This is a genomic window from Bradyrhizobium sp. CCBAU 53421 (assembly GCF_015291625.1).
GTDB lineage: Bacteria > Pseudomonadota > Alphaproteobacteria > Rhizobiales > Xanthobacteraceae > Bradyrhizobium.
The window spans coordinates 1,083,334-1,138,492 of record NZ_CP030047.1; the positions used below are offsets into that span (position 1 = coordinate 1,083,334).

Below are 55,159 nucleotides of genomic sequence, written 5' to 3' on the forward strand. Positions count from 1 at the left end.
ATCTGCCGACGCAGATCATGCCGAAGGGCCTGCGCATTCGCAGGGACCACGTGATCGAGGCGATGGTGAAGGGGTTAGGAGCCCGTATCATCGAGATCGAAGCGCCGTTCGATCCCGAGGGCGGTGCCTATGCCGAGCACGCGCACGCCGAGGCGCACGCGCATGCCCATACCGGGCACGATCATGCCCATAGCCATGCGCACGATCACGGTCACCACCACGATCATGGCCATAATCATGATCACGGGCATGACCACGACCATCACCATCATGATGAGCATTGCGAGCATGCTCATCATCACCACGACCACTCCCATGCTCATGACCACAAATGAGCCGGATCCCGCTGCGGTGCGCGGCGGGATGGCGGAGGACGAGGCGGCCGCGCTGTACCGGTTGATGACGTGGCTGTCGCCGTCCTTCCCGGTCGGGGCGTTCGCCTATTCCAGCGGTATCGAATGGGCGGTCGAGGCCGGCGACATCACCGATGCAGCGTCGCTGCGCGACTGGCTCGCGGCGATGCTCACCGACGGCAGCGGATTTTGCGACGCCGTGTTTCTCGCGCACAGCCATCGCGCGGCGTCGGAGCCCGGCCATGCCGGGCTGAAGGAGATTGCTGAACTGGCCGCGGCCTTCGTGCCGTCGCGCGAGCGGCAGCTCGAGACCACGACGCAGGGGCGCGCCTTCATCGAGATCGCCCGTGCGGCCTGGAATTCGCCCGATCTCGACGCGATGATCGCAGCCTGCGACGGTCCGATCGTCTATCCGGTCGCGGTCGGCATCGTCAGCGCCGCGCACGGCATCCGGCTTGCGCCGTCGCTGCATGCCTTCCTGCATGCCGTGCTCTCCAACTGGATTTCCGCGGGCGCCCGGCTGATCCCGCTCGGGCAGACCGACAGCCAGCGCGTGCTGGCCGATCTCGAGCCGGTCGTTGCCGCGACCGCGGCGCGGGCCGACACGGCTTCGCTCGACGATCTCGGCAGCGCGACCTTTCGGGCCGACCTCGCCAGCCTGCGTCACGAGACGCAATACACGAGGCTGTTCCGGTCATGATGCGCCCTCCGCTGTCGTCCCCGCGAAAGCGGGGACCCATAACCACCGGCTTTGGTGGTTGCGCGAGGCTGGGGCCCCAGATGGTTGCAGCAATTGAATTCGGTGGTTATGGGTCCCGGCTTTCGCCGGGACGACGATAGCGGAGGCACTCTACATATGCCCACTTCTCATGGCCCGTTGCGCGTCGGCGTCGGCGGTCCGGTCGGCTCCGGCAAGACCGCGCTGATGGATCTGCTCTGCAAGTCGATGCGCGAGCGCTACGACATCGCCGCGATCACCAACGACATCTACACCAAATGGGATGCCGAATTCCTGGTGCGCTCCGGCTCGCTGACACCGGACCGCATCGCCGGCGTCGAGACCGGCGGCTGCCCGCACACCGCGATCCGCGAGGACGCCTCGATGAATCTCGCCGCGGTCGCCGACATGCGGGCGAAATTCCCCGATCTCGATCTGGTGCTGATCGAGTCCGGCGGCGACAATCTGGCGGCGACCTTCTCGCCGGAATTGGCCGATCTCACGATCTACGTCATCGACGTCGCCGCCGGCGACAAGATCCCCTCCAAGGGAGGCCCTGGCATCACGCGATCCGACCTTCTGGTGATCAACAAGATCGACCTCGCGCCCCATGTCGGTGCGTCGCTCGAGAAGATGGACACCGACGCAAGGCGGATGCGCGGCGAGCGGCCCTTCGTGATGACCAATCTCAAGAAGAGCGACGGCCTCGACCGCATCATCAGCTTCATCGAGACCAAGGGCGGCCTTCGGTCGCAGGGCCCGGGCAAGGCGGGTACGAAGGCGGGCTAGTCGTTAATCATTGTGGCAGACCACTAGTACGATCGCTCTCCCGTCATCCTGAGGAGCCGCGAAGCGGCGTCTCGAAGGATCGACGGCCACCAGCCGGGCCGTTCACCCTTCGAGACGCGCTTCGCGCTCCTCAGGGTGACGGTGAATGAGAGGGGGCGCGCACCCGCCGCAAAAAAGCTGCGCAATCGCCGGAACAATTTCCAACTTTGACGATTAGCAACCTTTGGCGCCGCCAAAGACCGCCGGGTGGCGTCGTCGTTAATGTTGCCGACCGGCTCCTGTTGCGTACCGATGATCGCTATTCCATATTCCGTTGCGGCTGGCGTTCATCACACCCTGATTTGTCGCCGCCCCCGCAGAAGCCAGATGCCTACAGTCCCCTTTCGCCACCCCCTGATTGCCGAGTAAGCGTGTGGTTCGACTGGGCTTCATCGTTGCATTGATTGCGCTGATCGGAGTTCTGCTCTCCGGTCTTGCCGCCTATCGGGTGCATGATCAGGAGCTCGCGATCGACGGTATCGCGCTGGCGCGGGCGATCGACGTCCATGCCAGCCTGGTGCAGGACCGCCTGACCGAGCGCGAGCTGCTGGCGCGGGTGGCCTCGGGGCTGTTCCGGACACCGTCGATGGTGAAGGCCAACATGCTGCAGCCGCTGCGCTCGGCGATCTACGCCTTCAAGACCGACTTCGTCGTCGCTGCCTGGATCGCGCGGCTCAAGCCGAACGAGCTGACCGCGGCCGAGGCGGAGCTGAAGGCCGCCGGCTTCACCAATCCCTCGATCCGCGATTTCGACGACCAGGCGCTCGACATCAAGGCGCTCGACAAGCCGATCAACGTGCTGATGGACGTCGAGCCGCGCAATCCGGAGACCCTGAGCATCCCGGGCCGCGCCTTCGACCGCCACTCGGTGGTCGGTCCGATGCTGGCGCGGGCGATGGCCAACGCCAAGCCCGTGGCCTCGGACCCAGTGCCGCTGCTGCGGCAGAACGGTCCGGTCGGGGTCGTGCTCGCCGCGCCGGTGTTCCAGGAGGGCGCGTCCGAGCCGGCCGGCTTCATCACGTTCTCGTATGAACTGTCGTCGCTCATGCTGACCAACGACGATTCCTCTCTGTTCGCGGTGGCGTTGAAGGACCCGCGGGATTCCAACGACGAGTTCACCGCCAACGAGCAGGGCATCGTCACCTCGCGCGCGGTGCGCCAGGACGGCCCGCTGCCGTCGATGGTCCGCACCGTGACGTTCGGCGGCCGCGACTGGTCGCTCGACTATTACGCCAAGAGCAATGCCACGGTGCGTGCGCAGCAGACCGCGACCATCGTCGCCGCGATCGGCCTCGCGCTGACCGGCATTGTCTGCGGCCTGTTCGGCTACGTCGCCTACAACAACCTTCGCCTCAGCCGCGAGATCGAGGTCCGGATCGGCTTCGAGCGCCGGCTCACCGCTGTCATCGACGAGCTCAACCATCGGGTCAAGAACATCCTCGCGGTGATCCAGTCGATCGTGACGCGCACGCTGCGGCACGGTGCGGACATCGACGTCGCGCGCGAATTGTTGATCGGGCGCATTCACGCGATGTCGAACGTCGTCACGCTGCTCAGCGAGAGCCAGTGGCAGGGCGTCAAGCTGAAGGGCCTGTTCGAATCGCGCGCGATTCCGCATGCTGACCGGATTGCCGTGAACGGTCCCGATATCACCGTCAGCGCCCGCGCCGCGCAATCGCTGTCGCTGTTGTTCTTCGAGCTCGCCTCGCATTCCGACGAAGGGCTGTCGCTGGTCGGCAAGCATCCGCACATCGTCGCGAACTGGGAGGTCGCCGGCGAAGATGCGGACGCGGTCTTCCATTTCCGCTGGGAGGAGTTCAACACCAGCCAGGCGACGCGGCGCGCCGATAGCGACTTCGGCCTGATCCTGCTCGACCGCGTCGCGCCGGAGGCGCTCGGCGGCACCGCCAAGCGCTACTTCACCGACGTCTCCTATGTCTACGAGCTCACCGCGCCGATGGACACCGTCGTCGACATGACCGAGCGCGACCGCACCGAGCAGTTCTCCGCGCCGGTCCGTCCCGCGAAGAAGTAGGGCGGTCGCAGCCGCCTCTGGTTGTGTCGCTCTGTCGCTGCGCGGATTGATCGAAATCAGGCACGCCGGACGACGCTCGTGTCATCTGTGATCATCTGTGACGAAATCCGGCACCCGTAATACCTCGCAACCGACCGTTAAAACTTCGTTGAACATGCTTAGGCATATACCGAGCAGGATACCGTCTGAGGACCCCGATGAGGCTTTGGGTCAGCCTGACCTTGCTCGCGGCAGTTTTGCCGGTAGGGCTGTCGCTTGCCTTGACCCCGGCGACGGTGCCGAGCGCCCCTGCGACAATCCGTGCCAGCTATCGCCGTCCGGACGTCATCCCCTTCCCGAGCAGCAATCCCTATTCGGAGGCGAAATCCGCGCTCGGGCAGATGCTGTTCTTCGATCCCTTGCTGTCGCGGTCAAAGACGCACGCCTGCGCGAGCTGCCACAAGCCGAGCCTGTCATGGGCCGACGGCCTGCCGCGCGCCATCGGTGAGGATCCGAAGGGCCTGCCGATCCGCTCGCCGACATTGATCGACGTGGCGTTCTTCGAGCCGCTGGGATGGGACGGCAAGTTCAAGGATCTCGAATCCGTTGCGTTCGGGCCGATCCTGAGCCCGATGAACCTGAACATGACCGAACCGGAATTGATCGCACGTCTTGCGGCGATCCCCGGCTATGTCGACGCATTCACCCACGCGTTCGGAGACGGCGCCATCACGCGGCCGCGGATCGAGCAGTCGCTGGCGACCTTCGAGCGCTCCATCGTTGCGGGCGAGGCGCCGTTCGACCGCTGGATCAAGGGCGACGAGAGCGCGATCAGCGCATCAGCCAAGCAGGGCTTTGAGCTCTTCAACGGCAAGGGACGCTGTTCGTCCTGCCACAGCGGCCCGTCCTTCTCCGACGGATCCTTCCAGGATATCGGCACCGCCAAGGGCCACGACATCGGGCGCGGCCGGTTCTTTCCGACCTCGGCGAAGCTGAAATATGCGTTCAAGACCCCGACATTGCGCGACGTCGCGCGCCGCGCGCCCTACATGCACGACGGATCGGTCGCAACGCTGGAAGATGTCATCGAGCTCTACAACAAAGGCGGGATCGAGCGGCCGAGCCGGTCGCCCGACATCAAGCCGTTGTCTCTGACTTCTGGCGAGAAGAAGGACCTGATCGCCTTCCTGCAAACTTTGACCGCAACGGCTCCGCCGGTGGCGGGGGTCCCCAAATTGCCGCGCTGATCGCAGCACAGGGATGAGAAGGGGCGTTCGTCAGACGAGGTGCGGCAGTGCGGCCCCAAGCAGGCCGAGACCGACCACCAGGAACGCGCCCGCGCACGTCTCGAGCGCCGCCGTGCGTGACGGGGACGATTTCGTCACATAGGCGAGGGCCGACCCCACCCCGATACTCACGACACTCAACATTCCGAACATCTAACCGGCCTCCCGATCCGATCTGTTCGGCTTCACTACGACAGTTGAATTGAGCTCCCGTGCCGGAATTAGCTAAAATTCGATGGAACTGGCCGGAAAACGCCGCACCGAGGGGCGGGCCGGGGCCCACCCGCCGCGATTAACCACAATGCAACCAGCGGATGTCTTGGGCAGGCGCAAACCATAAAATTTGATATAAGTTAAACAAGTCCTTAAGCGTGCAAGTCCTTAAGTCTGTGTGTGGGCGGTTGGTTCGATGTTTAGTGGGCGGGAGCGAGAAGCCGGCTCGGCTGTGCGCTCCTTTTTCGCCACGTGCTTTGCAGCGGTTTTGTTTTGCGTCACAGCCGCGCGCAGTGCCGAGGCACATGTCAAATGGTTTTGCGCGTACGATGTCGCCGGTCAGCCCCGCGGACTCGAGAATGTCCTTTGCCTCGACTTTGAACTGCTGCTCGGTGTTGCCGTCTTCTGGCTGTTTGCGGGCTGCCTGATCGAGCCGACATCGCTCGGCGATGCGACCATTCGCGTGCTGGACCGCATCACCGAGCAGCTGCGGCTGCACACCGAGACGATGATGCGCGCGGTCTGCGCGTTCTTCTTCATCTCGATCTGGGCCGTGGGCGGGATCCTGCTGACGCCCGAATTGAAGACGTCGTCACCGCTGGTGGGCGCGCTGCAGCTCGGCATCGCCGCCGGCATGCTGTCGCGGCGCACGCTGCCGCTGTCGGCGGTGGGGATGGCGATCCTGTTCGGCATCGGCGTTCGCGACTACGGTGTCTTCCATCTTGCCGATTACCCGATTTTTCTCGGTGTTGCCGCCTATTTTGCGCTTATCGGGCTGAACAAGGATCTGTTCGGAATCCGCCCGATCGACGTGATGCGGTACGCCGCCTCGGTCACGCTGATGTGGGCCTCGATCGAAAAATGGGCCTATCCGGAATGGAGCTACCCGCTCCTGATCGAGCATGCCGGGATGACCCTCGGCTTCGACAACGAGTTCTACATGCGCGCCGCGGGCATGGTGGAATTCACGCTCGCCTTTGCCCTGATCTGGACGCCGTTGATCCGGCGCTGCGCCGCCACCGTGCTGACGGGGATGTTCATCAGCGCTTGCTTTGAATTCGGCAAGATCGACACCATCGGCCACTCGGCGATCATTGCCGTGCTGTTTGCGATCCTCGCCGACAACAAGGTGCTGCCGCGCGATCGTCGCGCGCCATGGCTCGCCCCGGTCGCGCTCTGTGCCGCGCTGTCGCTGACGTTGTTCGTCTACTATTTCGGCCATGCCGCGATCTTCAAGACCTCGGTCCTTTAGATCGTCGATGCCTGGGGGGACTATTTGGCGACGTGGACCGCCAGCTTCATCTTCGGATGAATGCCGCACAACACGGTGTAATCGCCGGGCACCGAAAAGGTGACGTCGAACTTGCTGCCCGGCTGCTGGTCGCCCGAGTCGAAACTGAACGTATCGGTGCTCAAATAAGCGTGATGAAGCAGCTCGCCGTCATCGTTAATGAATCGTAAAGCCTCGCCGCGCTTGATCGAGATCTCGGCGGGCTTGAATTCACGATCCTTCTGCGAAATGACATAGGGAGCCGCACCCAAAGCGGCGCCGGCTAGCGCTCCCGTGACAATCGCGGCCAATAAAGGCACGCGGCCGGACCGGCCGAGGCGCAGGATGCGCAACAAGCCTGACTTCATGAGACCCCCGCTTGGAATTTCAACACCGGCTACTCTAGGGTGCAAATGATGCGTCCCGGGTTACCTGCAAGGGTGATTATCGCCAGCTGATCTTAACGATTTCAGCATGAGTTGCAGTCACTACTAAAGCAATTTTGAGCAGACAGTCATTTTTCCGCAAGCGCTGCGCGTTTCTGCGTAGCTTGAACATCGAGCACTACGGCGAAACGCGGGTATGGATAGCCTATTAGGCAACCTCAAGGTCAAGGGCGGTGCGGCCTTTCGGTTCGCAACCGGCGGCCTGTCGCGTCTTGCCCTGACCACGGGTTCGATCCGCACCCAGATTCTGATTTTTTGCCTCGCGATGAGCGCGATTGCCGTCGCGCTCGGCGGATACTCGATCCTTGGTATCCGCCATGCCGGCGATCTGGTGGCCAAGACGTTCGACGAATCCCTGATGTCGATCAATTACGCCCGCGCGGCCGGTGCTGACTTCGCCTCGATGCGGGTCACCTCGTCGCAGCGTCTTTTGACCACGGATCCGGAAATTCGGGCCAGCCTCGACAGCCAGATCGAAAAGCTCGCCAAGACGCTTTCGGAAGATCTGACGATCGCGGCCGACCGGTCGCAGTCCTCGCGGGCCGCGCAAGCCGCGGCAAAGGTTCAGGAGGCCGCCGACGCCTGGATGGCGCTGCATCGCCGCGCGATCGGTGCGTCGCTCGAGGGAAGTCCGGCGGCCGATCCGCGCGCATCGGAGACGACGGTCGGCGATCTCGATCGCTATTCCAAGATCGTCAGCCAGCAGGTCGAGCTCCTGGTCAACTATACCGCCGGCGACGGCTTTCTGTTCCGGCAGAAGGCGCTCTCGACGATCAAGCGGGATTTGCAGCTCAACATCGCCGGGCTAACCGTCGCGCTGATCCTGTCGGCGCTGTTCTCGTGGTTGCTGGCGCGCCGGATCATCGGGCCCGTGGCCATCGCATCGCGGGCTGCGCGCAGCATCGCCGGCGGCGACCTCGACGCGACCGTGCCCAAGGGCGGCACCGACGAGCTCGGCACGCTGCTGACCGCCATGGAAACCATGCGCGACAACATCAGGCGGATGGTCGATCAGGAGGTGTCGCAACGCCGCTCGGCGCAGGCGCGGCTCTCCGATGCGCTCGAAACGTCGCGCGAAGGCGTCGTGCTGCTCGATTCGGATGGCCAGATCGCGCTGGCCAACTCGCGCGCCAGCGAATTCATTCGTTTGTCGCCGCAGCTTCTGCAGTCGGATCGGCTCGATGCCCCCAGCCTCGCGCCGGCCGACGGCGGGCTCGATGGCTTCGCGAGCGAGGCGCAGCTTTCCGACGGACGCTGGCTGCGCGTCAGCCGCAGCGAGACGCAGGAGGGCGGCGTCGTCCTCGTCTACAGCGACATCTCCGCGTTGAAGCAGCAGAAGGCCGAGCTGCATGAAACCAATCTGCGGCTCGATGCGGCGCTCACGCACATGTCGCAAGGGCTGTGCCTCTACAACAGCGAGGCGCGGCTGCAGGTCGCCAACCGCAGGTTCTGCGAGATCTTCGACATTTCGCCGGAGCTCGTCGTTCCCGCAATGACCATGGAGGACGTGCTCGGGCTGAGCGTCGCCGCCGGCAATCATGGTGAACGGACCGTTGCCGACCTGCTGGCGGAACGCGAGCGATCGATGGCCCAGCACGAGGGCAACTATCTGCAGCATCTGGCCGATGGACGGATCATTGCGATCGCGCAGCGGCCGACAACCGACGGCGGCTGGCTCGTCACCTGCGAGGACGTCACCGAGCAGCAGCGCGCCGAGTCGCAGATCGCGTTCATGGCCCGGCACGACGCCTTGACCAAGCTGCCGAACCGGACGTTGCTGGCGGAACGGATCGAGCTCGCGGTCGCTCAGGTCGGACGCGGTTCCGGCTTCGCGGTGTTCTGCCTCGATCTCGACAATTTCAAGCAGGTCAACGACACGCTCGGCCATCCGGTCGGTGACGAACTGCTGTGTGCGGTCGCGGACCGGCTCAACGCCTGCGTCCGCGAGATCGATACCGTCGCGCGTCTTGGCGGCGACGAGTTCGCAGTCATCCAGTGCGGCGTGCAGGGCGGCGAGGAGGCCGAACGCCTCGCCCGCCGCATCGTGGAATGCGTCGGCGCCCCCTACGAGCTGAACGGACATCGCGTCGTGGTCGGGTGCAGCGTCGGCATCTCGATGTCGCCGGGCGACGGCACCACCGGCGAGAAGCTGCTGAAGAACGCCGACGTCGCGCTGTACCGCGCCAAGATGGAAGGCCGGGGCACCTGGCGTTTCTTCGAGCCCGCGATGGACGCCAGCCTGCAGCGTCGCCGCGCGATCGAGCTCGACCTTCGCGAGGCGATGGCCAAGGACGAGTTCTCGCTGTACTACCAGCCGCTTTACGATCTCCATCTCGACCGCATCTGCGGCTTCGAGGCGCTGCTGCGCTGGCACCATCCGAAACGGGGATTGGTGTCGCCGGACCAGTTCATCCCGATCGCCGAAGAGATCGGCCTGATCGGTCCGCTGGGAGAATGGGTGCTCAATCGCGCCTGCGAGCAGGCCGTTACCTGGCCCAGCGAGATGAAGCTCGCGGTCAACGTCTCGGCGGTCCAGTTTCGTGATCCCGACTTCATCGACGTCGTCGTCAACGCGCTGGCGGCGTCGAAATTGTCGCCGCGCCGGCTCGAGCTCGAAATCACCGAGTCCGTCTTCCTCGCCAACAGCAGCGAGACGCTTGCGACGCTGCACAAGCTGAAGGCGCAGGGGCTGCGCATTGCGCTGGACGATTTCGGCACCGGCTATTCGTCGCTGAGCTATCTGCGCAGTTTTCCGTTCGACAAGCTCAAGATCGACAAATCCTTCGTGCGCGACGCGACGGCGACGCATGGCTCGAAGTCGATCGTGCGCGCCGTCATCAGCCTTGGCAGAAGCCTCGGCATGACCACGATCGCCGAAGGCATCGAGACCGTCGAGCAGCTGGACCACATGCGGGCCGAGGGCTGCAACGAGGCCCAGGGCTTCCTGTTCAGTCATCCGGTGCCGGTGACCGAGATCGCGGCCAAGATCCTCGAATTGAGAAGCGGCTTCAAGCCGGCCGCCGTCAGGCAGGCGATGGCGGGCTGATGGCGCGGCCGTCGCGCAACGCGCCAGGACAACACTCCAGGCTCACGACGACCGATTGAGATCGCCGAACGAAAAAGGCGGCCCGATGGGGGCCGCCTTTCGAATCTGGCATCGCGCCTGGCTATCCGCCATTGCCGCCGATCACGGCGCGCACGGTGTTGTCGGGACCGAAATCCTCGGCGCTGTCGACATAGAGCAGCGCGGAGAGCTTCGAACGCGCGCGGTTGACGCGGCTCTTGATGGTGCCGACCGCGCAGCCGCAGATCGCCGCGGCATCCTCGTAGGAGAAGCCGGAGGCACCAACCAGGATCAACGCCTCGCGCTGGTCCTGCGGCAACTTTTCGAGCGCCGCGCGGAATTCCTCGAACTCCAGATGCGCAGCCTGCGACGGCTGGCTCTTCAGCGTCTTGGCATAATTGCCCTCGGCGTCTTCCACCTCGCGCCGTCGCTTCCGGTAGTCGGAGCGAAACAGGTTGCGCAGGATTGTGAACAACCACGCGGGCAGGTTGGAGCCGGGCTGGAACGAGTCGATGTTGGCGATCGCGCGCAGCAGGGTCTCCTGCACCAGATCGTCGGCGCGGTCACCATTACCGGACAACGAGATCGCGAACGCGCGCAGGCTCGGGACCGACGCAAGGATATCGTCGCGAAGTTCATTCGTGAGAGGCATTAGTCCCCTCCATTGTTCTTGTCGGTATCGCCCCCGGCCACGGCTGCCGCGGCAGCCTCGGGTCCGTCGAGTTTGCGGATCAGCTCCGCAAAGCGGTCGGGCACCCCCTGCCGCACCACATCGTCGTACATGGCGCGCAACTGGTGGCCGATTCTCGATTGAATCTCGGCGTTGAGACCGCCCTGCTTCTTTACTTCCTTCATGATCTGATCCACGCTTCCCCGGGAGTTAAGTCTCTGATTTCCAAGATGTTTCCTCGAAAAAAGAGGCTGGCCGCGTTGCCTCGTCGGTCAGGAGCTAATGCAAAGTTGCGCATAAAGTTCCGGAAGACTGGAACTATTTCGCGGAACTTTTCCGGCTTTCGCGCGTAGTCGGGCATGCAGGGGAACCGGGGTTGCCCCAAATTGGTACGCCGCCCCAGATTACGGGTTTCAGGCCGGTTGGCCTCACGAACAAGGATGGAGTGGGAATGTCCCGATCGCAGATCGTTGCCGAACACCTTCCGCTGTTGCGCCGTTATGCTCGCGCACTGACCGGAAACCAGGCGTCCGGGGACGCCTATGTCGGGGCCATGCTCGAGGCCCTGCTGCAGGACGGGTCGTTGCTGGACCAGACGCATGGTCCGCGCGCCGGCCTGTTCCGGCTGTTCACCCAGATCTGGAATTCAGTGTCGGTGAACAACAACGACAATGCCGACGTGGCGACGCTCTCGCTGCCGCCAGAGCGCCGGCTCTCCAACATCACGCCGCTGCCTCGCCAGGCCTTCCTGCTGCTGTCGCTGGAAGGCTTCTCGGAGGAGGAGGTCGGCTACATCCTCGGCACCGATATCGCCGAGACGCGCAAGCTGACCGATGCCGCCGGCCGCGAGATGGCCGCCGAGATCGCCACCGATGTGCTGATCATCGAGGACGAGACCTTCATCGCCATGGACCTCGAGAGCCTGGTGAAGAATCTCGGCCACAACGTCATCGGCGTTGCGCGCACGCATTCCGATGCGGTGGCGCTCGCCAAGAACAAGAAGCCCGGCCTGATCCTCGCCGACATCCAGCTCGCCGACGGTTCGTCCGGTCTCGACGCGGTCAACGAGCTGCTACGCACCTTCGAGGTGCCGGTGGTGTTCATCACGGCCTATCCCGAACGCTTCCTGACCGGCGAACGGCCTGAGCCGGCGTTCCTGATCTCGAAGCCGTTCCAGCCGGCGATGGTGTCGGCGGTGGCGAGCCAGGCGCTGTTCTTCCAGCGCAACTCGCGCAACCGCACGCCGCGCGCGGCGTCGGCATGACCTGAGTTTACGCAAGAGGGCAAAGTGCAAGCCGGCGTATCGAAAGGTACGCCGGCTTTTTCTTGAGGGATCTCGAAGCTACTTCGGTGTGACGTTGACCGGCAGCGTGCTGAGCGCCCGCAGCCCCGAGCTGTCGCGGAAGGCTGTGGGGCCTGCAATGTCGAATTGCTTGACGCGGCCGGCGAGCGCTGCGATCACGGCCTCCGCCTCCAGCCGCGCCACCATCTGTCCGACACAGCCGTGGATGCCGACGCCGAAGCCCATGTGTCCGGACAGCCGCCGCCTGATGTCGAACTGGTCGGCGTGCTCCCAGCGCGCGTCGTCGCGGTTGGCGGAGGCGAGCAGCAGCAGCACCTTCTCGTGCTTGCCGATCCTGACGCCGGCGATCTCGGTGTCGTGCGGCGTGGTGCGGAATACGAACGGTGCCGGTGAATCGAAGCGCAGCGTCTCGTCGAACGCCGCGCGCGCCAGCGACGGGTCGGCTGCGAGCAATGCCCATTGCTCCGGATGGCGCGCGAGCGTGTACAGCGCCATGCCGATCGCGCTGATCGTGGTGTCGAGCCCGGCCGAGAGCAGCGAGCGCACCAGGAGCGGAGCTTCCTCGGCGCCGATCTCGCCGGTGTCGGCCGCTTCATAGACCTGCGCGCCAAAGCTGCCCGGCCGCAGCGCCTCGCGCTGGCAGCGCGCCGCGACCCACGGCAGTACGCGCGGCGCCTCGTTCATCAGGTTGCGGAAATAGTCGTTCTCGGGCCCGAAGCCGGCGAACACCATCGCGCCATAGGTCAGGAAATTCTCGCGGCCCTCCTGGTCGATGCCGAGCGCGTCGGGAAACACGCTGACCGGAAGCACCTCCGCGATGTCCTTGATGGCGTCGAACGATCCGCGTTCGACCAGCCCGTCGATCAGCCGCGCAGCCGTTGCCTTGAAATCATCGGCGAGCCGCCGCATCGCGCCGGGCGAGAGGATCCGCGCCAGCACCGCGCGGGTCCGCGTATGCAGCGGCGGATCGGCTTCCAGCACGATGCTCGGCGGCCGCCACGGCTTCTCCTTGAAGTGGTTGGCAAGCCCGGCGCCGCCGGCGTTGCTGAAATTGACGTGGTCACCGAAGATCGTCTTGACCTCGGCAAAGCGCGGCACTGCCCAGATGTCATACCTGGTCAGGCGGACGACCGGCGCCGCGGCGCGCAGCTCCGCATAGGTGCCGTAGGGATCGGCCCGCGTCGCCGCGCTGAACGGATCGAAATCGCTGCGGACAATCTCGCCGGCGAGGGGGCTCGCAGGGGCGCTCATTGCATCCTCCCGTCTTGTGATCAGTTAATTGACCATAGTCAATTAACTGCGGTATGGCAAGAGGAGCCTCGTTTCGATTCCATCGGACCGGAAAACCCTCTAGGACACGGCCAGGAGACGGCCAAGAGAAGGCGATGTCGATCGAGGAGCGATCCAGCAAGGGAGCGCGGCGCTTTCAGCGCAGGGCGCGCCAGGAGGCCGACAAGGAGGCGCTGAAGGCGCTGATCCTCGAGACCGCGCGGAAGGAGTTCGCCGCCGGTACGCTCGAGACCGTCTCGATCCAGAAGATCGCCGACGCGATCGGCTATTCGAAGGGCACCGTCCTCAAATATTATCCGACCAAGCTGCTGCTGCTGCTCGCGGTGAAGCAGCAGAACCTCGAAGCGGTCGCCGAGCAGCTCGAGCGGGTCCGTGCCCAGACGGCCGACAGCGATCTGCGGCTGCGCCGGGTGATGGAAACCTATCTCGACTATTGGGCCGACAATCCCGATCACTTCCGTTCGCTGTTCTCGATGTCCGGCACGCTCGAGGACCGCCGGTTTCCCGACGGCGTCTATTTCGGCGAGACCGAGATCGCGCGCCGCAGCTACGAATTGTTCGTGATGTCGGTGCGGGAATATCTTGCCGCGCATGGCGCCGAGCCGGCATCCGGCCTGCCGCCGCGGCTGGCGACTGCGCTGCTTGCGGCCACCCACGGCGTGGTCGCGCTGACGCTCGGCACGCCCACCATGAAGCTGCCCGACATGCGCGGCACCGGCCGCCTCCTGATCGCGAGCTTGATCGATGCCTGGACGAGCAGGCTTGCCGCCGCGCGGAAGAGCGAGGGCTGGCCGCGGGTCGGGGTCGCCACCTTTGCCTGACGGCGCTATCCGAAGACACAGCCGGCCATTCGCGCCTGCCGCGCGCCGCTGCATGCGCAACGCGGTGCGGCATGCGTGCCGCGAAGTGGAATCGCCTGGCTCCGCCTGCTAAGCGCGGCCCATGGATACGACGCAACGCGACCGAACGATCGGCTTCCTCTGCCTGGTGGTGACGGCCTTCGGCTGGGCCCTGAACTGGCCGCTGATGAAGCTGCTGCTGCAGCAATGGCCGCCGCTGTTCGCCCGCGGGCTCGCCGGGACCTGCGCGGCGGTGATCCTGGGCACGCTGGCGCTGGCCCGCGGCCAGTCGCTCGCGGTGCCGCGCGAGGCGGTCCCAAGGCTGCTATTCGCCTCGTTCACCAATGTCTTCGCCTGGATGGGTTTTGGCACCATCGCGATGAAATTCGTCACGGTCGGCGAGGGCGCGCTGCTCGCCTACACCATGCCGATCTGGGCGATGCTGTTCGCCTGGCCGGTGCTGCACAGCCGCCCGACGCTGCGGGATCTGGCGGCGCTGGTGCTCGGCGTCGCCGGCGTTGCGATGCTGCTCGGCGGCAATGGCTTTTCGTTCAGCACCGGCAAGCTCACCGGCATCGCGCTCGCGCTGGCCTGCGCCATCCTGTTCGCGCTCGGCAACGTGCTGAACCGCAAGCCGCTGCCGATGCCGCCGCTTGCGGTGGTCGCCTGGCAGGTCGGCATCGGCTGTCTGGTGATGCTGCTGCTCGGCATTCTGTTCGAGCAGCCGAACTATGCCGCCATCACGCCGTTCGGCCTCGGCTGCTTCGCCTACATGACGCTGATGCCGATGGGCATCTGCTATCTCACCTGGTTCGAGACGCTGCGCCGCCTGCCGCCGACATCGGCGTCGACAGGCATGCTGCTGGTGCCGGTGATCGGCGTGATTTCGGCGGCGATCATCCTCGGCGAGCCGCTGGGCCTGCGCGAGATCGGCGCCATGGCGCTGACGCTCGGCGGCGTGACCCTGGCGCTGCAGCGGGCCTGAGCGCGCGCGCGTCGGACGGAACCGGTGTTCGCGGCACGCGTTCTCCTGAAAAGGGAGCTTGGCCATGCGCAAGGCGATCGCGCGGCTTGATGCGGAGCAGAAGGCGCAGCTGCTTTATCTCGCAGATCTCGGCACGGCGATGTTCACGTCGGCGCTCGTGGTCTGCACCCTGAAGGCGGTCGTGGACCTCTTCGTCGGCGGCTGAACCGTTACATCAGCGCCAGCCCGCCGTTACTTGTCTTCCGGCGCGTCCGTCTGCGTGTGCCCTTCGGGCCCTCGATTGAACACCCCGTAATCGCTGGATTTCACTCCCGCCGCCCCGTCGATGCCGACGCCGGACAGGCCCAGCTTGAGCAGCTCGCGGACCGCCGCGGCGCGGGTCGGCATACGATGCTTGAATCGGAAATCGTCGAGGGCAGCCAGTTCCTCAGGGGAAAGCATGACTTGAAGACGTTCAGCGCGAAGCTCATTCATCGCAAATCGCCCAGAATTAGTTAGTTGAGTAGTTTGCTAAACGAACCAATTTGCGTGGGGTTCCACAGACTCAGATAAAAACGTTGATTGAGTATATTTACCAAGCAAAATCAATAACTTAATTGGAAAATTGCGGAACGATCCGGCTGCCCCTCCGTTGTCTGGCGGGAGTACCGCCATGACCAACGACATCAAGCTGCCCCGCAAGCTGTCCGAGGAACCGGAAGCCCCGAAGCCGCAGCGTCCGAGCCACGCGCAGGTCATCGATCAACTGGACCGCTGGGCCAACAGTCCCGGTCTGCAACCGCCAAGGATGAGTGATGGAGAGGATAATTCGGAAGCGGAAGCGATCTGAGCCCCACACGTTCGAGCAGCGCCTTGAGGAGCATCGCGTGCGGCTCGAGAGCCAGCTCGCGGAATTGCCGCGCGGCGCCAAGCGCGAACAGATCGTCGCTCGGATCGAGCAGTTGCGCACCGCCGTCGAGCTGAACGCGATGCTGTCGATGCACGAGTGAACCGACACCGGCGCGGGACGCCCACTTGCTCCCGTCGCTGCGCTCGCCTACCATCCCTCCGTTGATGGGGATGGAGTCCCCCGATAACCGCCGCAAGGCTGATGACTCCTACCGGGCGCGACAGCGTCGGTAGGAGCATGCGCCACCGCCGACCCGCAGTGCGCCCCGCGAACGAGAAGGGGCAGAGCATGACGGGTCTTCCTGATTCACTCTCAATCGCATTGTCGCTGGTCGGGTCGATCTGGCTCGTCGGTGTCGTCGCTCTGCTGGTCGACGCCCCGGGCGAGCTGGTCGCCGCGACTTTTGTCGTTGGGACGCTGGTCGGCATCGCCGAGTGGCGGGCAGGAAGGGTGAGAAGTTGAACGTTCAATTGTTGGCGGCGGTCGCGATCGGCGGTTCGCTGGGATCGGTCGCGCGCTATCTGGTGGCGATCGGCGCGGGGCGCCTGGTCGGCGCCGAATTTCCCTGGGGCACGCTGGTGATCAATATCGTGGGCTCGTTCCTGATCGGCGTGTTTGCGGAGTCCTTCGCGCTGACCTGGAATGTCAGCCAGGCAATGCGGGTGTTTCTCACCGTCGGCATTTGCGGCGGCTTCACCACCTTCTCGACCTTTTCGCTCGACGCGATCGTGCTGATGCAGCGCGGCGAGCTATGGCCGGCTGCCGCCTACATCGCGGCCTCCGTCGTGCTCTCGATCCTGGCGCTGTTCGGCGGCCTGCTGCTGGTGCGCGCGTTCGCGAGCTAATGGTCAGCTACGCGTTCCCCCTTCCGTCATCCTGAGGAGCGCGGAACGCGCGTCTCGAAGGATGCACGGCCCGGCCGGTGGCCGTCGACCCTTCGAGGCTCGCTTTGCTCGCACCTCCAGCGACAAAGGCGAAGCGTTTGCGCGGGGGTGACGGGTCAATCTCTCCAGACGCTAATCGGTCGGATGGCGGCCGGTGCGCGGATTGATCGGCGACGTCGGCCGCCGCCGTAGCGCTTCGGGCAGGAACGCCTCGTCGCTCCTCGGTGAGGGGTCCGCGCGGACGTCGGCGGCCCATTGCGCGCGCTCATGGGGCGTCTGGTTGTCGTGGAAGGTCCGTTTCACGTCGACCCCGCCGACCGGGTCGTTGACGCCATTCCGGCTGGCGGGATGGTCGACGCCGTTGTGGATGTCACTGGAGTTGCCCATCGCGGCCTCCGCGTTCGGTTGATCCGGATCGTCCCGGACCAACGTGGCCCGCGCGAGCGCCGTTCCAAACAAGGCCCGTTCCAAAAAAGTGAAGGGCCCGAGGTATCGCTTGCCGCCGGAATCCTTGGCGCGCCGGGGACCAGCCGGTAGGATGGAACCCGGATCGAGGCCAGGGACCAAGGAAAGACTGAGGGAATGAAGCATGTCGACGTCGCGGTGATTGCTGCCACGCTGTGGCTGCTGGCGTCGATGGTGCTGGACATCCTGACGCCGAAATCGATCACCGCGCTGATGATCGCCGCCGCGCTCGCCCCGCCGTTCCTGATCGGGATCGGCATCCATTTCGCGCGCGAATATTTCAAGGCGAAGCGGCGCAGCTACCCACCGCCGCAACTGGATGAACACTTCAAGAACTGAACGGCGAGAACCGAACGGCAGCTCTGCAATGCGGCTGCACGCGCTGCATTGAACTGCGCAGATGGCTTGCTAAGCTTGCACCATGACCGAGCATCTCCCCAAGACGATCAGCCGCCTCTACACCGACCCCGGCGAATATGTCGACAGCGATCATCCCGCTGTCGAGGCGTTCGCCCGCGCCGCTGTCCCATCCGACGCCGGCGCCCGCGACATTGCGAGCCGGCTCTACACCGCGGTGCGCGACGGCATCCGCTACAACCCCTATGTCAGCATGCGCTCGGCGGAGAGCTACCGGGCTTCCAGCGTGCTCGCCGCCGGCAACGGCTACTGCGTCGGCAAGGCGGCGCTCTATGCCGCGGCCTGCCGGGTCCACGGCATCCCGGCCCGGGTCGGCTTCGCCGATGTCCGCAATCATCTCACCACCGAGAAGCTGCGCCAGAGCATGGGCTCGGATCTGTTCACCTGGCACGGCTTCACCGAAGTGTTCGTCGACGGCGCCTGGCGCAAGGCGACCCCGACCTTCAACGACACGCTGTGCGCCAAGCTTGGCGTCAAGCCGCTCGATTTCGACGGTCATTCGGACGCGCTGCTGCACCCCTTCGACGGCGCGGGGCGCGCCTACATGCAGTACGTCAACGACCACGGCACCTATCACGACGTCCCCGCCAAATTCCTGATGCGCGAGATGGCGCGCGAATATGCCAACATGCAGGGCGAGGACATGACCGGCCGCGACATGGAGCGCGAGGCGGCGGAGCAGTAGCGGGGGCGTGCCTGCGCACCGGCTGAGGGGGCGGTGTCATGGATGCGGAGCTGCCGAAAGGCCAGGCCGGCCGCCCGGCCACGGGCTGGGAAGACACGATCGCACTGACCGGCTTCATCCTGGTCGCGGTCGGACAGGCCTCCAACCAGGTGCTGGCGCGCGGCCTTGCCGGCTCGGTGCCGCCGTTCTCGCTGGCCTTCTTCCGCTGGAGCATTATCGCCATTGGTCTCGCGCCGTTCGCGATCGCGGCTGTCCGGGACGGCAAGATCCCGCTGGCGCAGAATTTTTGGCCGATCCTCGCCGCGGGCTTCCTCGGCATGTTCCTGTGCGGCGGTCCGGTCTACATCGCCGGCATCACGACAACGGCGATCCATATCGCGCTGATCTTCGCGCTGTCGCCGATCATGGTGCTCTTGATCTCGGCCGCGCTCGGCATCGAGCATATCGGTCCGCTGCAATGGCTCGGCACGGCGCTGGCGCTCGCCGGCGCGCTTTTGATCGTCTCGGGCGGCCATCTCGACACGCTGACGCAGTCGAGCGCGGCCTGGGGTGATCTCCTGGTGGTCTGCGCGATGCTCGGCTGGTCCGGCTACACGCTGGTGCAGTCGCGCGTCGCGCCGCGCGCCTCGCTGCTGGCGCGGGTCAGCCTGTTCTCGGCGGCCGGCGCGCTGTGCTCGTTGCCGCCCGCGCTGCAGGAAATGTGGACGACGCCGGCCGCGGTGTTCAACGCCAGGGCGTTCGAGGCCTATGTCTTCGCCGGCCTCGTGCCCGGCCTGATCGCCTATGCCGGCTTCGCCTGGCTCGGCGCACGGTTCGGCTCGGTGCGGACGTCGCTGGTGCTCTACGTCGCGCCGATCGCGAGCGCCTTACTGTCCTGGATCATCCTCGGCGAGCCGCCGAAGCTGATCCATCTGGTCGGCGGCCTTTTGATCCTCGGCGGCGTCTGGGCGAGCCTGCGCAAATAGATCCGGTTCCTTCCCAGGGTGCAACCTTTTCCGGCCTCGTGCGTTGAATCCATCGTCGATTCAAGAGCTTAATTGGAGTGTCGGATGAATTTGACTCCCCAGCAGCGCAAGGACCGTGATGCGCAGCGTCAGCAAGACGCATCGCAGGCGATGAAGGAGCATCGCGCCAACGAGAAGGCGTTCTACGACAACTTCCAGCGCCTCAAGGCCGAGCGGCAGGCGCGCGAAGCCGCGGAGTCACGGAAGGCGCAATCCGCTTCGAAATAAGCGCCGGGAGCCATACCCACCATCCGGATTGCCCGGATCTGACAGATCGAGAAGGAGCGGAGCTAAGGGGCGAGCACGGCGCAAGCGGGCTCGCCCCGATGACGAGATGAGATCTCCAGGCTTATGGAGGACGTCAGATGCATTTTGCCGATCAGAAAACGGTCACCTGCAAATGCGGTGAGCCCTTGAGCGAATTGATGCTCGTCGACGACCGGACAACCGGGATCAAGTTTCATGTCGGTCGTTGCCCGTCTTGCCGTGAAGTGACGGTTGTTCGATCCCAGGACATGCCATCGAACGACAATGCCTGAAGCAGGCGGTCCTCTCGCTGGCATGGAGGACCGTCCCTTTGGCTTCGGGCTTTCAATCGCGATCAGTGAGTCACAGGGCCGCCTGACGCATGGTCGCGGCACATCAAAGTTCGCGGCACATCAAAAAAGAGCAGGGCGCGACCGGCATCACCACGGTCGCGCCCTACGTCGCCGGTCAATGGGGCAGGGGGAATATCCGGCTCTTGCAATGACTCGCAGACCCCCGGACTCGTTCCGCGCGAATCAAAATATTTTCGTACACGGTTAAGTGATGTCCGGGCGCGAGAACCCCACAGGTTTCGTTCGCGTTGTGTCCGTGATCGCCAACGGGAATTTCCATGGGGCGAGGGACATCACCATGTCAAAGATTCAAAAGGGAATTTTCGCTGCGTTGGCGGTTGGACTGACGCTCGGCGCGGTCCAGTTGGCATCCGGCCACGATCTCATTGGCGGGCAGCAGATCACCACCGCATTGGCGCCGGAGAGCGCCGTCAATCGCGCCGCCAAGACCGACCGTGCCACGGTTCCGGCAAGCGGCCTGGCGAGCCGGACCGTCGCGCTGAAGGTCGACCGGCTGCCCGATACGTCGGTCCTGGTCCGCGTTCCCGTGGCGCGGGAAGAGGCCCGCAATCACCCCGCAGCGCCCGCCCGCGCGCGGCCCGGCGACACCCGCAAGGTGGCCTGCGAGCCCGTGGTCAGCGTCCTGACCGAAGTCGCCAAGCTGCTGCAACCCGGCCGCTGCGTGACCTGAGAACGGGCCCGCTCCGCGATCTCAACAAGCACCGCTGTCATCGCCCGGCTCGACCGGGCGATCCAGTACGCCGCGGCCCATCGGCTCAATCACAATCGTCTCTGGAATACTGGATCGCCCGGTCAAGCCGGGCGATGACGACGGTTGGGCGGTGCTGGCTTCGCGTCCCGAGGGAGAACAACTATTCCTCTTCCTCCGGCTCGCTACTGCCGGCGGCACTGCGGCTGGCCATCAGGCCGAGCGCGAGGCCGCCGACCGCCAGGATCGGGATCAGCCGCTTCACGCCGATGGCGCGGACGATCTGCAAGCCGGTGGCGATCAGAGCGGGGTCGGCGAGCATCGTCGCCGCGGCGGATTTCGCGGCCTTTGCCGCCTTCTCGGCGCGCCTCTGCATCTCGCGCTTGCGTGCCGTGTAGACGGCGACGGCGATCAGCGTGACGACCAGGAATACCGCGGCGCCGGACAGGCATGCCTCCACCGGACCGTAGTGCTGCAGCACGTAGACGAAGGCGGCCGCGCACAGGAAGGCGATGGTGATGAACAGCGCGATCGCGGCAGCGGCCGCAAGCGACGTCAGCCGCAGCGCGCTGCCGGTGGATTGCTTGACGTCATCGATCAGCCGCTGAAGCATTGCCAAACCTTGTCCTGAGCCTTGCCTTGAAAAGCGCATCGACAAACGAGGTGGTGGCGCGCCAGCGCTGCCATCGCGTCCAGAACAGTGGTTTGCGCGTGACCGTCATCGCGGGCCTGCTCCGCCGTAGCTGGTCGGTGCCTAGCGCCGCCAGGTGACGCCGATCAAAAAGCCGAGGCCGAGCGCCAGGCCGACGGTTGCCAGCGGCCGCTGCGTGATCACCTCTTCGAGCGATTCCTCGATCGAGGATGCCGCCTCCTGCGCCGCGCCCATCATCGCGCTGCCGCGCTCCGTCACGTCGTCGAGCGCGTCTTCCGCGTTGGCGCGCGCATCCTTGTAGCGGCGGCGGGCCTGCTTGCTTGCGTTGTTGGCAAACGAGTTGAGCGCGTCGGTGATCTGTTCGGTGAGGGCGGCGATATCGTTCTTCACGGCAGTGACATCCTTTTCGAGGCGTTCGTAGGTCGCTTTGTCCGTCATGTTCTTGATCCCAAATGCGCTGTCCGTGCTCGACATCGAAAGCTCCCGGATAATTCGCGTTGCAGGAAAAACGCCTCCGATCAGGCAAAGTTCCAGATGCGAAACCGAGGTTAACCCTCCGGCAACTGCGGCGAATTGACCGGCATCAAATGCTCCTTCACGATCAACGCCACGATCAGCAGCGGCGACGACAGGAAGGCGCCCATCGGGCCCCACAGCCAGGTCCAGAATGCCAGCGCGAGGAAGACCGCGAGCGCATTCAGCGACAGCCGGCGGCCTACGATCGTCGGCGTCACGAAGTGTCCTTCCATGAAGGTCACGACCGCAAAGCAGGCCGGCGCGATCAGCCCCGCGCCGATGCTCGGCGAGGAGATGATGCCGACCACAACCAGCACCGCGAACATCGCGACCGGGCCGATGATCGGAATGAAGTTCAGCGTCGCGGCGAGCGCGCCGAGCCCGGCCGGATTGGGCATGCCGGTCGCCGCGCAGATCGCCCCGGTGATGGTGCCGACGCCGACATTGATCAGCGTCACGGTCAGCAGATAATTGCCGAGATGGACCTCGATCTCGTTGATGATGCGCAGCGTGCGCAGCCGCGCCTCGCGATCGCTGAAGGTCATCACCAGGGCGCGGCGCAGATCCTTCCAGCTCGCGATGAACAGGATCAGGGTGGCGATGAACAGCAGGAATTCGGCGAAGGTCGGCGACAGGAATTCCAGGGTCGGCTGCACCCATTCGAATTTCGGCATCTGCAGCGTCGCCAGCGTGTCGGAGCCGCCGACCATGCTCTGCAGTTCCTGCCACAGCGCGAGCGGCCGGTCGAACACATGCAGCTTCTCCTTGAGGATCACGCCGAGCTCGGGCAGCCGCGAGCTCCATTCCATCACCGGCGAGGCGATCAGCCCGACCATGAAGCTGACGGCGGTACTGACCGCGATCACGATCAGCACCGCGCCGAGCGCGCGCGGTATCCGGTAGCGCTCGAGCCGGCTCGCCGCCGGCGACAGCATGGTGCCGACGATGAAGGCCATGGTGATCGGCAGGAAGACGGCACGCGCCAGGTAGAGCACCGCCACCACGGCGATCACCAGCAGCGCGACCAGCGCGAAGGCGACGACCTCGGCGCGGCTGATCACCGGCGGCAGTTCGGCTTTGCTGTCGGGGAGCGGCGTGCCTTCGGGGGCGTTGCCAAGCATACGTTCACCCGGAAAGGCGCGCACCAGCTTCCTCCCGTGCGAGGACAAATGAATTTCGCATCAAATTGTGCGTGACAACGGCGGTACCTCGGCGAAGGTTCCATCGCGGCTTCGTGAGACGGAGCGGGTTGACAATCGCGGCTTCGCGACGATTCGCGGCGGAACTCTCCGGCGGTCATGCGCGTTGGCCTGGCATCGCATCACCACGATGCGCATCCCGTCCAGGGGCAGCACATGACACAGCAGTCTCTCTCCAGCCGCCGGCTTGCGTCGCGCGCCGCGCACACCCTTGCCTGCAATTTTGCCTTCGCCGGCGTCCTGTTTGCGATGCCATTCATTGTCGCCACTTCGGCGAGCGCTCAGGTCCGCTCGCCGGCGCTCGGCTATGCGTCGACTCAAGCACGCGCATTCCCCTCCGACGAGGTGATGAACGATCCTTCGACCGGGGCCACGGAAGACGGCGCGCTGCCGGAGCGGCTGCGCCGCACCACCGTCGCGCTCAACACATCGGAGGCGCCCGGCACCATCATCATCGATACCGGCAACACCGCGCTCTACTACGTGCTCGGCGGCGGCCGCGCGATCCGCTACGGCGTCGGCGTCGGCCGCGAGGGCTTCACCTGGGCCGGCACCCAGACCATCAGCAACAAGGCGGAATGGCCGGACTGGCATCCGCCGGCCGAGATGATCAAGCGTCAGCCCTATCTGCCGCGTTTCATGGCCGGCGGCCCGGGCAACCCGCTCGGTGCGCGCGCGATGTATCTCGGCTCCAGCGAGTATCGTATCCACGGCACCAACGATCCGTCGACGATCGGCAAGTTCGTCTCGTCGGGCTGCATCCGCCTGACCAATGAGGACGTCACCGACCTGTTCAACCGGGTCAATGTCGGCACCAAGGTCGTGGTGCTGCGGAAGAATGCGCCGCATCTCGCCGCCCGCGAGCTCGGTCCGACCACGACACAGATCTCGGTCCGGCCGGCGCCGTTGCAGCCGCGCCCCGCCGTGATGACGCTGCCGTCCGGCCGTCAGGCGATGAACGTTCCCGTGACTTCCCCGTTGTACTGAGCAGCTTCGAGCGAACTCGATATCGGTTCGCGTGAGGAAAACGCGTCGGAACAACGATCTGGAGCCGCGTTCCGATTCAATCGGAACGGAGCTCTGGGGATCTGCATCGTACTGAGGGTCGGTGATGGCAAGGCGGCACGTGAGGCAATGGGTGTTCGGGGCGGCGGCATTGTTCGGTCTGTCCCTTGCGCCCGCGGCGCAAGCCCAGGATTTCTTCTCGCAACTGTTCGGCGGCTTCATGCACGGGCGTCCGCCCCTGATCCGGGTGCCGTTCGACGACGGCCCGGCGCCTGTGCCGCGGGCCGAGCGCCGTGCACGCTACGACGGCGGCCAGGCCTATTGCGTGCGCACCTGCGACGGCCGCTATTTCCCGCTGGCTGCGACCGGCAACCAGAGCAAGGCGGAGAGCTGCAACAGCTTCTGTCCGGCGAGTGCGACCGAAGTGGTCTATGGCGGCAACATCGACACCGCCGCGACCGACGACGGCAAGCCCTATTCCGAGCTGCCGAACGCATTCCGTTATCGCGACGAGATCGTCTCGGGCTGCACCTGCAACGGCAAGGACCCGGTCGGGCTCGCCGCGGTGAAGATCGAGGATGATCCGACCTTGCGCAAGGGCGACATCGTCGCCGGCAAGGATGGGCTGATGTCGGTCGGCCGCCCGGACCGGCGCGGCGCATCGCTCAACTTCACGCCGGCACCGGATCGCATCCGCGCCAAATATGGCCAGCCGCCGGTGGTGGCGCGCGAGTAGGGTCGCATTGCGAGGCGGCTCACTTTCGGTTCCTGGCTCGGAACCGACCTTCCCTCTGCACGTTAGCAAAGCGCGAACAGCACATTCACCGATGCCATCAGGGGGCTTCGCATGCTCGTCGGCGTACTCGTCACTTTCCTTGTCATTATCCTCGTTCTTTATCTCATCAACATGCTGCCGCTCGACGGCCGCGCCAAGCAGATCGCGCGCGTCGTCGTCATCATCATCGGCATCGTCTCGCTGCTGAAGTATCTGGCGGTGTTCTAGCTTCGTCGCTTCGCTGCTCGCAATGACGTGGCTGCACCGGCGTCATCGCCCGGCCTCGACCGGGCGATCCAGTACGCCGCGGCTTCTCGATTCAAGCACAGACGTCTCTGGAATACTGGATCACCCGCCTGCGCCTGCGCGGGTGATGACACTGCGTGGTGTAACGCCTTGTATCGGGAGCCATCCTCATCGTCGTCGGAGCCGCGGACTCACATCACGATTTCGGAATAATGGAAAAGTACCGCTGAGTTGCCCGACATGTCAAGTTGCCGTGTCAGCCGGCCGCCGCCGGCTACTGTGCATGGGGTTGTTTTCGATATTTTGGTGGTACGCCCCCGCGACGGCGGGCTCGCGGGCGCCAACAAAAAAGCCCCGGCTCGTCGCCGGGGCTTTTGGTGTGATCGCGGTTGAGAAGATCAGCCGGCAGCCTTGGCCTCGCGGCGGCGCGCGGTGAGGATGTATTCGGTGTAGCCGTTCGGCTGCGTGCGGCCCTCGAACACGAGGTCGCACGCCGCCTTGAAGGCGACGCCGTCGAACGCCGGCGCCATCGGCTTGTAGAGCGCATCGCCGGCATTCTGCTTGTCGACGACGACGGCCATGCGCTTCAGCGATTCCATCACCTGATCCCTGGTGATGACGCCCTGATGCAGCCAGTTCGCCAGATGCTGGCTCGAGATGCGCAGCGTGGCGCGGTCTTCCATCAGGCCGACATCGTGGATGTCGGGCACCTTGGAGCAGCCGACGCCCTGGTCGATCCAGCGCACGACGTAGCCGAGGATGCCCTGGCAGTTGTTGTCGATCTCCTGCTTCACATCGTCCGGCGCCCAATTCGACTGCGACACCGGAATGGTGAGGATGTCGGAGAGTTTTGCGCGCGGCCCGCCCTTGGCGAGCTCCTGCTGGCGGGCGATCACGTTGACCTGGTGATAGTGCAGGGCGTGCAGCGTCGCCGCGGTCGGCGACGGCACCCAGGCGGTGGTGGCGCCGGCCTGCGGATGTCCGATCTTCTGCGTCAGCATGTCGGCCATCTTGTCGGGCGCCGCCCACATGCCCTTACCGATCTGGGCATGGCCGGGCAGGCCACAGGTCAGGCCGTTGTCGACGTTCCAGTCCTCATAGGCCTTGATCCATGGCTGCGCCTTCATGTCGTTCTTGCGGATCATTGGACCTGCTTCCATCGAGGTATGGATCTCGTCGCCGGTGCGGTCGAGGAAGCCGGTGTTGATGAACATGATGCGCTTGGAGGCGCGCTGGATGCAGGCCTTGAGGTTGACCGTGGTGCGGCGCTCCTCGTCCATGATGCCGACCTTCAACGTGTTCTCCGGCAGAGAGAGCATCTTCTCGACCTCGGCGAACAGGTCGCAGGTCAGCGTCACCTCGTCGGGGCCGTGCATCTTCGGCTTGACGATATAGGCCGAGCCGGTGCGGCTGTTCTTGACCTTGGAATTGCCCTTGAGGTCGTGGATCGCGAGCAGGCCGGCGACCGCGGCGTCCAGCAGGCCCTCGGGGATCTCCTCGCCCTTGGCGTCGAGCACGGCGTCGGTGAACATGTGGTGGCCGACATTGCGCATCAACAGCAGGCTGCGGCCGTGCAGCTTCAGCTCGCTGCCGTCCGCCTTCTTGTAGACGCGGTCGGCATTGAGCGAGCGGGTCAGCGTCTTGCCGCCCTTCTCGAAATCGGCTGACAGCGTGCCGTTCATCAGGCCGAGGGTGTTGCGATAGACCAGCACCTTGTCCTCGGCGTCGACGGCGGCGACCGAGTCTTCCATGTCGAGAATGGTCGAGACCGCCGATTCCAGGATCATGTCGGCGACGCCGGCCGGATCGTCCTTGCCGATCACGTTGCTGCGGTCGATCTTGACCTCGACATGCATGCCGTTGTTGACGAGCAGGATCGCGGAAGGCTGCGCGGCGTCGCCCAGATAGCCGGCGAACTGGGCGCCGTTCTTCAGCGCGGTCGAATTGCCGCTCTTCAGCTTGACCGAGAGCTGGCCCGCGATCACGGCGTAGGAGGTGACGTCGGTGTGGCTTCCGGTCGCGAGCGGCACGGCGGCGTCGAGGAACGCCTTGGCCTTCGCGATCACCTTGTCGCCGCGGGCCTTGTTGTAGCCCTTTCCGCTCTCGCTCGGATCATGCGGGATCGCGTCGGTGCCGTAGAACGCGTCGTACAGCGAACCCCAGCGCGCGTTGGCCGCGTTCAGCGCGTAGCGGGCGTTGGTCAGCGGCACCACCAGCTGCGGGCCGCAGATCTTGCCGATCTCCTCATCGACATTTGATGTCTCGACCTTGTGGGTCGCGGGCTCGGGCAGCAGGTAGCCGATGTCCTTGAGGAACGCGGTGTAGGCATTGATGTCGAACGCCTTGCCCTTGTTGGCACGATGCCAGTCGTCGATCTTGGCCTGCAGCGTGTCGCGGACCGCGAGCAGCTCGCGATTCTTCGGGCCGAGCTTCTGGATGATGGCGGCGAGTCCTGCCCAGAACGCGTCCGGCGCGATCCCGGTTTTCGGTGTCGCCTCCTTGGCGATGAAATCGAACAGGACAGGGGCGATCTTCAATCCATGGGCATCGACACGAGTCATGATGGGCTTTCTCAAAGAAATGGGGCGTTTAGGGGCTGTTTTCAGAAGAAATCAGCAAAAAACGCGCCAAAGGGCCGCGTTCACGGCTCTTTTAGCCCTAAAGCCACGGTTCTGAGAAGGCCCCCTTTTCCCCAGCGCCGCACCGGCAGCCGCGCTGAATTCTCAAAGGCGGATCCCGTCTCGGAAGGGCGCGGGTCATGACGTCCTGGTTCGCACCTTGGTGGCGATCAGCAGTGCAGCGAGCACCAGCGGAACAGCGCCCGCCACGAATACGGCTGGCGCGCCCATCAGATCGAGCACAACCCCGCCGCCCGCCGCGCCCATGGTGATGCCGAGGAAGATCGAGGCCACGGTCAATCCGGTGCCGCTTTCGGTCTCGTCGGGCACCATGCGGGTGATCCAGGTCGTCGTCGCGACCGGTACGCCGCTAAAGGCGAATCCCCAGAGTGCGACCAGCGCCAGTGCGGGAATGACGTCCTTGCCATAGACCGAGAGCAACAGGCCGAGCACGCTGATCGCCAGCGGCATCGCGATCAGCGTGAGCTTCAGTTTGCGCTCGGCCATCAGCCCACTGGCGAAGGAGCCGATATAGTTGGCGACGCCGAAGGCAAGCAAGGTCGCCGCCACGCCGGCAGCGCCGAGTCCGGTCACGCTTTCGAGGAAGGGACGGATGTAGCCGAAATAGCCGAAATGTCCGGTGAAGACCAAGGTTGCCGCCAGGATGCCGGCACCGATCCCCGGTCGTGTCAGGATGTCGATCAGGGTGTCGAGCCCGGCTTCTCCCTTCGGGGCCAAACGCGGCAGCGCGAGCGCCTGGACGACGAACACCGCTGCGCCCAATGCCGTCGCCAGCAGGAACACGATGCGCCAGCTCGCCACCTCGCCGAGATAGCTGCCGAGCGGAACGGCAATGATCATCGCGGCGGGAATACCACTCATCACGATCGACAACGCCCGTGCAACCAGCGACGGCGGCACCAGCCTGATCGTCGTCGCTGCCGCCATCGCCCAGAAGCCGCCGATGGCGAGGCCGAGCACGATCCGTGCCGCGAGGAGGAACGTGATGCTCGGCGCCAGCGCCACCAGCAGGTTGGAGATCACCAGCAGAATCGAGAAACTGAGCAGCACCGGCTTGCGATTGAAGCTGCGCGTCAGTCTCGGCGTGAACAGCGCGCCGACCAGGCCGGCCAGCGAGGTCGCCGTCACCGCCTGACCGGCGAGGCCCGGACTGACACCGAGGTCGCGTGCCATCGGCGTCAGCACGCCCGACGGCAGGAACTCCGCCGTCAGCAGTGCGGTGACGCCCAGCATCATGGCAACGACGGCGCCCCAGGCGGGCTTTTCCGGTGAGGCCGGCGTGTCACCAACCCTAAGAGCGATGTCGCCTGGCACCAGCGCAACGGCATCGGCCTGCGCCAGGGCGGGGTCCAGTTCTTGATCCATGGGCCGAAACTTCCATCTATGTTGCACCGCCGTAGACATAGGCTGGAGGTTTTGGACAATCTATGCCATAAACACTCCAATGTTTGATCGTTCGTCCAGATCATCCGCCGCCGATACGCCCGACGCCGCCGTCGATCTGGTGAGCGAGTTGCTGCTCGGCATGCGCCTCGAGGGCGTTCACTACCGTCGGGTCGAGACGCGGGCGCCGTTCGGGTTTCGCTTCGAAACGCCGTACGGGCGCGCGCAATTCCACTTCGTTGCCCATGGCACGGCACTGCTGCGCTACGCCGATGCAACGCTGCTTCCGCTTGGATGCGGTGACGCGATTTTCCTGCCGCGCGGCGGTGCGCATGATCTCGTCTCGGCGGCGGACGAGCCGAGTTGCGACGTCGAGAATTTCAAGACCGAGACGCTGTGCGGCAACGTCGACGTGACGTCGGCCTGCCCTGAAGGATGCCCGCAGGACGATCAGGTCCTGGTCTTCAGCGCCTGCATGAATTTCGATCTTGGCGGCATGCGCCCGCTGATCGCCCTGATGCCGGAGGTGATGCGGGTCGACACGTTGCTGGCGCGCCAGCCGGAAATCGAACCGATGCTGAAGGCGATGGAGCGGGAGACCTGCACGCCCCGGGCCGGCTCCGTCGGCGTGATGGCGCGGCTCGCCGATGTGCTCGCCGCGTCGATCGTGCGTGGCTGGGTCGAATGCGGCGGCGACAACGCCATGGGCTGGTTCGAGGCCTTGCGCGATCCGCGTCTTGGCCGCGCGATCGGCGCGCTGCATCGCGCGCCCGGCCGCAACTGGACGGTCGCCGAATTGGCGGCGGAGGCGGGTTGCTCGCGCTCGCTGTTCGCCGAGCGCTTCCAGTCGATGACCGGGCAATCGCCGCTGCGCTACCTTGCCGAACTGCGCATGCGGCTCGCGACACAGTGGATCGAGCATGAGCGCCAGCCGATCGATGTGATCGCCCAACGGCTCGGCTATGCATCGCAGGCGGCGTTCAGCCGCGCGTTCAAGCGCATCACCGGGCAATCGCCGGGGATGGTGCGGCATGCCGGCGGAAGCCGCCGCGCGGCGGAATAGCGATCGAACCGATTTGTGCACGGCTGTCATGCCACGCTTCAGGCGGGGCATCCAGTACGCCGCGGCCTCTCCGCTCAAGCGCTGACGTCTCTGGAATACTGGGTCGTCCGGTCAAGCCGGACGACGACAGATCGGGTTAGCCTCAGATATTCGCCGCGAGGTCGGTCAGTTCGTCGAACAGGATACCGGTGGTGGCCAGCATCCGCTCGATCTCGTCGGTGGCATCGCTGACCGAGCGGTTCGAGGTGTCGATGGTCAGTTCGTTGCCGGTCGGCGGCTGGTAGTCATTGGTGATGCCGGTAAATGACGGCAATCCGCCGGAGCGCGCCTTGGCGTAGTGGCCCTTGGGGTCGCGGGTCTCGCAGACCTCGGCAGGCGTCGCGACATAGATCTCGCGGAACGCGCTGTCGGCGATGCGGCGCGCCGCCGCGCGGTCGGCGGTCGACGGCGAGACCGCGGCGACGATCGCGATATGGCCGTTGCGCGCCAGATGGGTCGCGACCTCGGCGAGGCGGCGGATGTTCTCGGATCGATCCTGCGGCGAGAAGCCGAGATCACTGTTCAGTCCGGCGCGGAAGGTGTCGCCATCGAGCAGGATCGGCGAGCCGCCATTGCCGAACAGGCGCCGCTCCAGCGCCCGCGCCAAGGTCGACTTGCCCGAGCCGGGCAGGCCGGTCAGCCAGACCACCGCGCCATTATGATGGTAGCGCGCCGAACGCTCGTCCGGCCGCAGCGCGGATTCCACCGGCACGATGTCGATCGGCACCGCAGGCCGGCCGGCGTCGACCGACAGCACGAGGCCGCCGCCGGCGATGCGCCCGTTGACCTCGATCACCAGGCGGCCGGTGCGCGGATTTTCGGTGTAGGGATCGGTCGCAACCGGCTGCGCCAGCGAGATGTCGATCTCGCCGACATGGTTGCGCGCGATCGCGGTGTTCTCTTCGTTGGACAGCGCGCCGGGATCGATCGCCTTTTCGATCGCGACCACGGTGGCGCGGCTTTCCTTGGTGCCGAGCCGGATCAGGATCTGCTCGCCCTTGGTCAGCGGCTTGTCGTGCAGCCAGAAGATCCGCGCGCGGATGCGGCGGGTGTCGCGCGGGCTCTGCCCGGAATGTCCGATGATGTCGCCGCGTTCGAGGAACAGCTCGCGGTCGAGCGTGATGCCGACCGAGCGCCCGGCGCCCTGCGGGCCGTTGACCGGCGTTACCGGCCAGCTCTCGACCGTCTTGATCTTGGCGATCTTGCCCGTCGGCATGATGACGATCTCGTCGCCGGCCTTCAGGCTGCCGGACTCGATGCGGCCCGCGATGATGCGGCGGTCGTCGAACTTGTAGATCGCCTGCACCGGCAGCCGCAGCGGCAGCTCCGCCAGCGGCCGTGCCGGTTCGAGCGCATCGAGCGCCTCGACCACGGTCGGCCCCTTGTACCATCCGATCCGCGGCGTGTGTTCGGCAACGCCGTCACCGTCGCGCGCGGAGATCGGGACCACGGCGGTCGGCGTCACGCCGAGACCGATCAGATGCGCCGAAATCTCCTCGCTGATCTCCTTGAAACGGTCGGCACTGAAATCCACCCGGTCCATCTTGTTGACGACGACCGCGACCTGCTTCACGCCGAGCAGATGCAGCAGATAGCCGTGCCGCCGCGTCTGCGAGCGGACGCCTTCGAGCGCGTCGATGATCAGCACCGCGCCGTCGGCCTGCGAGGCGCCGGTGATCATGTTGCGCAAGAACTCGGCGTGGCCGGGCGCGTCGATCAGCACGACGTCGCGCGAGCGGGTGCGGAAGCGGATCTGGGTGGTGTCGATGGTGATGCCCTGGTCGCGCTCGGTCTGCAGCGCGTCGAGCAGGAACGACCATTCGAACGGCATGCCGCGCCGCGCGCTGACCGCCTTCAGCATTTCCAGCTTGCCGTCCGGCAGGCTGCCGGTCTCATGCAGCAGGCGGCCCACCAAGGTGGATTTGCCGTGGTCGACATGGCCGACGATGACGATGCGCACCTGGGGACGCGTGGTGCCGTTGGGGGTCGCCGAGATCGAGGCGGTCGGAAGGATCATGTTCATCAGAGCACTCACGCCAGACTGGGATCAGAGATAGCCGGCGACACGCAGTCGCTCGAACGCATCCTCGGTTTCGTGATCGAGCGCGCGGCCGGCGCGCTCCGGGATCCTGGTGTTCTCGAGTTCAGCCAGGATTTCATCGATGCTGGATGCGGTCGACGCCACCGGGTTGGTGATGTCCTGATCCCCCAGCGAGCGATAGCGCTTGCCGTCCTTGGCGAGATAGAGCGGGATGATCGGAATGCCTTCGCGCTTGGTGTAGGCCCAGATGTCGGCCTCGGTCCAATGCAGGATCGGATGGATGCGAAGATGCGCGCCTTGCGGCGGCGAGGCGTTGAAGTGGTCCCAGAATTCCGGCGGCTGGTCGCGCACGTCCCATTCGCCTTCGAGGCCGCGCGGCGAGAACACGCGCTCCTTGGCGCGGGTTGCCTCCTCGTCGCGGCGGATGCCGGCGATCAAGCCGTCAAAGCCGTATTTGTTGAGCGCGAGCTTCAGCCCCTCGGTCTTGCGCGCGGCGGAACGGGCGGCCGGCGGCAGGGTCGGGTCGACGCTGTCGATCGGCGGGCAGGGGTCTACGCGCAGGTCGAGATCCCATTCCTTTCCGAAGCGATCGCGGAACGCATACATCTCCGGAAACTTCTTGCCGGTGTCGACGTGCAGGGCCGGGAACGGGACCCGGCCAAAGAACGCCTTGCGCGCCAGCCAGATCATCACGTTGGAGTCTTTGCCGAGCGACCACAGCAGCGCGAGCTTCTTCAGCCGGGCGAACGCTTCGCGCAAAATGTAGATGCTCTGGGCCTCCAGCTCATCGAGATGATCCATGGTCGGGGGGGCCTGTTGGGCCGAAATTCCCGGCACGGAAGATGCTTTACCAAGGGCTGCGGCACGCGTTCCGGCAGCGGCGGATTCGTTGTCGAGAAGATGCATCTCTTGGCCTTGGCCTGTGGAGTTGAAAATTCTAAAGTTGCGCTGCAATAGAGAAGAAATAATTTTCTCTTTGCTGGGCTTGATCGAGAGATAAATAGAAAATAATTTCAGTCAACCCCCAAATTGGGGAAGCGAGTGTCTGATGCGATATCTGCCGGTGTTTCTGGATCTGCAAAGCGGCAAGGTGCTGCTCGTTGGAGCGGGCGAGCTCGTGCGCGCCAAGTTGCGGCTGCTCGCAGCCGCCGGCGCCGCAGTGCGCTGGTACGCGACCGACGGCGATCATGAGCTCGCGGGTATCGCGGCGGAGGACGCCGCGCGCATCGAGCGCGCCGAAGGCGATCCGCTCGCTGCCGATCTCTCGGACGTCATTGCCGTGCTCTGCGCCGGCGCAGGTGACATTGGTGTTGCGATGTCGGTGCGCGCCAAGGCGATTGGCCTGCCGGTCAACGTGATGGACGACCTCGTGCACTCCACCTTCATCATGCCGGCGATCGTCGATCGCGGCGATGTCGTGGTCGCGGTCGGAACCGGCGGCACGTCGCCGGTGGTGGCGCGGCGCATCCGCGAGAAGATCGAGGCGGTGCTGCCGGCGCGGATCGGCGATCTCGCCGGCTTCATCGGCCGCGTCCGCAAATCAATGCATGCCCGCATCGAAGAGTTTCCGCTGCGCCGCCGCTTCTGGGAACGCATCGTCGATGGTCCGATCGGTGCGCTGGTGCTGGCCGGCCGCCACGACGAGGCCGAGCACGCGCTGAACGCGATCAGCGATCCCGCCGCATTCGCCGGCGCTGATCGTGAAGGCAAGGCTGTTGGTCATGTGACGCTGGTCGGCGCCGGTCCCGGCGATCCGGATCTGCTCACCGTGAAAGCGCTGCGCGCGCTGCAGGATGCCGACGTCGTGTTCTATGACGAATTGGTGTCGCCTGAAATTCTCGACCGCATCCGGCGCGATGCCGCGCGGGTTCCGGTCGGCCGCCGCGTCGGCAGGCCCGGCATCGGGCAGGACGCCATCAACCGCCTGATGATCGAGGCTGCGCAGGCGGGCCAGCGCGCGGTGCGGCTGAAGGGTGGCGATCCCTTCATCTTCGGCCGCGGTGGCGAGGAAATCGAGGCGCTGCGCGACGCCGGCGTCGCTTACTCCATCATTCCTGGTGTCTCCGCCGGTCTCGGCGCGGCGGCGCAATTCGAGGTGCCGCTGACCTTCCGGCACGAAGCGCTGCGCATCACCTTCCTCACCGCGCACAAGGCGCGCGATGCCGAGGTGGTCGACTGGTCGGTGCTGACAGACAAGAAGATGACCGTCGTCGTCTACATGGGCATGACCGCCGCGCCCGCGATCCGCGAAGGCATGCTTGCCGCGGGCCGCTCGCCGGAGACGCCGGTCGGCGTGTTCGCGCGCGTGACGCGACCGGACGCCAAGGCCGCGGTCGGCACGCTGGCGCGGCTGCCCGAACTGGTCAAACAGGTCGATGGCGGTCCAGCCGTTCTCATCATTGGCGACGTGGTCGCGCATTCCGCGCCGTGGAGCCGATCCAACGTCACCCAACTGTTCTCCAACCAGATGTTCTCCGAACTGCTGAAAGCTGCCGAATGACCTCTCCGCTCGAACAGAAGAAAATCAAGATCACAGGCCCCTCGGTGGTGACCGCCAACCGCACCTGGGACGGCGCCGTCGTGTACCGAACCGCCAAGCAAGGCTGGTCCACCGAACTCGCCGATTCCGCCGTCGTCAGCACCTCTGACGATGCCCGCGCGCTGCTGGCCGAAGCCACCGCCGACGACGTCGGCGCGGTCGGCCCCTATATCGCGCCGGTCGAGCTCAAGGACGGCGGCAAGGTCAAGCCGGGCAATCTCCGCGAACACATCCGCGCCAAGGGCGTCACCATCGATCTCCAGGTCCCCGCGTAAGGCGCGCCGGCGTAAGGCTCATCGAACATGTATGCTTATGACGAACTCGACCGCACGCTGATCAACGAGCGTGTTTCGGAATTCCGCGATCAGGTGAAGCGCCGCCTCTCCGGCGAGCTCACCGAGGACGAATTCAAGATCCTGCGCCTGCAGAACGGCGTGTATTTGCAGCTGCACGCCTACATGTTCCGCGTCGCGATCCCCTACGGCACGCTGTCGTCGAAGCAGCTGCGCCGGCTCGCCCACGTCGCGCGCCGCTACGACCGGGGCTATGGCCACTTCACCACCCGGCAGAACATCCAGTTCAACTGGATCAAGCTCGCCGAGCTGCCGGATGCGCTGGCCGATCTCGCCGAGGTCGGCATCCACGCGATGCAGACCTCCGGCAACAACATGCGCAACGTCACCTCGGACCAGTGGGCCGGCGTTGCGCCCGGCGAGATCGAGGATCCCCGGATCTGGTCGGAGCTGATCCGCCAGCACACCACGCTGCATCCGGAATTCTCGTTCCTGCCGCGCAAATTCAAGATCGCGATTACCGCCGCCGAGCACGATCGCGCGGCGATCAAGATCCACGACATCGGGCTGCGCCTGCACAAGAACGCCGACGGCGAGACCGGCTTCGAGGTGCTGGTCGGCGGCGGCCTCGGCCGCACGCCGTTCATCGCCAAGACCATCAAGCCATTCGTCCCCGGCCGCGATATCCTGAGCTATATCGAGGCGATCTTGCGGGTCTACAACCAGTACGGCCGCCGCGACAATATCTACAAGGCGCGCATCAAGATCCTGGTGCACGAGCTCGGCATCGAGAAGTTCGCCAAGGAAGTTGACGAGGAGTGGAAGGCGATGGGCGATGTCGGGCTGACGCTCGATCACACCGCCATCGAGGAGGTCCGCTCGCGCTTCTCCTATCCGGCCTACGAGAAGCTGCCGCACATGCCGGACGAGCTGAAGCAGGCCGCGCATGACAAGCTGTTCGAGCGCTGGCGCAAGAACTCGGTGTCGGCGCACAAGGTGCAGGGCTACTCGATCGTGACGCTGTCGCTGAAGCCGGTCGGTGGTCCGCCCGGCGATGCCACCGCCGAGCAGATGGACGCGGTCGCCGACCTCGCCGACAAATATTCATTTGGCGAGATCCGCGTCGGCCACGAGCAGAACCTGGCGCTGCCGCACGTCGCCAAGCGCGATCTGCCGCTTCTGTTCAAGGCGCTCGACCGCCTCGGCCTCGCGACGCCGAATGTCAATCTGGTGACCGATATCATCGCCTGCCCGGGTCTGGACTACTGCTCGCTGGCCAATGCGCGCTCGATCCCGATCGCGCAGGAGCTGACGCGGCGCTTCGCCAACCACGACACCGCCGACCTGATCGGCCGGCTGCACATCAACATCTCCGGCTGCATCAATGCCTGCGGCCATCACCATGTCGGCCACATCGGTATTCTCGGCGTCGAGAAGAACGGTGAGGAGTTCTACCAGATCACGATCGGCGGCCGCGCCGACGAGAACGCGCAGTTGGGCACCCTGATCGGCCCGGCCGTTCCCTATGCGGAAGTCGCCGACGTGATCGAAGACATTGTCGAAGCCTATCTCGCGCTGCGCGACCGTCCCGAGGAATTGTTCGTCGATACGGTGAAGCGTCTGGGCGTCGAACCTATCAGGGAGCGCGTCTATGCCACTCGTTAAGCAGGGAAGAATCACCACCGATCTGTTCGTGCATGTCGCCGACGGCGCCGAGCTGCCCGGCGACGGCGCGGTGCTGGTGAGCGCCGAGCGCTTTCTCGCCGATCCGCAGGCGCTGCTGCGCCGTCCCGGCAAGCTGGGGGTGATCTGGCCGAACAACCGCAACCTCGATGACCTCGTGCCGCATCTCGATCGGCTCGCCTCGGTCGCGCTGGTGTTCCCGACCTTCCGCGACGGCCGCGCCTACAGCCAGGCGCGCCTGCTGCGCGAGCGCTACGGCTATGATGGCGAGCTGCGCGCCACCGGGCAGATCCTGCGCGACCAGTTCGTGTTCATGACCCGCGCCGGCTTCGATGCCTTCGAGGTGAAGAAGGATGCCGACGCCGACGCGTTCGCCCAGACCATGAAGCGCTATTCGGTGTTCTACCAACCGACCGGCGACGGCCGCGTCACCGCACTGAACCGCCGCATGCAGCTGCGTCATTCGGAGAGCGCCGGCCAGTGAGCACGCTTGCACCAGAGCTCACTGCGGCGCCGCCCGCATTGCCCGCGGCCGATGCGCTCGATCGCGCGCTGCGCACGGCATCGCCCGCCGAGGTGATCGCCGCCGCGCTGAAGACGGTCGGCCGCGAGAGGCTGGCGCTGGTGTCGTCGTTCGGCACCGAGTCGGCCGCGCTGCTCAAGGTGATGGCGGATGTCGATCCGGCGATCCCGGTGGTGTTCCTCGACACCGGCTGGTTGTTCGAGGAGACGCTGGCCTATCGCGACACGCTGATCAAGACGCTCGGCCTCACCGATGTGCGCTCGATCAAGCCCGACGAAGAGGCGCTGTCGCGTCTCGATCCGGACCGGGAGTTGTGGTTCAGCGATCCCGACGCCTGCTGCCGCATCCGCAAGGTGGAGCCGTTGGCGCGTGCGCTGAAGCCGTTCGCCGGCTGGATCAACGGCCGCAAGCGGTTCCAGGGCGGCGCCCGCGCCGAAATCCCTGTCGTTGAGGACGATGGCGTCAGGCTGAAATTCAATCCATTCGCCAATGTCTCGCGCGAGGAGATCGAGGCGATCTACACGCTCGGCAAGCTGCCGCCGCATCCACTTGTCGCATCGGGTTATCAGTCGGTCGGGTGTATGCCTTGCTCGAGCCGGGCTGCAGCCGGCGAGGATGCCCGCGATGGCCGCTGGCGCGGCCGGGCGAAGACGGAATGCGGCATCCACACAACCAAGATGTCGTAAGCATGATCCGGAAAAGTGCGCAGCGGTTTTCCCTGCGACAAACGCGAAGCGTTTGCGCGGAGATCATGCTCAGATAGCGCGCCTAATCGCGATGACGTCTCATCGCGATTTGGCGACGTGACAAAGTCTTCGCAGCGCGGCGGCTTCGTAGCACAAGCGCGCTGCGCCGCTGAAAACAAAGAAAACCGGTTTCGTTGACTTCAGGCCACTTCACCGTGAGTTATGTCTTGCGTGTTCCCTGACATTCTCAGGTTGAATGGAGACAGAAATGATCCGTCGTATGCTGCCGCTGGTCGCGGGATTGTTGTGGGCGAGCTCGGCCTTCGCGGCCGACTATTCGCTGCTCAACGTCTCCTACGATCCGACGCGCGAGCTCTATGTCGATTTCAACAAGGCGTTCGCGAGCGCCTATCAGAAGGAGACCGGCAAGAGCGTCGAGATCAAGCAGTCGCATGGCGGTTCGGGCTCGCAGGCCCGCTCGGTGATCGACGGATTGCAGGCCGACATCGTCACGCTGGCGCTGGCCTATGACATCGATGCGATCGCGGGCAAGGGCCTGCTGCCAGCCGATTGGCAGAAGCGGCTGCCGCTCAACGCCTCGCCCTACACCTCGACTATCGTGTTCCTGGTGCGCAAGGGCAATCCCAAGGGCATCAAGGATTGGGACGATCTGATCAAGCCCGGCGTTGCCGTGATCACGCCGAACCCGAAGACCTCGGGCGGTGCGCGCTGGAACTATCTTGCCGCCTGGGGCTACGCGCAGAAGAAGTTCGGATCGGTCGACAAGGCCAAGAAGTTCGTCGCCGACCTCTACCAGAATGTGCCGGTGCTCGACACCGGGGCGCGCGGCTCGACCGTGACCTTCGTCGAGCGCGGCGTCGGCGACGTGCTGCTGGCGTGGGAGAACGAGGCCTTTCTGGCGCTGCGCGAATTCGGCGCGGACAAGTTCGAGATCGTGGCGCCGCCGCAGTCGATCCTCGCCGAGCCGCCGGTCGCCGTCGTCGATACGGTCGCCGACAAGAAGGGCACCCGCGCCGTCGCGGAAGCCTATCTGAAGTACTGGTACACCAAGGAGGGCCAGGAGATCGCCGCGCGCAACTCCTACCGGCCGCGCGATCCCGAGATCGCCAAGGAGTACGAAAAATCCTTCGCCAAGGTCGAACTTTTCACCATCGACGACGTTTTCGGTGGTTGGACCAAGGCGCAGAAGGAGCACTTCGCCGAGGGCGGCATCTTCGATCAGATCTACAAGAACTGATCACGCGCATGATCCGGAAAAGCGTGACGCGGTTTTCCGTAGAGATCATGCGCAAAGCGCTTCAGGGGGACTGGTGAGTACAGCGGTTGCAAGGCGCAGTACCCTGCCGGGGTTCGGTCTCACCATGGGACTGACCCTGACATGGCTCTCCGTGATCATCCTGATTCCGCTGGCCGCTCTGTTCCTCAAGACGTTCGAGCTTAGCCTCGATCAGTTCTGGACCATCGTCACCAGCCGCCGCACCCTGAACGCGCTGAAGATTTCGTTCGGGCTTTCGTTCGCCGCCGCCTGCGTCAACCTGGTGATGGGCACCATCATCGTCTGGGCGCTGGTGCGCTATCGCTTTCCGGGCCGGCGGCTGTTCGATGCCATCGTCGATATTCCGTTTGCCTTGCCGACGGCGGTCGCCGGCGTCGCGCTGACGCAGCTGTTCGCCCAGAAGGGCTGGCTCGGCGCGCCGCTCGCCGAGCTCGGCATCAAGGTCGCGTTCACGCCGATCGGCATCTTCATCGCGATGATCTTCATTGGCATTCCCTTCGTGGTGCGTACGGTACAGCCGGTGTTGATCGATCTCGATCCCGAGATCGAGGAGGCGGCGGCGAGCCTGGGCGCCAGTCGCTGGCACACCGTGTTTCGCGTCATCCTGCCGAGTTTGATCCCGGCGCTGCTCACCGGCTTTGCGCTCGCCTTTGCGCGCGCCATCGGTGAGTACGGGTCGGTGATCTTCATCGCCGGCAATCTGCCCAACATCTCCGAGATCGCGCCGCTGTTGATCGTGATCCGGCTGTCGGAATTCCGCTATGCCGACGCCACGGCGATCGCGGTCGTGATGCTGGTGGCCTCGTTCCTGATCATCTTCCTGATCAACCGCCTGCAGCGCTGGGCGCAAGCCCGCATTCCCGTGCATTGAGGTCTTGAGAGATGTCGATGCAGACGGGATTGGCAACCTCGACGACGCAGCTGCGGACCTACGCGCCCGCGACCGATGTCAGCGTGGCGGCGCCGGCGCCGCGGCTCGAGATCGCGCGTGCCGAGCCGGTCGCTGCGCGGCGCAACCCACGCACCGAGCCGGGCCCGATTCGCTTGATCATCATCGCGCTCGCGATCACCTTCCTCAGCGTCTTCGTCGTGCTGCCGCTGATGGTCGTGTTCGCGTCGGCGTTCTCGAAAGGCGTCGTCGCCTATTTCGCGGCGCTGGCGGAGCCCGAGGCGCTTGCCGCGATCAAGCTGACGCTCTTGATCGCCGCGATCTCGGTCACGCTCAACCTGGTGTTCGGCGTGGTCGCGGCCTGGGCGATCTCCAAATTCGAATTCACCGGCAAGACCTTCCTGATCACGCTGATCGACTTGCCTTTTTCTGTTTCGCCCGTGATCTCGGGCCTGGTGTTCGTGCTGCTGTTCGGTGCCCAGGGCTATTTCGGAGCGTGGTTGCAGGCGCACAACGTCCATATCCTGTTCGCGGTGCCCGGCATTGCGCTGGCGACGATCTTCGTCACCTTTCCCTTCGTGGCGCGCGCGCTGATCCCGCTGATGCAGGAGCAGGGCACCCAGGAAGAGGAGGCGGCGATCTCGCTCGGCGCCTCCGGCCTGCAGACCTTCTTCCGCGTCACGCTGCCCAACATCAAATGGGGCCTGCTCTACGGCGTCCTGCTCAGCAACGCGCGCGCGATGGGCGAGTTCGGCGCGGTGTCCGTCGTCTCCGGCCACATCCGCGGCGAGACCAACACGATGCCGCTGCTGGTCGAGATTCTCTACAACGAATACCAGTTCGTGGCGTCGTTCGCGATCGCGTCGCTGCTCGCGATGCTGGCGCTGATCACGCTGGTGGCGAAGACCGTTCTCGAGCGGCGGCTCGACGAGGCAGAGGTGCCCGATGGCGATTGAAGTCAGGAATATCGTAAAGACGTTCGGCAGCTTTGCCGCGCTCGACAACGTCGATCTCAAGGTCGCCGACGGCGAGCTGCTGGCGTTGCTCGGTCCGTCCGGCTCCGGCAAGACGACGCTGCTGCGGATCATCGCAGGGCTGGATTGGCCCGACTCCGGCGAGGTCGCGATCGACGGCGAGAATGCGCTCTCGCGCGGCGCCAGCGAGCGCCAGGTCGGCTTCGTGTTCCAGCACTACGCGCTGTTCCGCCACATGACGGTGTTCGAGAACGTCGCGTTCGGCCTGCGCGTGCAGCCGCGGGCGATCCGCAAGGACGAGGCGACGATCCGCGCCCGCGTCAAGAACCTGCTCGATCTGGTGCAGCTCGATTGGCTGGCCAACCGTTATCCAAGCCAATTGTCCGGCGGCCAGCGGCAGCGCATCGCCCTGGCGCGCGCGCTCGCGATCGAGCCGCGGATCCTGCTGCTCGACGAGCCGTTCGGGGCGCTCGATGCCAAGGTGCGCAAGGAGCTGCGGCAATGGCTGCGCTCGCTGCACAACGAGATCCACGTCACCTCGATCTTCGTCACCCACGATCAGGAGGAGGCGCTCGAGGTCGCCAACCGCGTCGTGGTGATGGACAAGGGCAAGATCGAGCAGATCGGCTCGCCCGGCGAGGTCTATGACAATCCGGCGACCGCCTTCGTGCACGGCTTCATCGGTGAATCCATCGTGCTGCCGGTCGATGTCGCCGGCGATGCGGTGCGGCTGGACGGCCGTCCGTTGAACATTCCGGCGCTGGGAGCGGCATCCGGCGCGGCCAAGCTGTTCGTCCGCCGCCACGACATGGCGGTCGGCCCGGCCGGAACCGGGGCGCTGGAAGGCGCGATCCGGCATGTCCGCTCGTTCGGTCCGATCCAGCGCGCCGAGGTGGCCCTGTCGGGCAGCGAGGGCAAGACCGTGATCGAGATCGACGCCCCCCGCGACCGCGAGCTGCAGGCCGGCGAAATCGTCTCGCTGCAACCCCGCCGCTACCGGATCTTTGCCGCCCAGTAGCCCCTAACCGCCGGCTGAACACCTCCCCTTGAAAAGGGGAGGTCGCTTTGCTCGCCAGAGCAAAGCGGGTGGGGATCTGCTCTTTCCACTCGCAGCGTCGCCTGCGGCCGACCCCATCCCGACCTTCCCCTTTCAGGGGGAAGGGGAAGCTCTGCATCCAAGCCATTCCGGGGCGCGAAGCGAACCCGGAATCTCGAGATTCCGGGTTCGATGCTACCGCATCGCCCCGGAATGACGGCGTTTTGCGTGGCCAAAAGTTAGCCCCTGTTCACCATTCAGCCACGGTTGGTATGCAACAACGGCGGGCCAACCTTGGGGGTTTTTACCTGTGAAACGGACGACGGTCGCCCTGTTCGGGCTTCTGGTGCTTGGCGGCTGCGCCGCGGACACCAAAATCCCGGAAGAACCGGCCATGTATCTCAACATGGCGCAGCCCGGTGCCGTGCTGGACAGCCAGGCGGCCGCGATCATGTTTTCGCAATACCGCCAGAACAATGGTCTCGGCACCGTCGTGGTCGACCCCGATTTGACCAGGCTCGCCGAGCAGCAGTCGCAGGCGATGGCCGCCCGCAACAAGATGGACCATGACGTGAAGGCCCCGCTCGGCAAGCGGCTGGAGGCCGGCGGCTATCCCGCGACGGTGGCGGTCGAGAACATCTCGGCCGGCTATCACACGCTGGCGGAGGCATTTTCGGGCTGGCGCGATTCACCGCCGCACAAGGCCAACATGCTCAAGAGCGGTGTCACAAAAATGGGCATCGCGGCCGTCTATGCTCCAAATACCAAATACAAGGTGTTCTGGACGCTCATTTTGGCGGCAACCTGATCTCGATAAATTCCGCGTGATCTTCCCTCCATATCTCGTTGATTGACGCGGCTGCGAACAGCCGCCACGGTGCGCCCTCACGTCATTTCGAACCGAACGGTTACGAATGGATACTTCGGATTCCGCGCCGACGCCGGCGCAAGCGCAGCGCGTACTGGTTCTTCAGGGCGGCGGTGCGCTCGGCTCCTATCAGGCCGGTGCCTTCCAGGCGCTTTGTCACGCGGGCTTCGAGCCGGAATGGATCGCCGGCATCTCGATCGGCGCCATCAATGCCGCGATCATCGCCGGCAACGAGCCGGACAGGCGCGTGCCGCGGCTGAAGGAATTCTGGGAGATGGTCTCGGCGCCGGTGCCGTGGAATCCGATCTCCAAGCATGAGCGCGCCCGCTCGCTGTTCAACGAGACCAGCGCCGCCATCATCGCAACCTTCGGCGTGCCCGGCTTCTTCACGCCGCGGATTCCGCCGGCGCCGCTGTGGCCGCCCGGCAGCTCGCAGTCGCTGAGCTATTACGACACCGCGCCGCTGAAGAAGACGCTGGAGCGCCTGGTTGATTTCGATCGCATCAACGATCTGAAGACGCGGCTGTCGGTCGGCGCGGTCGGCGTCACCTCGGGCAATTTCCGCTATTTCGACAATTACGAGTTCAAGAAGCTCGGCAAGAAGATCGGCCCCGAGCACATCATGGCCTCGGGCGCCTTGCCGCCGGGCTTTCCCGCCGTCGTGATCGAGGGCGAGTATTACTGGGACGGCGGCATCGCCTCCAACACGCCGCTCGACTTCGTGCTCGACGAGGAGACCAGCCGCGATCTCCTGATCTTCCAGGTCGACCTGTTCAGCGCGCGCGGGCCGTTGCCGGAGACGCTGCTGGAGGCCGCCGAGCGCGAAAAGGACATCCGCTATTCCAGCCGGACGCGGATGAACACCGACAAGAACCGGCAGATCCACAACGCCCGCATGGCGGTGCGCGACCTGATCGGCAAGCTGCCCGATTACCTGAAGAACGATCCGTCGGTCGAATTGTTGCGCAAGGCGTCCAAAGAGAACACCGTCACGGTGGTTCACCTGATCTACAAGAGCAAGAACTACGAGTCCTCGTCGAAGGACTACGACTTCTCCCATGTCGGAATGGTCGAGCACTGGGGCGCGGGCGTCCGCGACGTGCATTTGTCGATGCGTCACAAAGAGTGGCTAGAACGGCCGCAGTCCGGGGAAACCATGGTGACTTACGACCTCACGGGGGACGAACCCATGCCCCCTGAATCGAAGCCCCCTGCAAGCAAATAGGAGCGAACAACAATGGGTACGTTGACAGGCAAGACCGCCGTGGTGACCGGCTCGACCAGCGGCATCGGATTGGCTTATGCGCGCGCCTTCGCCGGCGCCGGCGCCAATATCGTGCTCAACGGCATGGGCGTGCCGGCCGACATCGAGAAAGAGCGCTCTGGCATCGAGACCGACTTCAAGGTCAAGGCGGTGCACTCGCCGGCCGACATGACCAAGCCGGCCGAGATCGCCGACATGATCGCGCTCGGCGAAAAGACCTTCGGCTCGGTCGACATCCTCGTCAACAATGCCGGCATCCAGTTCGTGTCGCCGATCGAGGAATTCCCGCCGGAGAAGTGGGAAGCCATCATCTCGATCAACCTGTCGTCGGCGTTCTATGGCATCCGCGCCGCGGTACCCGGCATGAAGAAGCGCGGCTGGGGCCGCATTATCAACACGGCTTCCGCGCACTCGCTGGTCGCTTCGCCGTTCAAGTCGGCCTATGTCTCGGCCAAGCACGGCATCGCCGGCCTCACCAAGACCGCGGCGCTCGAGCTTGCGCAGTTCAAGATCACCTGCAACTGCATCAGCCCGGGCTATGTCTGGACGCCGCTGGTCGAGCACCAGATTCCGGAGACCATGAAGGCGCGCAACATGACCAAGGAGCAGGTCATCAAGGACGTGCTGCTCGCCGCCCAGCCGACCAAGGAGTTCGTCACCTCCGAGCAGGTCGCAGCCCTCGCGCTGTTCCTGTGCGGCGACGATGCCGCGCAGATCACCGGCGCCAATCTCTCGATCGACGGCGGCTGGACCGCGGAGTAATCGTTTCGACGAGACTCGTCGGCAAGAACAAGCCGGCCCTGATTGGATCAGGGCCGGCTTTTGTTTTCTATCTGATGATCGGCGGGCCTGCCGTCAGGCGTCCGACCCGCTCTCTTTCGCAGGCTTTTGCTTCTCGGCCACCAGCCGCTCCATGCTCTCAATGATGTTGACCTCGTGCGCGCCGGGGCCCGCATCGGGTGCGACTTCGATCGATGTGATCGCCGCTTCGGAGATCTGCAACTCTGCGTACGAGGCGACGTGCTGGTGGTCGCGCAACGCGCTTTCGATCGCGTTGGCGAGCGATACGAATTCGTCCTGCGCCGCCTTCGGCCAGGATTGCACGCGATCAAACAGGTCTTTCAGCTCGGTGGCGCTCATGGCGGCAATTATATACCGTGGCCGGCCGAATGCTATGCCGCCGGCCGCCGCTTTCCGAACGCCAGCACGTGCAGGCCGAGGCGCGAGCGCACCACGTAGAACAGGAGGATGGTCTCGAAGGTCAGCGACAGCGAGGTCGAGGCGGCGGCGCCCATGCCGCCGTAGCGCGGGACCAGCGCGATGCAGAGCCCGACATTCATGAAGAACGACACCGCATAGGCGGTTGCGCAGATGCTCTGGTGGCCGAGCATGTTCAACAGCCGCTCCACCGGCCCGATCGCCGAGCGCACCACGAGCCCGATCGCGGCGACGAACATGATGCTGTAGCCGTCGACGAATTTCGGGCCGAACAGCCAGAGCAGTGGCTTGCCGAACGCGAGCAGGGCGATGGTTGCGAGCAGCGAGGGCCAGAACGTCCAGCTGATCGCGTGTGCGACGTAGGCCGACAGCCGCTCCTTGTCGCCGAGCGCGTTGTATTCGGCAAAGCGGTGCGCCGTCGTCGCCGACATCGCGTAATGGACGAACGACACCAGCGCCAGCGTCTTCACCACCGCGAAGTAGATGCCGACCTCCTCGGAGGAGCGGAATTGTTGCAGCATCAGCACGTCGGTGTAGCCGAGCAACAGATAGAAGCTCTCGACCAGCATGATCGGCAGCGAGATCGCGAACCAGCCCTTGACGTCGTAGGTCTTCTCGCCCACCCCGACATGGGCTTTGAGGCGGCGGTTCAGCACGATCATCTGGCCGATCGCCGCGATGTACACCGCCGCGGCGCTCGCGATCATCGCAGCCGTCGCGCCGAGGTTGAGGCCGAGCGCCAGCGCGCCGGCGGTCAGCGCGATGATCAGTCCCTGCCGCACGATGAACTGCGGCATCAGGCCGAGCTGCATCCAGTCATGTGCACGCGAGATACCGTCCTGGGTGTTGGCGACCACGAAGGGCGGCAATGTCAGGCAGCCGATATAGAGCGGCACCACCGCGTTGGTATCGATCCAGGGCGAGGCGAGGTGGATCACGCCGGCGAGCAGCAGTGCCACCGTGCTGGAGGCGGCAAGCACCACCCAGCGGCCGCCGGACAGGAAGCCGCGCAGCGCCGCGAGGTCGCCGCGCGCGCGATATTCCGGGATGATCTTCTGCGAGGACGGTGCGATGCCGAAATCCATCGTGCTGCCGAGCAGCAGCACCCAGGTCCAGACGTAGACATAGATGCCGTAGTCCGAGCCGCTCATCCAGCGCGCCAGCAGGATCTGCGCGAGATAGGCGATCGCGGCGCTGATGACGCGGATGACGAAGATGGTGCCGGCGAGGCGCTTGGTGACCGACGCCTCCTTGGTGCCGCCGAGCAGGCGCGCGACAAGGCCGCGCAGGCGTGCGGCCGGGCCCGACGGTGCCGAGGGTGCGGCAGAGGTGGCGGATCGTGTCTCCATCACAGCCAAGCGGAAAATTCCTAAAGCGCCGCAAGGCGGCAATGGCCCCCGATCTATCAACGAAACGTTAAGATTGGGTTGGATAGTCCCGGTCGTCCGGCCTTCGCTGCGGCGACAGCGCACCAGGTTGTGGCCCATAAGTTCGCGTAACGGTGAGCCGCCCGGAAGATCAGGCCCTTCGGCTGCCTTGTTGCATCAGGACTTGCCTGGCCGGGGCGATCCGGGTGCGGACATCCATCGATCGATGTTTACCGCGGTTTCGTTCTGCCGGGCCTTCGCCAGCAGGCGGTCGCGCGCGGCACCTGCCGGAAGGCGGGCGGCCTTCTCGCGCGCTGCCTGCGCACCTTGCAAAAGACGATCCTCGAACGAGACCGTATGCTTGACGCGCCGGCGGCGGCGCCGGATCGCCGGCCTGCTTTCGGGCGCCGCCGGCTGCTCCTCTGTGGCGAGCTGCTGCTCTACAATGGGCAGCATGTCCGGTGGAACGACATCTCTCGTGTTCCGGTCAGACGCCGCCAAAAAGCGTTCGAGGCTTTCGACAAACTGATAGCTCAGCGCGAGATGGTGCCAGCTCTGTGCCAACAGTTCGTTGTCGCTGCGGGTCGCTGGATCAGCCGTCTGTCGTGCGCGTTGCTCGGCACTTGCCGCACGCTCGACGCAATTCGCGATATGTCCGCTAAGCTTAAGGAGCATGGTCGGTCTCCCGATCCCTGCGAGTCAACTATCCGAGAATGGGTTCGACGACAGCGAAACGCCCGCGGACAGGAGAGGTTCCATCCGCTCGAAAATCGAACCCAGGAGCCGTGGCCCTGGCTATCCTACGCCGCGGTAAACCGCGCCGCGATCTCGTCGGTGCGCCGGATGGAGTCGCGGATCACCTTGGCTTCCGCTTCGAACTCGCGCGCCCTGGCGGCCCAGGACTCGGCGACCCTGGTTTGGCCGCCACTGCTCGCCTGCACCTCGAGTTTCCTGGCGAGGGCGACCCGCTCGTCGAGGGCGCGCAAGGCGCTGCCGAAAGCCCGCCTTACATTGTCGTCGAGCGCGAGGCTCATGACCTCGGCCGAGTAGGCGTGGCCCTCGTGGCAGCGGTAGCGTACCAGCTCGCCTTCATCGATTTCCCACATGACGCCGTGGCAGTCAGGGCAGGCGAGTACCGATCGTCGGCCGATCCGATCCATTTCATGCATGCTGCCACGTCCACCGCTTGCCACGTTGACTTCATATTCCAGGTTGTCCGGAACCGGCACCGCTTGCCCTGCCGGCTGCCGCGCCAGCATTTCGAACAGTGCCGGCATGCCCTTGAGGCCCACGACATGATCGGGATTCGCGCGGGCAAGGGCTGTGGTCGGCATCTCCGGAAAAGCGGCGTCGGCCGGGTCCTGCACCACGGTAATGCCGCCGCACTGCTTCAGCGCCGATAGGCCCGCGGCGCCGTCGCCCAGCGTTCCGGTAAGGACGGCGCCGACGGTCCGCGGCCCACAGCACAGTGCTGCGGACCGGAACAGCGGATCGAGCGACGGCCGGGCGTTGTTCTCGCGCGGCCCCGATCCGAGCCGCAAATGCCCGCTCTCGACGATGAGGTGACGCTCGGCCGGCGCGATATAGAGGCGGCTCTTTTCCAGCTTTTCGCCATCGACGGCAAAGCTGGCCGGCAACGGACCCGCCTGGGTCAGGATCGCATCAAGCTCCGACCGGAATTGGCTCGACAGGTGGATGGTCACGACAACGGACGCGGGAAAATCGCGCGAGAATTCGCCGGCGAGAAAGCGCAATGCCTCGAACCCCCCGGCGGAAGTCCCTATGGCCAGGACATCGCGATTGTTCATTCGCATGCTCCGAGCCCCATGGGGGAACCCGCACAGAGATCATTCGTTCCGAAATCAGTTCGGACGAATACCTCCTTGCCTAAACTTCTGATAAGTGGATCAAATGCAGTTGCGTCCGATGGACGATCAAGGAATTGAGCCGCGCGGATGAGTGAAGCGAGCGACGAGGAGCGGAACGAGGAAGCGGAGCCTAATCGTCCCAAGACCATTGTCGTCGGCATCGGGGCCTCCGCCGGCGGGGTCCGTGCATTGCAGCATCTGTTTGCTGCGCTGCCTGAAAAACCCGGCGCGGCCTTCGTCGTGGTGGTGCACCTCGATCCGGATACGCGTAGCGAGATGTCCAACATCCTGGCCGCGCGCACCCATATGCCGGTGCTCCAGGTGGGAAAGCCGGTGGCGCTGCAACCGGATCATGTCTACGTCATCCCACCTGATCGCCGCCTGCACATCACCGACGACGAGATCGCCACCGCGGAATTCGATGAGCCACGAGGAAAGCGGGCGCCGATCGACCTGTTCTTCCGCTCGCTGGCGGAGCAGCACGGCGACGGTTGCGCCGTGATCCTGACCGGCGCCGGCTCTGACGGTGCGGTCGGCGTGAGAGCCGTCAAGGAGTCCGGGGGTATCATCCTCGTGCAGGATCCGACCGAGGCGGAATTCCCCTCGATGCCGCGTGCCGCCATTGCGACGGGCATTGCGGACTTCATCCTGCCGGTCCGCGAGATTGCCCAGCGCCTGACCGAACTGGTTCGCGAGAAGAACAATGGTGCCCCGGCGGGCCTGCGCGGGTTGAATCCGGACCTGCTGCGGCGAATCCTCGCGCACGTCCGGGTCCGGACCGGGCACGATTTCTCCAAGTACAAGCGGGCGACGATCCTGCGCCGGATCGCGCGCCGCATGCAGGTGACGAGGTCAGACAGTCCGAACGCGTATTACGACGTGCTTCGCGACAGTCCTGACGAGGCGCAGGCGCTGCTCGGCGACCTCCTGATTTCGGTGACCTCGTTCTTCCGGGACAAGGAAGCGTTTCAGACGCTCGAGCTGCAGGTCATTCCGCAGCTGTTCCAAGGCAAATTGTCCGACCGCGCGATCCGCGTCTGGGTGCCCGGCTGCGCCACCGGTGAAGAAGCCTATTCGGTCGCGATGCTGTTGCTGGAGCAGGCCTCCCGGCAGGATATCCGGCCGACGATCCAGGTGTTCGGCTCCGACATCGACGCCAAGGCACTCGCGATGGCGCGAGAAGGCCAGTATCCCGCGGCCATCGAGGCCGATGTCAACGAAGATCGCCTGCGGCGGTTTTTCGTGAAGGAGGGCGATCACTATCGCGTTCGCCAGGAATTGCGCGATCTCGTCCTGTTCGCGAGCCATAGCCTGCTCAAGGACCCACCCTTCTCGCGTCTCGATCTCATCGCCTGCCGCAACCTGCTGATCTATCTGGACCGGGATCTTCAGGAACTGGCGTGCAATACATTTCACTACGCGCTCCATCCCGATGGATTCCTGATGCTGGGCACGTCGGAGAGCGCCGATAATCCGCCAGGACAATTCCGGACCTTCGACCGCAAGGCGCGCATCTACCAATCCTCGGCTGCGCCGGGCGAGCTGCGTCTGTTGCCGCGCCTGCTCGGCAGCGTTGCCATCGTGCACGATCAGGCCGCGCATCCGATGCGACCGCCCAGCACCAGCACGTTGCTGAACGAGGCTGCCGCGCACCGCCAGGCGCTCGAAAGGTTCGCGCCTCCCAGCATTCTGGTCGATCAGTCGCATCGCGTCCTGCACATGTCCGAAAATGCCGGGCGTTTTCTGCAGCCGGCCGGCGGGCCGCTCAGCGGCAATGTCGTCGATCTGGTGCGGCCCGAACTGCGGTTCGAATTGCGGTCGGCCCTGCACAGGGCTTTCGACACCGCGCAACCCTGGCTCACGCTGCCCATCCCGGTCCGCTTCAACGGCTCGCCGCATCGGGTGCTGATGCACGTCAAGCCCGCCGACGACCATGACGGCGGTGGGGAGAACAGGGCGGTCGTGCTGTTCATCGAGGGCGGCGCGGTCGAACAGGTGACCGAAGGCCGCTCGGCGGAGATCGGCTCAGGCAACGAAATCATCAGCCGACTGCGCGAAGAGTTGCAGCAGACCCAGTCGCGGCTGCGGACGACCCGAGAGGAATCCGAGAGCGCCAACGAGGAATTGCGCGCGGCCAACGAGGAATTGCAATCGATTAACGAGGAATACCGCTCCACCTCCGAGGAACTGGAAACCAGCAAGGAGGAGCTGCAGTCGATCAATGAGGAACTGCAAACCGTCAACAGCGAACTCAAGCTGAAGCTTGAGGCGGTCTCGCGTGCGCACAGCGATCTTCAAAACCTGATGGCTGCGACCGATTTCGGCACGCTGTTCCTCGATTCCAGTTTGCGGATCAAGCGATTCACGCAGCAGGTCACCGAACTGTTCAGCATCACGCCGAGCGACGAGGGCCGCCCGATCTCGGATTTCGCCCACCGACTGGAATATGACGGCCTCGTCGGCGATGCCCGCAGGGTGCTTTCCAACCTCACGCCGATCGGGCACGAAATTCGCAGCCGTGACGGCCGCTGGTACGATGTACGGCTACGCCCTTATCGCACGGTCGATGACAAGATCGACGGCGTCGTTCTGACTTTCGTCGACATGACGGACCGGCGGCATACCGAGGAGGCGCTCCGGACCAGCGAACGCAAGCTTCGCCAGGAGACACAGCTGGTCGAACTCGCGCACGATCCGATCTTTATCTGGGATTTCAGCGGCACTATTCTGGAGTGGAATCGCGGCAGCGAACAGCTCTACGGTTTCAGCCGCGACGAAGCGGTCGGAAAGAAGAAAGAGAAGCTGATCGGTACGATCGTGCCGGGCAGCTCATTCGCCGAACTGCGGGTCAAGCTGCACGAAGAAGGCAGCTGGAGCGGTGAAATCAAGCACAGGACCAAGGACGGCCGGGAGTTGACGGTCGAGAGCCGCATTATCCTGGAGACGGTCGGTGGTCAGCAGCTTGCGCTGGAGAGCACGCGAGACGTGACCGAACGCAAGGCATGGGAGACGCAGCAGAGGCTGTTGCTCCGCGAACTGACCCATCGCGTCAAGAACACGCTGACGGTGGTGCAATCGATCGCGCATCAAACCCGCCGCTTCAGCAAATCCTATGAGGAGTTCACTGACCGCCTGGACGGCCGCCTCACCGCGCTCGCCGCGGCGCATTCACTGCTGGTGGATTCCGACTGGAGGGGCGCCGATCTCGGGACGCTGGCACGCAGGCAATTCGAGCCTCACGTCGGCGGCAATCCCGACCGGGTCAAGATCACGGGCGAGCCGGTGTTCTTGCCGGCCGATCTGGCGACCCCGTTCGGGCTGGTATTCCACGAGCTTGCCACCAACGCCGCCAAATACGGCCCGTTTTCACGGCGCACTGGTACCGTGGATCTGAGCTGGAAACTGGAAACACGGAATGGGCAACCGTCCCTGACGGTGATCTGGCGCGAGCGCGGCGGGCCGAAGATCACCGAGCCGAAGGCAAAGGGCTTTGGCAGCGAGTTGATCGAACGGGCGATACCGCAGTCGACCGTTCGGCGAGAGTTTGCCTCCGGCGGGGTCATCTGCACGATCGACGTGCAACTTCCGAAGGCTCTAGACCTCAGACCGTAGCGCGCGGCCGGGCCGAAGTTGATCTAGCAGCCCGCCGAGTTCGCTTTGCGCGGCGGACCTCGCGATTCCGGATCGGCAAACAGGCCCCTGATAGAGCTGTGGACACCCCCGGTGGCTTTGTGCAGGGCACGCGCCAATTCGTCGCGCTGAAAAGGTTTTGTCAGGGTCGGCACTGCCCGAAAACGATCGGCCACGCCATCTGCGCCATAGCCGGTTGCGAACACGAAAGGAATGCCACGCCCGCTGAGAATGTCGGCGACGGCGAAGGTGTCCTGGCCGCTCAGGTTGACATCGAGCAGGGCAGCGTCGATGTCGGCGTCCCGCGCCATTGCGAGAGCTTGCTTCGGCCCGACGGCCCAGCCCGCGACGTCCCATCCCAAATCTTCCAGGAAGTCTTCCACCATCATGGCAATCATCGGCTCATCTTCGACGATCAGGATGCGACGCGTAGCCACGGCTAACTCCTCGACGATATGGCAATAAAAACGGGCAACGAGGCGCGCGAAGAAAATCGGTCGCGGGCAACAAGCCGCCGGGATTTCAAATCACCCGGCGTTCCGGCGAGATATCGTGGGAGTAGTGGGAACGGTCCACCAGGCTCCCGACAGCCAACGTCTTCAACACGTCCAGGTTCCGCTCGCCCTTTGCGACGGCCGCCACAATGGAGCAAGCCATCTCGGCTTTTATCGCCGACGTGCGTTTGGCTTCAGGGAGAGTCGCCGTGGCGTCGTCGAGAACGGCCTTCATCTGCTGGATGAGGTCAGCTGAGTAGACAGCCCCTCTAGGATTCACGTTGGGATCCTCCCGAAAGTGAACCCTGCCCAGCCTCATGCTAGATACGAAAGACCCCGTGGGGCAACAAATTTCGCGAGTTCCGCAAGTTGGGGCGCGCGCATCAATTCAGATTGATATTGAATTCGTAGCTTTTGTCGCCGCCGACCAGGGTCAGCTTCAACGCGGCGCCGTCGGCCTTGGCGCCGGGCGGCAGGCCGTCGAGTTCGAACGAGAAGCGCTTCACGCCCGGCGGCGCGTGCGCGACGAGCTTCGGCACCGGCAGTGCCCATTCGGGCGTCGGCCCCTCGACGAACAGGCTGAGATCCTTGTTCTCGGGCGCGGCGACGTCGACCAGCACGTTGTTGCCGTCGCGCTTGACGTCGCGGATCGTGAACGGGGTGGGGTCGCCGATATTGGCGGGCTTCGGCACCGCGTTGAGCGCTTCCGACAGCGCGGCGTCCTCGGTCGAGGCGACGCTGGCGAACGCGAGCTCGGCCTTCGCCTCCACCGGCACGCACAGCTTCTCGCACACCGCGTAGTTGATGTCGGCGCGCAGCACCAGCGGCTTGTCGGGATTCTTGGCGACGATGCGCAGCGGCAGCACCACCTGGTGCTTGTAGCCGAGCGAGGTGCCTCCGGCGCCGTCGTCGAACTGGCGCGGCGCCGGCCACATCACCGTGACCGCATCGACATTGTCCGATTTGGAGAAATCGAACCGCGGCGGCACGCCGGAATCGCCTGGCGTCCGCCAGTAGGTCTTCCAGCCGTCCTGCAGCTGGAAGGCGATGCCGCCGAGCAGCACCGCGCCGCTGCGCGATCCGGCCAGCAGCCGCACCGCCGAATGCGTGTCCTGCTGCCATGGCGAGGCGTCGTCGGCGCGAACCTCCGCTGCCATACATGCGACGGAAAATATGGCGGCAACGGCAAATGCGGCCCGCAAAGGAACTGTGACGATCATGAGACGTCTTTACCTGCAACTTTCGTTGCAAACCATTGAATTGCTTGTGATGCATCGCCGCACGGCGGCCGAAGGTTGATTGACAGAACCGCCACCCAATATCAGGATGCCAAATCAGCAGGAAAGGCCTTTGCGGATGCGCCCTGAAGGCAAAACAGGCAAGACTCGCAAGACCGCCGCCGGCAGAAGCGCCGCCATCGGTCACAACGCGCCCGAGGACGGCTACCTCGACGGCCAGATGCTGATTGCGATGCCCGTGATGAGCGATCCGCGGTTCGAACGCTCGGTGATCTACATGTGCGCCCATTCCTCGGAGGGGGCGATGGGCATCATCGTCAACCGCCCGGCCGGCAGCATCGATTTCCCCGGCCTCCTGGTGCAGCTCGACATCATCCAGAAGTCGGACCAGATCCAGCTGCCGGAAAATGCCGAGATGATGAAAGTGATGAAGGGCGGTCCGGTCGACACCGGTCGCGGCTTCGTGCTGCATTCCAGCGACTTCTACATACAGGATGCGACGCTCAACATCGACGACGGCATCTCGCTCACCGCGACCGTCGATATCCTGAAGGCGATCGCCAAGGGCTCGGGCCCCAAGCACGCGATCCTCGCGCTCGGCTATGCCGGCTGGGGACCTGGCCAGCTCGAGAACGAGATCCAGCACAATGGCTGGCTGCATTGCGATGCCGATCCGGAGCTGATCTTCGGCACCGATGTCGACGAGAAATACGCCAGCGCCCTGCGCAAGATCGGCATCGAGGCCGGCATGCTGTCGAACGACGCCGGGCACGCGTAGCTCTGGCCACACCCACAGTGTCGTC

60 protein-coding genes and 1 riboswitch (1 of these 61 cut by a window edge) are annotated in these 55,159 nt (G+C 64.9%); of the genes, 39 read left to right on the plus strand and 21 right to left on the minus strand.

The genetic code is table 11. The features are described 5' to 3' along the window. From XH92_RS04950 to XH92_RS04970, 5 genes are all read left to right on the plus strand, one after another. On the plus strand, positions 1–335 hold the 3' portion of the coding sequence (locus XH92_RS04950) for an urease accessory protein UreE (protein ID WP_194458234.1). 292 nt of this gene lie to the left of the window's left edge; the window shows 335 of its 627 coding nt (coding positions 293–627); its start codon lies off the left edge, out of view; its stop codon occupies positions 333–335. Next, the gene (locus XH92_RS04955; protein WP_194461115.1) at positions 316–1,053 is read left to right on the plus strand and encodes an urease accessory protein UreF; all 738 of its coding nucleotides are present in this window, start codon (positions 316–318) and stop codon (positions 1,051–1,053) included. The genes XH92_RS04950 and XH92_RS04955 overlap by 20 nt, the downstream gene beginning before the upstream one ends. Positions 1,054–1,209: 156 nt before the next feature. Then, positions 1,210–1,860 (plus strand): urease accessory protein UreG, encoded by a 651-nt coding sequence (ureG, locus tag XH92_RS04960; protein WP_194458235.1) that lies wholly within the window; start codon positions 1,210–1,212, stop codon positions 1,858–1,860. A 412-nt stretch (positions 1,861–2,272) separates the two neighbouring features. Then, positions 2,273–3,934 (plus strand): HWE histidine kinase domain-containing protein, encoded by a 1,662-nt coding sequence (locus XH92_RS04965; protein ID WP_194458236.1) that lies wholly within the window; start codon positions 2,273–2,275, stop codon positions 3,932–3,934. Positions 3,935–4,131: 197 nt separating this feature from the next. Beyond that, positions 4,132–5,160, plus strand: coding sequence for a cytochrome-c peroxidase (locus XH92_RS04970; protein WP_194458237.1), 1,029 nt, complete (start codon positions 4,132–4,134; stop codon positions 5,158–5,160). A gap of 30 nt (positions 5,161–5,190) precedes the next feature. Here XH92_RS04970 and XH92_RS04975 read toward each other — a convergent pair whose 3' ends face one another. Then, the gene (locus tag XH92_RS04975; protein ID WP_194458238.1) at positions 5,191–5,331 is read right to left on the minus strand and encodes a hypothetical protein; all 141 of its coding nucleotides are present in this window, start codon (positions 5,329–5,331) and stop codon (positions 5,191–5,193) included. 349 nt (positions 5,332–5,680) lie between these two features. On the opposite strand from XH92_RS04975, the gene XH92_RS04980 reads away from it, so the two are divergent. After that, complete coding sequence (locus XH92_RS04980) at positions 5,681–6,664, plus strand: hypothetical protein (RefSeq protein WP_194458239.1); 984 nt, start codon at positions 5,681–5,683, stop codon at positions 6,662–6,664. Between the two features lie 20 nt (positions 6,665–6,684). Here XH92_RS04980 and XH92_RS04985 read toward each other — a convergent pair whose 3' ends face one another. Continuing rightward, entirely contained in the window at positions 6,685–7,050 is a 366-nt protein-coding gene (locus XH92_RS04985) for a methylamine utilization protein (protein ID WP_194458240.1), read from the minus strand. Positions 7,051–7,264: 214 nt separating this feature from the next. On the opposite strand from XH92_RS04985, the gene XH92_RS04990 reads away from it, so the two are divergent. Further along, positions 7,265–10,174 (plus strand): EAL domain-containing protein, encoded by a 2,910-nt coding sequence (locus XH92_RS04990; protein WP_194458241.1) that lies wholly within the window; start codon positions 7,265–7,267, stop codon positions 10,172–10,174. Between the two features lie 121 nt (positions 10,175–10,295). Here the strand turns inward: XH92_RS04990 and XH92_RS04995 are convergent, their stop codons facing one another. After that, positions 10,296–10,844: a sigma-70 family RNA polymerase sigma factor gene (locus XH92_RS04995; RefSeq protein ID WP_016847265.1), complete on the minus strand. Its 549-nt coding sequence runs from the start codon at positions 10,842–10,844 to the stop codon at positions 10,296–10,298. After that, positions 10,844–11,047: a NepR family anti-sigma factor gene (locus tag XH92_RS05000; protein ID WP_018269610.1), complete on the minus strand. Its 204-nt coding sequence runs from the start codon at positions 11,045–11,047 to the stop codon at positions 10,844–10,846. Before XH92_RS05000 ends, XH92_RS04995 begins: the two co-directional genes overlap by 1 nt. A gap of 266 nt (positions 11,048–11,313) precedes the next feature. Here XH92_RS05000 and XH92_RS05005 point away from each other — a divergent pair, with 266 nt between their 5' ends. Further along, positions 11,314–12,126 (plus strand): response regulator, encoded by an 813-nt coding sequence (locus XH92_RS05005; protein ID WP_016847263.1) that lies wholly within the window; start codon positions 11,314–11,316, stop codon positions 12,124–12,126. 78 nt (positions 12,127–12,204) lie between these two features. Here the strand turns inward: XH92_RS05005 and XH92_RS05010 are convergent, their stop codons facing one another. Further along, a complete protein-coding gene (locus XH92_RS05010) occupies positions 12,205–13,416 on the minus strand; it encodes a cytochrome P450 (RefSeq protein WP_194458242.1) in 1,212 nt (403 codons plus the stop codon). 134 nt (positions 13,417–13,550) lie between these two features. Here XH92_RS05010 and XH92_RS05015 point away from each other — a divergent pair, with 134 nt between their 5' ends. From XH92_RS05015 to XH92_RS05025, 3 genes are all read left to right on the plus strand, one after another. After that, complete coding sequence (locus XH92_RS05015; protein ID WP_194458243.1) at positions 13,551–14,276, plus strand: TetR/AcrR family transcriptional regulator; 726 nt, start codon at positions 13,551–13,553, stop codon at positions 14,274–14,276. A 121-nt stretch (positions 14,277–14,397) separates the two neighbouring features. Beyond that, the gene (locus tag XH92_RS05020) at positions 14,398–15,279 is read left to right on the plus strand and encodes a DMT family transporter (protein WP_194458244.1); all 882 of its coding nucleotides are present in this window, start codon (positions 14,398–14,400) and stop codon (positions 15,277–15,279) included. A 64-nt stretch (positions 15,280–15,343) separates the two neighbouring features. Continuing rightward, entirely contained in the window at positions 15,344–15,484 is a 141-nt protein-coding gene (locus XH92_RS05025) for a hypothetical protein (RefSeq protein ID WP_158231282.1), read from the plus strand. Positions 15,485–15,510: 26 nt separating this feature from the next. Here XH92_RS05025 and XH92_RS05030 read toward each other — a convergent pair whose 3' ends face one another. Next, entirely contained in the window at positions 15,511–15,753 is a 243-nt protein-coding gene (locus XH92_RS05030; protein ID WP_194458245.1) for a hypothetical protein, read from the minus strand. A gap of 178 nt (positions 15,754–15,931) precedes the next feature. On the opposite strand from XH92_RS05030, the gene XH92_RS05035 reads away from it, so the two are divergent. From XH92_RS05035 to crcB, 4 genes are all read left to right on the plus strand, one after another. After that, positions 15,932–16,108: a hypothetical protein gene (locus XH92_RS05035; RefSeq protein ID WP_194458246.1), complete on the plus strand. Its 177-nt coding sequence runs from the start codon at positions 15,932–15,934 to the stop codon at positions 16,106–16,108. Between the two features lie 37 nt (positions 16,109–16,145). Beyond that, on the plus strand, positions 16,146–16,268 hold the full coding sequence (locus XH92_RS43570) for a hypothetical protein (protein ID WP_256437579.1): 123 nt from the start codon (positions 16,146–16,148) through the stop codon (positions 16,266–16,268). Between the two features lie 57 nt (positions 16,269–16,325). Next, positions 16,326–16,386, plus strand: a riboswitch (Fluoride riboswitch). Between the two features lie 70 nt (positions 16,387–16,456). Next, positions 16,457–16,630, plus strand: coding sequence for a hypothetical protein (locus XH92_RS05045; RefSeq protein WP_194461716.1), 174 nt, complete (start codon positions 16,457–16,459; stop codon positions 16,628–16,630). Then, entirely contained in the window at positions 16,627–17,013 is a 387-nt protein-coding gene (gene crcB, locus XH92_RS05050; protein WP_194458248.1) for a fluoride efflux transporter CrcB, read from the plus strand. The genes XH92_RS05045 and crcB overlap by 4 nt, the downstream gene beginning before the upstream one ends. A 171-nt stretch (positions 17,014–17,184) precedes the next feature. Here crcB and XH92_RS05055 read toward each other — a convergent pair whose 3' ends face one another. After that, positions 17,185–17,439: a hypothetical protein gene (locus XH92_RS05055; RefSeq protein ID WP_194458249.1), complete on the minus strand. Its 255-nt coding sequence runs from the start codon at positions 17,437–17,439 to the stop codon at positions 17,185–17,187. Positions 17,440–17,634: 195 nt separating this feature from the next. Between XH92_RS05055 and XH92_RS05060 the strand changes: the two genes are divergently transcribed. The 6 genes from XH92_RS05060 to XH92_RS05085 all read left to right on the plus strand — a co-directional run bounded on the left by XH92_RS05060 (position 17,635) and on the right by XH92_RS05085 (position 20,913). Further along, positions 17,635–17,856 (plus strand): hypothetical protein, encoded by a 222-nt coding sequence (locus XH92_RS05060; protein WP_194458250.1) that lies wholly within the window; start codon positions 17,635–17,637, stop codon positions 17,854–17,856. Between the two features lie 82 nt (positions 17,857–17,938). After that, positions 17,939–18,619, plus strand: coding sequence for a transglutaminase family protein (locus XH92_RS05065; protein WP_194458251.1), 681 nt, complete (start codon positions 17,939–17,941; stop codon positions 18,617–18,619). 38 nt (positions 18,620–18,657) lie between these two features. Continuing rightward, positions 18,658–19,584 (plus strand): DMT family transporter, encoded by a 927-nt coding sequence (locus tag XH92_RS05070; RefSeq protein ID WP_194458252.1) that lies wholly within the window; start codon positions 18,658–18,660, stop codon positions 19,582–19,584. Positions 19,585–19,668: 84 nt separating this feature from the next. Beyond that, the gene (locus tag XH92_RS05075; RefSeq protein ID WP_016842983.1) at positions 19,669–19,851 is read left to right on the plus strand and encodes a hypothetical protein; all 183 of its coding nucleotides are present in this window, start codon (positions 19,669–19,671) and stop codon (positions 19,849–19,851) included. A 137-nt stretch (positions 19,852–19,988) separates the two neighbouring features. After that, entirely contained in the window at positions 19,989–20,162 is a 174-nt protein-coding gene (locus XH92_RS05080; protein ID WP_194458253.1) for a hypothetical protein, read from the plus strand. 358 nt (positions 20,163–20,520) lie between these two features. Further along, positions 20,521–20,913, plus strand: coding sequence for a hypothetical protein (locus XH92_RS05085; protein ID WP_194458254.1), 393 nt, complete (start codon positions 20,521–20,523; stop codon positions 20,911–20,913). 181 nt (positions 20,914–21,094) lie between these two features. Here the strand turns inward: XH92_RS05085 and XH92_RS05090 are convergent, their stop codons facing one another. From XH92_RS05090 to XH92_RS05100, 3 genes are all read right to left on the minus strand, one after another. Next, entirely contained in the window at positions 21,095–21,544 is a 450-nt protein-coding gene (locus tag XH92_RS05090) for a hypothetical protein (protein ID WP_194458255.1), read from the minus strand. Positions 21,545–21,685: 141 nt separating this feature from the next. Next, entirely contained in the window at positions 21,686–22,057 is a 372-nt protein-coding gene (locus XH92_RS05095; RefSeq protein WP_194458256.1) for a YqjD family protein, read from the minus strand. Positions 22,058–22,131: 74 nt separating this feature from the next. After that, positions 22,132–23,244 (minus strand): AI-2E family transporter, encoded by a 1,113-nt coding sequence (locus tag XH92_RS05100; protein ID WP_194458257.1) that lies wholly within the window; start codon positions 23,242–23,244, stop codon positions 22,132–22,134. Between the two features lie 210 nt (positions 23,245–23,454). Between XH92_RS05100 and XH92_RS05105 the strand changes: the two genes are divergently transcribed. From XH92_RS05105 to XH92_RS05115, 3 genes are all read left to right on the plus strand, one after another. Next, the gene (locus XH92_RS05105) at positions 23,455–24,285 is read left to right on the plus strand and encodes a L,D-transpeptidase (protein WP_194458258.1); all 831 of its coding nucleotides are present in this window, start codon (positions 23,455–23,457) and stop codon (positions 24,283–24,285) included. A 124-nt stretch (positions 24,286–24,409) separates the two neighbouring features. Further along, positions 24,410–25,039: a DUF2865 domain-containing protein gene (locus XH92_RS05110; RefSeq protein ID WP_194458259.1), complete on the plus strand. Its 630-nt coding sequence runs from the start codon at positions 24,410–24,412 to the stop codon at positions 25,037–25,039. Positions 25,040–25,150: 111 nt separating this feature from the next. Next, complete coding sequence (locus XH92_RS05115) at positions 25,151–25,306, plus strand: Thivi_2564 family membrane protein (protein WP_021076357.1); 156 nt, start codon at positions 25,151–25,153, stop codon at positions 25,304–25,306. Positions 25,307–25,722: 416 nt separating this feature from the next. On the opposite strand, the gene XH92_RS05120 is transcribed toward XH92_RS05115, so the two are convergent. Then, positions 25,723–27,885, minus strand: a complete 2,163-nt coding sequence (locus XH92_RS05120) for a malate synthase G (protein ID WP_194458260.1) — start codon at positions 27,883–27,885, stop codon at positions 25,723–25,725. A gap of 195 nt (positions 27,886–28,080) precedes the next feature. Beyond that, a complete protein-coding gene (locus XH92_RS05125; protein ID WP_246788257.1) occupies positions 28,081–29,328 on the minus strand; it encodes an MFS transporter in 1,248 nt (415 codons plus the stop codon). A gap of 79 nt (positions 29,329–29,407) precedes the next feature. Between XH92_RS05125 and XH92_RS05130 the strand changes: the two genes are divergently transcribed. Then, positions 29,408–30,409: an AraC family transcriptional regulator gene (locus tag XH92_RS05130; RefSeq protein ID WP_194458261.1), complete on the plus strand. Its 1,002-nt coding sequence runs from the start codon at positions 29,408–29,410 to the stop codon at positions 30,407–30,409. Between the two features lie 142 nt (positions 30,410–30,551). On the opposite strand, the gene cysC is transcribed toward XH92_RS05130, so the two are convergent. Both cysC and cysD read right to left on the minus strand, forming a co-directional pair. After that, positions 30,552–32,471: an adenylyl-sulfate kinase gene (gene cysC, locus XH92_RS05135; protein WP_194458262.1), complete on the minus strand. Its 1,920-nt coding sequence runs from the start codon at positions 32,469–32,471 to the stop codon at positions 30,552–30,554. Between the two features lie 24 nt (positions 32,472–32,495). Further along, positions 32,496–33,290, minus strand: coding sequence for a sulfate adenylyltransferase subunit CysD (gene cysD, locus XH92_RS05140; RefSeq protein WP_194458263.1), 795 nt, complete (start codon positions 33,288–33,290; stop codon positions 32,496–32,498). 247 nt (positions 33,291–33,537) lie between these two features. Here cysD and cysG point away from each other — a divergent pair, with 247 nt between their 5' ends. The 12 genes from cysG (at position 33,538) to XH92_RS05200 (ending at position 45,303) form a co-directional block, all read left to right on the plus strand. Continuing rightward, entirely contained in the window at positions 33,538–34,989 is a 1,452-nt protein-coding gene (gene cysG, locus XH92_RS05145; protein ID WP_194458264.1) for a siroheme synthase CysG, read from the plus strand. Then, positions 34,986–35,303, plus strand: coding sequence for a DUF2849 domain-containing protein (locus XH92_RS05150; RefSeq protein ID WP_194458265.1), 318 nt, complete (start codon positions 34,986–34,988; stop codon positions 35,301–35,303). The genes cysG and XH92_RS05150 overlap by 4 nt, the downstream gene beginning before the upstream one ends. A 27-nt stretch (positions 35,304–35,330) precedes the next feature. After that, positions 35,331–36,986, plus strand: coding sequence for a nitrite/sulfite reductase (locus tag XH92_RS05155; protein WP_194458266.1), 1,656 nt, complete (start codon positions 35,331–35,333; stop codon positions 36,984–36,986). Next, entirely contained in the window at positions 36,973–37,488 is a 516-nt protein-coding gene (locus XH92_RS05160) for a DUF934 domain-containing protein (RefSeq protein WP_194458267.1), read from the plus strand. The genes XH92_RS05155 and XH92_RS05160 overlap by 14 nt, the downstream gene beginning before the upstream one ends. Beyond that, positions 37,485–38,213: a phosphoadenylyl-sulfate reductase gene (locus tag XH92_RS05165; RefSeq protein WP_194458268.1), complete on the plus strand. Its 729-nt coding sequence runs from the start codon at positions 37,485–37,487 to the stop codon at positions 38,211–38,213. The genes XH92_RS05160 and XH92_RS05165 overlap by 4 nt, the downstream gene beginning before the upstream one ends. Before the next feature lie 268 nt (positions 38,214–38,481). Further along, positions 38,482–39,471: a sulfate ABC transporter substrate-binding protein gene (locus XH92_RS05170; RefSeq protein ID WP_194458269.1), complete on the plus strand. Its 990-nt coding sequence runs from the start codon at positions 38,482–38,484 to the stop codon at positions 39,469–39,471. A gap of 124 nt (positions 39,472–39,595) precedes the next feature. Further along, complete coding sequence (gene cysT / locus XH92_RS05175; protein WP_246788525.1) at positions 39,596–40,381, plus strand: sulfate ABC transporter permease subunit CysT; 786 nt, start codon at positions 39,596–39,598, stop codon at positions 40,379–40,381. Between the two features lie 11 nt (positions 40,382–40,392). Further along, entirely contained in the window at positions 40,393–41,355 is a 963-nt protein-coding gene (gene cysW / locus XH92_RS05180) for a sulfate ABC transporter permease subunit CysW (protein WP_371817947.1), read from the plus strand. Further along, positions 41,345–42,391: a sulfate/molybdate ABC transporter ATP-binding protein gene (locus tag XH92_RS05185; protein WP_194458270.1), complete on the plus strand. Its 1,047-nt coding sequence runs from the start codon at positions 41,345–41,347 to the stop codon at positions 42,389–42,391. The genes cysW and XH92_RS05185 overlap by 11 nt, the downstream gene beginning before the upstream one ends. 328 nt (positions 42,392–42,719) lie before the next feature. Next, positions 42,720–43,217, plus strand: coding sequence for a CAP domain-containing protein (locus XH92_RS05190; RefSeq protein ID WP_194458271.1), 498 nt, complete (start codon positions 42,720–42,722; stop codon positions 43,215–43,217). 106 nt (positions 43,218–43,323) lie between these two features. Next, positions 43,324–44,502 carry a DUF3734 domain-containing protein gene (locus XH92_RS05195; RefSeq protein ID WP_194458272.1) on the plus strand — a complete coding sequence of 393 codons (1,179 nt, stop codon included), beginning with the start codon at positions 43,324–43,326 and terminating at the stop codon, positions 44,500–44,502. A 12-nt stretch (positions 44,503–44,514) separates the two neighbouring features. Continuing rightward, positions 44,515–45,303 carry a 3-hydroxybutyrate dehydrogenase gene (locus XH92_RS05200; RefSeq protein ID WP_194458273.1) on the plus strand — a complete coding sequence of 263 codons (789 nt, stop codon included), beginning with the start codon at positions 44,515–44,517 and terminating at the stop codon, positions 45,301–45,303. A gap of 93 nt (positions 45,304–45,396) precedes the next feature. On the opposite strand, the gene XH92_RS05205 is transcribed toward XH92_RS05200, so the two are convergent. The 4 genes from XH92_RS05205 to XH92_RS05220 all read right to left on the minus strand — a co-directional run bounded on the left by XH92_RS05205 (position 45,397) and on the right by XH92_RS05220 (position 48,934). Next, complete coding sequence (locus XH92_RS05205) at positions 45,397–45,681, minus strand: hypothetical protein (RefSeq protein WP_194458274.1); 285 nt, start codon at positions 45,679–45,681, stop codon at positions 45,397–45,399. Positions 45,682–45,713: 32 nt separating this feature from the next. Continuing rightward, positions 45,714–47,108, minus strand: coding sequence for an oligosaccharide flippase family protein (locus XH92_RS05210; RefSeq protein ID WP_194461119.1), 1,395 nt, complete (start codon positions 47,106–47,108; stop codon positions 45,714–45,716). Between the two features lie 195 nt (positions 47,109–47,303). After that, positions 47,304–47,690: a hypothetical protein gene (locus tag XH92_RS42895; protein ID WP_246788261.1), complete on the minus strand. Its 387-nt coding sequence runs from the start codon at positions 47,688–47,690 to the stop codon at positions 47,304–47,306. A gap of 236 nt (positions 47,691–47,926) precedes the next feature. Next, the gene (locus XH92_RS05220; RefSeq protein WP_194458275.1) at positions 47,927–48,934 is read right to left on the minus strand and encodes a chemotaxis protein CheB; all 1,008 of its coding nucleotides are present in this window, start codon (positions 48,932–48,934) and stop codon (positions 47,927–47,929) included. A 147-nt stretch (positions 48,935–49,081) separates the two neighbouring features. On the opposite strand from XH92_RS05220, the gene XH92_RS05225 reads away from it, so the two are divergent. Continuing rightward, on the plus strand, positions 49,082–52,606 hold the full coding sequence (locus XH92_RS05225) for a chemotaxis protein CheB (RefSeq protein WP_194458276.1): 3,525 nt from the start codon (positions 49,082–49,084) through the stop codon (positions 52,604–52,606). 23 nt (positions 52,607–52,629) lie between these two features. Here XH92_RS05225 and XH92_RS05230 read toward each other — a convergent pair whose 3' ends face one another. From XH92_RS05230 to XH92_RS05240, 3 genes are all read right to left on the minus strand, one after another. Further along, positions 52,630–53,061, minus strand: coding sequence for a response regulator (locus XH92_RS05230; RefSeq protein WP_194458277.1), 432 nt, complete (start codon positions 53,059–53,061; stop codon positions 52,630–52,632). 85 nt (positions 53,062–53,146) lie between these two features. Then, a complete protein-coding gene (locus tag XH92_RS05235) occupies positions 53,147–53,437 on the minus strand; it encodes a hypothetical protein (protein WP_194458278.1) in 291 nt (96 codons plus the stop codon). Positions 53,438–53,501: 64 nt separating this feature from the next. Beyond that, positions 53,502–54,338, minus strand: coding sequence for a protein-disulfide reductase DsbD domain-containing protein (locus XH92_RS05240; RefSeq protein ID WP_194458279.1), 837 nt, complete (start codon positions 54,336–54,338; stop codon positions 53,502–53,504). Between the two features lie 136 nt (positions 54,339–54,474). Between XH92_RS05240 and XH92_RS05245 the strand changes: the two genes are divergently transcribed. Beyond that, positions 54,475–55,134 carry a YqgE/AlgH family protein gene (locus XH92_RS05245; protein WP_194458280.1) on the plus strand — a complete coding sequence of 220 codons (660 nt, stop codon included), beginning with the start codon at positions 54,475–54,477 and terminating at the stop codon, positions 55,132–55,134. Positions 55,135–55,159 lie beyond the last annotated feature (25 nt).

Bases quoted from the DNA above. Each gene is read 5' to 3' on its own strand.
- XH92_RS05125 (WP_246788257.1), bottom strand. From the start codon at position 29,328: ATGGATCAAGAACTGGACCCCGCCCTGGCGCAGGCCGATGCCGTTGCG.
- XH92_RS05155 (WP_194458266.1), top strand. From the start codon at position 35,331: ATGTATGCTTATGACGAACTCGACCGCACGCTGATCAACGAGCGTGTT.
- XH92_RS05085 (WP_194458254.1), top strand. From the start codon at position 20,521: ATGTCAAAGATTCAAAAGGGAATTTTCGCTGCGTTGGCGGTTGGACTG.
- XH92_RS05025 (WP_158231282.1), top strand. From the start codon at position 15,344: ATGCGCAAGGCGATCGCGCGGCTTGATGCGGAGCAGAAGGCGCAGCTG.
- XH92_RS05205 (WP_194458274.1), bottom strand. From the start codon at position 45,681: ATGAGCGCCACCGAGCTGAAAGACCTGTTTGATCGCGTGCAATCCTGG.
- cysC (WP_194458262.1), bottom strand. From the start codon at position 32,471: ATGAACATGATCCTTCCGACCGCCTCGATCTCGGCGACCCCCAACGGC.
- XH92_RS05035 (WP_194458246.1), top strand. From the start codon at position 15,932: ATGACCAACGACATCAAGCTGCCCCGCAAGCTGTCCGAGGAACCGGAA.
- XH92_RS05105 (WP_194458258.1), top strand. From the start codon at position 23,455: ATGACACAGCAGTCTCTCTCCAGCCGCCGGCTTGCGTCGCGCGCCGCG.
- XH92_RS05120 (WP_194458260.1), bottom strand. From the start codon at position 27,885: ATGACTCGTGTCGATGCCCATGGATTGAAGATCGCCCCTGTCCTGTTC.
- XH92_RS05055 (WP_194458249.1), bottom strand. From the start codon at position 17,439: ATGGGCAACTCCAGTGACATCCACAACGGCGTCGACCATCCCGCCAGC.
- XH92_RS04985 (WP_194458240.1), bottom strand. From the start codon at position 7,050: ATGAAGTCAGGCTTGTTGCGCATCCTGCGCCTCGGCCGGTCCGGCCGC.
- XH92_RS05245 (WP_194458280.1), top strand. From the start codon at position 54,475: ATGCGCCCTGAAGGCAAAACAGGCAAGACTCGCAAGACCGCCGCCGGC.
- cysD (WP_194458263.1), bottom strand. From the start codon at position 33,290: ATGGATCATCTCGATGAGCTGGAGGCCCAGAGCATCTACATTTTGCGC.
- XH92_RS05070 (WP_194458252.1), top strand. From the start codon at position 18,658: ATGGATGCGGAGCTGCCGAAAGGCCAGGCCGGCCGCCCGGCCACGGGC.
- XH92_RS05110 (WP_194458259.1), top strand. From the start codon at position 24,410: ATGGCAAGGCGGCACGTGAGGCAATGGGTGTTCGGGGCGGCGGCATTG.
- XH92_RS05080 (WP_194458253.1), top strand. From the start codon at position 19,989: ATGCATTTTGCCGATCAGAAAACGGTCACCTGCAAATGCGGTGAGCCC.
- XH92_RS05090 (WP_194458255.1), bottom strand. From the start codon at position 21,544: ATGCTTCAGCGGCTGATCGATGACGTCAAGCAATCCACCGGCAGCGCG.
- XH92_RS05225 (WP_194458276.1), top strand. From the start codon at position 49,082: ATGAGTGAAGCGAGCGACGAGGAGCGGAACGAGGAAGCGGAGCCTAAT.
- XH92_RS05160 (WP_194458267.1), top strand. From the start codon at position 36,973: ATGCCACTCGTTAAGCAGGGAAGAATCACCACCGATCTGTTCGTGCAT.
- cysT (WP_246788525.1), top strand. From the start codon at position 39,596: ATGGGACTGACCCTGACATGGCTCTCCGTGATCATCCTGATTCCGCTG.
- XH92_RS05045 (WP_194461716.1), top strand. From the start codon at position 16,457: ATGACGGGTCTTCCTGATTCACTCTCAATCGCATTGTCGCTGGTCGGG.
- cysW (WP_371817947.1), top strand. From the start codon at position 40,393: ATGTCGATGCAGACGGGATTGGCAACCTCGACGACGCAGCTGCGGACC.
- XH92_RS04970 (WP_194458237.1), top strand. From the start codon at position 4,132: ATGAGGCTTTGGGTCAGCCTGACCTTGCTCGCGGCAGTTTTGCCGGTA.
- XH92_RS05130 (WP_194458261.1), top strand. From the start codon at position 29,408: ATGTTTGATCGTTCGTCCAGATCATCCGCCGCCGATACGCCCGACGCC.
- XH92_RS05235 (WP_194458278.1), bottom strand. From the start codon at position 53,437: ATGAGGCTGGGCAGGGTTCACTTTCGGGAGGATCCCAACGTGAATCCT.
- XH92_RS05065 (WP_194458251.1), top strand. From the start codon at position 17,939: ATGACCGAGCATCTCCCCAAGACGATCAGCCGCCTCTACACCGACCCC.
- XH92_RS04955 (WP_194461115.1), top strand. From the start codon at position 316: ATGCTCATGACCACAAATGAGCCGGATCCCGCTGCGGTGCGCGGCGGG.
- cysG (WP_194458264.1), top strand. From the start codon at position 33,538: ATGCGATATCTGCCGGTGTTTCTGGATCTGCAAAGCGGCAAGGTGCTG.
- XH92_RS05185 (WP_194458270.1), top strand. From the start codon at position 41,345: ATGGCGATTGAAGTCAGGAATATCGTAAAGACGTTCGGCAGCTTTGCC.
- XH92_RS05060 (WP_194458250.1), top strand. From the start codon at position 17,635: ATGAAGCATGTCGACGTCGCGGTGATTGCTGCCACGCTGTGGCTGCTG.
- XH92_RS05000 (WP_018269610.1), bottom strand. From the start codon at position 11,047: ATGAAGGAAGTAAAGAAGCAGGGCGGTCTCAACGCCGAGATTCAATCG.
- ureG (WP_194458235.1), top strand. From the start codon at position 1,210: ATGCCCACTTCTCATGGCCCGTTGCGCGTCGGCGTCGGCGGTCCGGTC.
- XH92_RS05240 (WP_194458279.1), bottom strand. From the start codon at position 54,338: ATGATCGTCACAGTTCCTTTGCGGGCCGCATTTGCCGTTGCCGCCATA.
- XH92_RS05010 (WP_194458242.1), bottom strand. From the start codon at position 13,416: ATGAGCGCCCCTGCGAGCCCCCTCGCCGGCGAGATTGTCCGCAGCGAT.
- XH92_RS05075 (WP_016842983.1), top strand. From the start codon at position 19,669: ATGAATTTGACTCCCCAGCAGCGCAAGGACCGTGATGCGCAGCGTCAG.
- XH92_RS05210 (WP_194461119.1), bottom strand. From the start codon at position 47,108: ATGGAGACACGATCCGCCACCTCTGCCGCACCCTCGGCACCGTCGGGC.
- XH92_RS05150 (WP_194458265.1), top strand. From the start codon at position 34,986: ATGACCTCTCCGCTCGAACAGAAGAAAATCAAGATCACAGGCCCCTCG.
- XH92_RS05015 (WP_194458243.1), top strand. From the start codon at position 13,551: ATGTCGATCGAGGAGCGATCCAGCAAGGGAGCGCGGCGCTTTCAGCGC.
- XH92_RS05020 (WP_194458244.1), top strand. From the start codon at position 14,398: ATGGATACGACGCAACGCGACCGAACGATCGGCTTCCTCTGCCTGGTG.
- XH92_RS04995 (WP_016847265.1), bottom strand. From the start codon at position 10,844: ATGCCTCTCACGAATGAACTTCGCGACGATATCCTTGCGTCGGTCCCG.
- XH92_RS04990 (WP_194458241.1), top strand. From the start codon at position 7,265: ATGGATAGCCTATTAGGCAACCTCAAGGTCAAGGGCGGTGCGGCCTTT.
- XH92_RS05200 (WP_194458273.1), top strand. From the start codon at position 44,515: ATGGGTACGTTGACAGGCAAGACCGCCGTGGTGACCGGCTCGACCAGC.
- XH92_RS05095 (WP_194458256.1), bottom strand. From the start codon at position 22,057: ATGTCGAGCACGGACAGCGCATTTGGGATCAAGAACATGACGGACAAA.
- XH92_RS05220 (WP_194458275.1), bottom strand. From the start codon at position 48,934: ATGAACAATCGCGATGTCCTGGCCATAGGGACTTCCGCCGGGGGGTTC.
- XH92_RS05170 (WP_194458269.1), top strand. From the start codon at position 38,482: ATGATCCGTCGTATGCTGCCGCTGGTCGCGGGATTGTTGTGGGCGAGC.
- XH92_RS05115 (WP_021076357.1), top strand. From the start codon at position 25,151: ATGCTCGTCGGCGTACTCGTCACTTTCCTTGTCATTATCCTCGTTCTT.
- XH92_RS05195 (WP_194458272.1), top strand. From the start codon at position 43,324: ATGGATACTTCGGATTCCGCGCCGACGCCGGCGCAAGCGCAGCGCGTA.
- XH92_RS05005 (WP_016847263.1), top strand. From the start codon at position 11,314: ATGTCCCGATCGCAGATCGTTGCCGAACACCTTCCGCTGTTGCGCCGT.
- XH92_RS05030 (WP_194458245.1), bottom strand. From the start codon at position 15,753: ATGAATGAGCTTCGCGCTGAACGTCTTCAAGTCATGCTTTCCCCTGAG.